This window comes from Pseudofrankia saprophytica (genome assembly GCF_000235425.2).
Lineage (GTDB): Bacteria > Actinomycetota > Actinomycetes > Frankiales > Frankiaceae > Pseudofrankia > Pseudofrankia saprophytica.
Genome location: NZ_KI912266.1, coordinates 2,060,188 through 2,117,858 on the forward strand (window position 1 = coordinate 2,060,188; position 57,671 = coordinate 2,117,858).

Here is a 57,671-nt window from a genome sequence, read left to right on the forward strand (position 1 = left end):
CCGGGTTCGTCGAGAAGTCGGCGAGGTCAAGATGGACCGCCTCCGCCCGGCGCAGCCCCCAGCCGTAGATCACCTTGAACATCGCCGCGTCGCGGAACGCCTGCAGCCAGCCCTTGCGCCGGCTGCCCGCCAACTGCTCGACCCAGTCGTCGGCCGCGTCGAAGAACGCCTGCAGCTCGGCGCGCGTCAGCGGCCGCCGCTCCGGGCGGCCCTCGTGGTCGGCGACGTGCGTCGCCATGTTCTCGTCGTGGCAGATCCGGCTCGGCGCCAGGCCGACCCGCTGCTCGCACTCGGCGACCCAGCCATACCGCGGGTCGCACGCGTAGTCACAGAACATTCCGACCGCGCCCTGGTAGTTGCGCACCGTCGAGTGCGCCCAGCCACCGGCGGCGACCCAGCCCTCCAGCTGCGCCGGCGTCCACGTCCACGGCCAGCTGCCGCTGGCCGCCTGGAAACGGCGCACCACCCGTTCCCGGCCGTCGATCAGCGACGAGCTCAGCCGGCGGCTGACCTGCTGGCGGCGGAAACCTGCCAGCATCTCGTCGAACAGCACCGGCTCCGCCCGCAGCGGCGTCGCGCCGTCCACGAGCGCCAGCGCCGCCGTGCCCGCGGTCCTCGACCGCATATCAGCGTCTCCCTACGCGTTGCGCCAGCCGCCACATCGCGGCACCGAACGCAACGTCACCAGACGCCGCAATCTGTCATCGAATGCATCGAAGGAGTGATCACAGCAGGTCAGACGGCATGTCGCCCATGTCGTCAGCCCGCGCGAAGAAACCCCACTGGCACAGAAACTCCCGCTCGCGGGCGATCACAGAAACTGCCGAATGTTGCATCAGATGCAACATTGCCTAGTTCGAGCTCGGTGGCGTGGGTGTGCCGCAGCTGGTGCAGGCTGATCTTCTCGCTGGCGGTGGCGCAGTAGTTGGTCCAGGCTTCTTCGGCGGTGGCGTAGCGCAGCGGCCCCCGACGCTGTTCTTGGACGCGCGGAACAGCGGGCCACGGATGTAGCCGGTGGTCCGCAGGTAACGGCGCAGCAGGGCCAGCAGGGCGGGGTCGTCGAGCAGGACGGTGCGGCGGCGGCCGCCCTTGGCGGTGACGGTAGGTGCTCGTTGTCCCGGTCGAGCTCGAGATCCTCGACGTAGGCGCCGAGAGCCTCGGACGCGCGCAACCCGGTGGTGGCGATCAGGCTGAACAGGACCCGGTCGCGGAGCCGGCTGGCGGGGATGGCGGCCAGGACGTGCTCGACGCGGGCCGGGTCGACGCCGCGGGGCTGTCGGGCCGGCACGGTGATCCGGTCGAGGCGGGTCATGGGGGTGGCCTCGATGAGGTCGTGGCGCACCGCCCAGGCGAAGAACGCGGTGAGCGCGGCCTGGCGGCGGGCGCGCGTGGCCTGTGGGGTGCGGAAAGTCGGCCTGGGCCTGTGAGCTGGGACGATGCCACGGACCCGCCGCCGGCATGATGGTCAACATGTCCGTACGCCTGCTCTACCTGATCTTCGCCAGGGTGTGTGGCTGGCTCGTCCTGCTCGGTCGATCGTCAGCATCGAAAGACATCGAGCTGCTCGTGCTGCGGCACGAGGTCGCGGTGCTGCGCCGCACCCAGTCGCGTCCTCGATGGGACTGGGCGGACCGGGCCGTACTCGCCGCTCTGATCCGACGGCTGCCGAGACGGCTACGGATGCACCGGCTGGTCACTCCCGGCACCGTCCTGCGGTGGCACCGCCGCCTGGTCGCCAGGAAGTGGACCTATCACCGCCGGACCGGACGACCGCCGATCAGCGCGGAGATCACTGCGCTGATCGAACAGCTCGCCACCGAGAACCCGACGTGGGGATACAAGAGGATCCAGGGCGAGCTGCGCAAGCTCGGCCATCGAGTCGGCGCGTCCACGATCCGCCGCGTCCTGAAGTCCCTCGGGCTGCCCCCAGCACCGCGGCGGCAGACCGACTCGACCTGGCGACAGTTCCTGCACGCCCAGGCCTCGACCATGCTGGCCGTTGACTTCTTCCACGTGGACTGCGCCGTGACGCTGCGGCGCCTGTACTGCTTGTTTGCCATGGAAGTCGGTACCCGCTACGTTCACCTCCTCGGAGTCACCGCGTATCCGGATGGGCCGTTGGACCACCCAGCAGATCCGTAACCTCCTTATGGACCTCGGGCACCGGGCGGCCGACTTCCGGTTCCTGGTCCGCGACCGCGCCGGACAGTTCACCGCCTCGTTCGACGCGGTCCTCGCCGACGCCGGCATCACCGCGGTCAAGATCCCGCCTCAGGCTCCCCGCGCGAACGCCTACGCGGAACGGTTCGTCCGTACCGTCCGCGCCGAGGTCACCGACCGCATGATGATCACCAGCGAACGGCACCTACGAACCGTCCTGACCGAGTACGCGCGCCACTACAACGGACGACGCCCCCACCGTGCCCTCGAGCTTCAACCGCCTCGACCCGACCATCCCATCGCCGACCTCACGGCGGAAAGGATCAGGCGCCGACCTGTCCTCGGCGGACTGATCAACGAATACGAACGGGCCGCCTAAAGACCCAGGTCAACCCCGGTGGCGCACTTCCGGCACCCCACACCGTGATTGGAAGACGAACCTGACCTCCCGAAGTTGGCATACCTCACTTTGGAGGCCAGAGGCCGGGCGGCGGCCATGCTCCCAGGTATCCAGGAGGTCGCGGCGGCAGCGGTTGACGAGGCTGGAGCTGCGTATGGATATCGAGCGTCGCAGTCGCAACCGTTCGGTTCTTATCCTCGACCGACGCGGTCAGTGTACGTCTTCCGGTTGAACCAACCCGGATACCTGGCGCGGGAATATTGACGGCAACTTCCGGCGAATCCGTATTGGTCCTGCCAGTAACATCGTTCCCCAGCCTCCAGATGACAGAAAGCCCACCGGGGACGTCGCAGAGAGGCATATGTAGCGAGTAGGTCACCCTGACCATCCCAGGTCCGCCGAGGAAGAACGGGATGAAGGTAGGGCCGTCAATGCTGATTGAGGGTACTGGTGCAGCCAAGCCGTGCGTTCCTCGCAGAGTGAGGCCGGAGCCACCAACCTCGCTATTAGAGTAGTTGAGGACCAATTTGAGTCCGTTAAACAGTAGCGAGCGCGGCAGGCGGTCGGCGAACACTGCTCCGAGGCCACTCCCACTTACGTCACCGTCGCCACCGCCACCGCCACCATGGGATGTGTAAGCAGAGATAACGTTGGTCGCAATTTCAATGCCCCCAGGCACAAAGAACACGGCACCCAGGAAGGCCGCCCCAGCCCAATCTTCGCCGTTCCAATCGCGCGAGTTACTTTCCTCGATCCGTATTCTGGTTGACATCGTTCCGGCGCAGTCGCGGCTCATCCTGGTTTCGGCACCAAACTGATCGCGAATGTGATCTGTAAACCGAACCCCATAGGTGGCGCCGAATACGGGGATCAGATACACCCCTGATACATGAGTTACAACAGCCTGATGGGCAGCATCCAACTCGACATCGATTCCAGTGAGCGACACATCCCCGTCAGGATTCGGAACACCATTGGTGTCAAGTCGCTTCGGAAATCCCTCAAATACTTGCTGTGCTCCTTTTTTCAAGAATGCGAGTGAAGCGAAAAAGCCGAATGTCTCGGCGCCGGCGATGATTTTGCCATCTCCGGATGTTCGTGTCATCCACGCCCGGATTGAGTCGTCGCTCGGTGGTGCTATCCACGCAGCAACAAGAGTCTGACCCTGCCCGACCAGGCTCTCCACCCGTAGAGGTAGCCCGGGGAATAGGTCGGAAACCAAACGACCGACAAAGGATACAAGACCCTGAACAACCTCATCGGGGAGTTCGAAACCGGCCTGTATAGCAAGGTCCGCGACGGCGCCGTCCGGGATGCCATCGGGGTCTCCGGGGAACGACTCTGGCATCACCCTGCCCAGAGCAACTGCAATGGCCTCGGGCCAGACTCGTCCGTTAGTCAGCCAATCGGCGATCTCCTGCGGGGAAGGGGCGCGGCCAGCATAAGCGCGTACCGCCAGTTGTGCCGCCTGTGCGCCCGCGTCCGGAGAACGCAGAAGTCGTGCGACTAGTTCGGCGCGCTGGGCGGGCTCAGCGGCCGCGGTTAGGGCGTTTGCGCTCTCCTCGGAGGTTGGCGACCGTCCCAGTAGATCTGTATAAAACGCGTTTACAACACCGGCTGGCCGAGCATAGCCTCTCCGGTCGAAGTACTCGTCGGAGGTTGCAAGCTGTGCGGTTAGAGCCGCTGTCCCTGCCGCCGCTACGATCTCAATGCCCTGCTCCAATTCAGCCTGATCGGGCACCTTAGCGAGTAGCCGTCCGTAGACATCGCGAACAATGCGTTCTCTGAAATATTTGGTCGCCACGATCGAGTTGAGGACGGCGTCGTTCGTCTCGCCCGCAATCTCATCGAGCTCTCGGTTCCGGGCTGGCCGGCCGACAAGTCGCCGGAAGGCGCGGCAGGCAAACCTAAGACGGGAGGAACCGACGAGCGCGCTTGCGGTCGCAACGTACGTGGTGAGATCGTTGTTGCTAAGCCGGATGGTGACAACGAAGTCACCCGGTTCATCGAAGTGGTGGCTGCCGACCACCACGAAGCTTCTTACCCCAGTGGAGACAACCTTAGCCTCAGTGTCGGTGGTTCCGTCGCCCCAGTTGGCCACCGCCGAGAAAGTGGTTGCATCGCCTGCGACTTGAGCTATGACAACATTTTCTGCACGTCTGCTGTCTTCAACAAGAATAACATTTCCAGTTACCTGCAATCCTGACATACGCCTGCCCTTCGCACCGTTTACGGCAGGGATCGTCGGATCGTCCCGATGTAGACCGTCAGTTACATCCTGCGGCTCCATGGCTTATCTAGATCCTCCAGACAGCCGTCGCGAAAGATAGCTGGCGCTGGAGCCTTCGCGTCCGGAAGGCCCACAGTCACCAGGGTAAAGGGCGCACCCCTATTGGCCTTCGCGACACGCTGCTGAGGTCGAGTCTGGTCCCATTTACCACGGCTAGAGGATGTCTGAGAAGGGTCACAGCGGCGCGCCGGTGAGCCGGTGGAGCAGGATCATGCTCATCGCGAGATAAATGGCGTTCTCGGCGGTGGCGGTCAGGTACTCGTAGTCCTTGGACAGGCGGCGGTACTTCCCCAGCCAGGCGAACGTCCGCTCAATCACCCACCGGCACGGCACCACCGCGAACGCCGGCACCTGTCGCGGAGGTGCCCCGACCGGGGCCCAGGTATGGCGGAATCCGCCGTCGCGGCGGGAGACGATCTGGACGTCGACGCCGACCGCGTCTTCGGCCCAGTCGCAGAACTGCTGGCCGCGGTAGCCCTGATCAGCCCACACACGCCGTAGCCGGGTGAAGAGGTCCCGGGCCCGGGACAGGACCACCATCGCCGCCTCGCGGTCGTCCACGTTGGCCGGGCTGACGCAGGCCACCAGCACGGTCCCGCCAGTGTCGACGAGCAGATGGCGCTTGATACCAGGGACTTTCTTGCCGCCGTCGTAGCCGTGCAGCCCGCCCCGGTCAGTGGCGCGCACGCTCTGACTGTCCACGACGCCCGCCCCGGGGGTCGGGTCCCGGCCGCCACCGACCCGGTCGCGTTCCCGCAGCCGGGCCAGGATCTGCTCCCAGCGGCCCTCGATCCGCCAGCACCGCCAGTAGTGGTAGACCGTCTGCCACGGCGGCAGGTCATGCGGCAACAACCGCCAGGCACACCCCGCCCGTATCCAATAGGCCAACCCGTTCACGATCTCCCGGCGCTCATGCGCCGGCGGCCGACCCCCGGGCTTGGGACCGGAAATCAGCGGAGCGATCAACTCCCATTCGGCATCGGAGAGGTCGGTCGGATACCGCCGTCGCTCGACCATCGCCAGCCTCCTGTACCGAGGCTCCGGACACCGTCGAGCTACCCACTCTGACCCTTCTCAGACCTCCTCTATGGCGCTCGTGATGGCGGGGGTTACCCGTCGTCTGCTTCGTCTCCTACCTCGCGCTGTGCGCGTTCGTCGTTGTGCGCAGCGGCAGCACCGCTGGGCTGCGCGACGTCGCCGTCGCCGTGCGGGCGTTCCGTGGCGTGATCAAGGGGTAAGGCTGATGTGGGCCCGCCGGCTGACCGGCGGGCCCACTCTTTCTGGGTAGTCGCGCCGACGCCAGACGACAGCAGCGCGCCTCGGGTGGTGGCGGGACGCTGGCCCGCGACCTCGCCACAGACCCCGACGGCGCCACCGGCCACCTGGTCACACTCCAGTGCGCGCGCAGTTGGCCGCACCGAACCATCTCGTGACCACCAGCGCCGCCATGCTGCCAACCGTCCCGCTCGGGCAGCCGCACAGAGCCCTGCGGACGTCATCGCGGACAACCCGGGGACCGGGCAATCCTTCGATTACTATGTCGCGGTCATGATCGGACCGATCCGTGCTGTGTCTCGCAATCGGGCCTGCACGTGACATAGGCGCGTACATGGCTCGCGTTACACGGCCGACCTGCGGCAACATCCTTCGGATCTTCGTGTGTCACGAACGTTCGTTACCGGACACGTTGGCTCTCGCCTGCCCCCGCCAGTAGGCGAGGTTGTTCCGGGTGGTCAGGGTGTTCGGGTGGTCGGGGCCAAGGACCCGCAGCCGGTCGGTGAGGAGCTGTTCGAAGGCGGTGGCCGCCCCGGCCGCATCCCCCGCCTCCCCTTGCCAGTAGGCCAGGTTGTGCCGGGCGGTCAGGGTGTTCGGGTGGTCGGGGCCGAAGACCCGCAGGTGGTCGGTGAGCAGCTGTTCGAAGGCGGTGGCCGCCCCGGCCGCATCCCCCGCCTCCCCTTGCCAGTAGGCGAGGTTGTGCCGGGTGGTCAGGGTGTCCGGGTGGTCGGGGCCGAAACGGTGGTGGGCGGTGTCGGCGAGGTGGTGGTAGCGGTCGATGGCGGCGGTGGCCAAGCCGGCGTTGCCCAGGCTGCTGGCGGCGCGGAACAGAACCCGGTGGGTGTCGGGCTGCCAGAGCGGGTCGGGGGCAGTGGTGTGCAGGGTGTCGGTGTTGGTACGCAGGGTCTGGGCGAGGGTGGTGTCGCGTTCGACCTCGGGCCAGACGGCCATCAGTGCGTCGGCCGCGGCCCGGCCCGCGGCGTGCTGCCCGTCGGGCGGCAAGGTTTCGCGGACGGCACGTTGCAGCAGCTGATGGATCCGCACGGTCTGGGCTGGGCTGGTGGGGTTGTGGTCAATCAGGCTGAGTCGGTGCAGGACCCGCAGCGCGTCGCGGGCATCGTTCGCGCTGACTGGGGACAGACGCGAGCGTCGCCAACGTCGGCGACGCTTTTCGGGAACCGGCCGGCGGCTGGCCAGGTATCTCAGCGCTGGTGGGCTGGTGAGGACGATTTCGGGGATGCCGTTGGGGTCGAGCAGGGCGGCGGACTCGAGCAGGGGCCGGGCCAGGCCGACAGGGCGTTGCTGGTGGGCGCGGTCGATCGACAACGACCAGACGGCCGCGACCGGCGCCGGTTGGTCATCGGGCAGAGCGCTGGGGGCTAGGTCGGTCAGGGTTCGGCTGCGGTCGGCCAACCGGGCCCGGTAGGTCGGGGCGTCGAGGTCCAGATCGAGCAGGTAGGCGGCAGCCTGGGCTAGGGCGAGCGGCAGATGGCCCAGGTCGGCGGACAAGGCGGCGAGCTGGTCGACTGGCTCGGCGCGGCCGTGGGCGGCGAGCGTGGCGGCCAGATAGGCCACCGCCTCGGCCTCGGTGAAAATACCGACGTCGACCCGGCGACGGCCGGGGCCGAACAGGGCCGCGTCCCGGCGACGGGTGGTGACCACAACACGACCGCCCGGCCGGTCGGGCGGCCACAGGCCGGCGAGGTCGGCGGGGTCTGCGAGATCGTCGAGCACGACCAGCCACCGCTTCTCCGTTTCGGCCAGCCAGGCAAGCAGCCTTTCGGCGGCGGCCGCCGGGTCGCCCTGATCGGCGCCGGCCACGTCGACAGCGGTGATGGTGTAGCCGGTCTGGATCTGCTCCCGGCTGCCCGCGGTTATCCAGACCAGTAGATCCACCTGCCGGCTGTCCCACATCTGGTGGGCGTAGTGGGCGGCGAGCTGGGTCTTCCCGACCCCACCCATCCCGGCCAGGACCTGGCACACCACCGCCGTCTCGCCGGCAGTGACCGCAGTCGCCAGCTGGTCGACTGGTGCCCGATGCTGGAAGCAGTCCGCCTGTCGCGGCACGACCCCGACCCGGTGTGGCCAAGTCACCTGCGACGAACCCATGAGGAACGTGTTGTTCTGTACACCGGAGCCGACCAGCAGGGCGGTCGGGCCGGTAAAGGAGCTCCCACTGACCGATGCCGCAGGTGTGTCCTCCGCCGGTACGTGGGCCGGCTTCTCGTCGTCAGGGTTCTCGGACGACGAGGCGGCGGCCATGCTCAGCCACCGAAGGTGTTCGTCTGCTGATTGTGGTCACCGACCTGCATCGCGGTCGGCCCGAAGAACGTGGTCCCCGAGACCGTCGCCCCGCCTGCCCGGGCAGCGGCGGCCTGCAGGTCGCGCACCGCCTGATCCAGCGCGGCGGCGAACCCGGGATCCCGCTCGGCGGCATCCTCGACGGCCCGCGCCACGCGCTGCTGGGTCCGCTCCGACAACTCCACGGCGCCAGCTTGGGCTTCCTCCTGCAGCCTTCCCAGCGCCGGATCCTCACCCAGCGCCCGGCTGACCAGCTCATGCACCCGGTCCATCCCAGCGTCCACCGCCCGGTCTACCTCGGCATCCGCCTGGGCGCCGACCCGGCGCGCCTTACGGACCGCCCAGGCGAACAGCACCCCGACCGCGACCTCGATTCCCGTCATCCCCAACCCCCCGCGACGCGTCCTTGTCGACCATGACCGTACGCGCCCAACCCACCACCTGATCACCAGACCGGCCGCCCCGGCAACCACCGCCAATTGGACCAGCCACGCCGGATCTGGCCAAGGGGGCGAGGAACTGCCGGACCGACACAGTAGGAACAGCCACGGTGCCCCGCCGACGGTCGTCGAGTCCCTCCGGCGGGACACCGTCACAACCGGCTGCCCTTCGTATCGGCGTCGACCTGGTGGTCGGGTTCTGGTCCGCCATCGAGACTCGCGCGTAGCCGATCAGCTTGCCGTCGGCAGTGGCCGGTTGGGACGTTTGTCGACATTGAATATCGACGCGGGTTGTCAACGCCCCGAGAGGGGTCTCTAGGCCGGTCGCCGGGTGGTGTCGACAGAGGACCGTATACCGACAAGATCGAACATTACATTTGGCTATTGAGCGCTGGCCGGACAGGTGTTCCGGTACGGCTCGGTGGCGAGGTAGCGAGTCCATTCCTGTTTGTCCAGGCCCCGGCCGGCGCGTTGGCAGGCGACCTGGACTGCGGCGTTCCGCAGGTACTGGAGCACCCCGATATCCCACATGCGCACCGTGCCGTCGTCTCCGCCGGCGGCAAGCAGGCCGTCAGGGGCAACCGCCACTGAGTTGACCGAGGTGCGCGAGTTTGTGACGCTGGCGATCGGGTCACCAAGTGGACGGGGCGCTCCCCGGTCACTGACGTCCCACAAGCGCACCGTGCCATCGTTTGCGCCGACGGCAAGTATGCCGTCCGGACCGAACGCCAGCGAGTAGACCGAGGCGGTGGCGCCGGTGAGTGGATCGCCGAGTGGGCGGGGCGCCTCCCGGTTGCTGATGTCCCAGAGGCGCACCGCGCCGTCGGATCCGCCGAAGGCGAGCAGGCCGTTCGGGCTGAACGCCACCGCGTTGAGCTGGTTGATCATGTAGGTGTAGCTGGGGGGCGTGGAGCTGAGCAGGTGGGGCGCGGCCCGGCCGCTGACGTCCCACAACCGGACCATGCCGAGGTCGCCTGTCGCAAGAAGGCCGTTCGGGCCGAATGCCAACGAGTGCGCCTCGCTGGAGTCGGTGGGGGCTGAGGTGCCGAGCAGGTGGGGCGCGCCCCGACTGCTGACGTCCCACAACTTCACCCCACCGTCGCCGCCTGTCGCAAGAAGGCCGTTCGGGCCGAATGCCAATGAGCGCACCTGGCTGGAGTCGGTGGGGGCTGAGGTGCCGAGCAGGTGGGGCGCGCCCCGACTGCTGACGTCCCACAACTTCACCCCACCGTCGCCGCCTGTTGCAAGAAGGCCGTTCGGGCCGAATGCCAATGAGCGCACCTGGCTGGAGTCGGTGGGGGCTGAGGTGCCGAGCAGGTGGGGCGCGCCCCGACTGCTGACGTCCCACAACTTCACCCCACCGTCGCCGCCTGTTGCAAGAAGGCCGTTCGGGCCCAACGCCAGCGCGTTTGGCTGCTCGGTGTCGCTGACGGGTGTGGCCCCTAGTGGACGAGGTGCTGCCCAGCCACTGATGTCCCACAGGCGGACTGTGCCATCGGAACCGCCAGAGGCAAGGAGCCCGTCCGGGCCGAACACCACTGAGTAGACCGGGCCGGTGTGACCTGTGAGTGGGCCGCCGAGTGCACGAGGCGTGGTCCGGTCGCTGATGTCCCACAGGCGGACTGTGCCATCGGAACCGCCAGAGGCAAGGAGCCCGTCCGGGCCGAACACGACTGAGTTGACCGAGCCGGTCCCGTTGGAGGCCCCGAGTGGGCGAGGCGTGGCCCGACCACTGATATCCCACAACCGCACTCCGCTGCCGTCGCCTGTAGCGAGTAGCCCGTCCGGGCCGGACACCGCTGAGTTGACCGAGCCGAGGCTGCGTGAGGGCGTCACACTGAGTCGCTGCGGTGCGCCTGGGTCATTGATATCCCACAGGCGCACCTCGCCGTTCTGAGTTACAGAGGTGAGGAGGCCGTCCGGGCCGAACACTACTGAGGCTAGGGAGCTGCCGGCGCTGATGTCGTTCGAGGGCCTGGAACCCGGTCGCCGTGGTGTGCCTGGGTCATTGACATCCCACAGGCGAACCGCGCCGTCTTGACTACCGACGGCGAGAATTCCATCTGGGCTGAACATCACTGAGTTGACCGAGCTGACCGTAGCCGTGTCGCTGGCGATGGTGGTGCGTAGGTGGGGGGTGGCGGCAAGGGTCTGGAGGAGATTGCTGCGGGCACGCGCTTGCTGGTTTTTGGGGGCGATGGTGTCAGCGGCGACGGCCAGGCGCAGCGACAGTGCCGGGTCCGTGGTGCGGGCGTTGTCGGCGAGGGTGAGGAGTTGGTCGGCTACCGCGGTGCGCCGCCCGTCTTCGGCGGTCTTGGCCTGGAGGTATGCGGTGATCCCGAGGCTGCTGGCGGCCAGGAGTAGGGCGATCAGGATGGTGATGGCGGTGGTGATGCGCCGGCGGGCGTGGCGGCGGCTGGTGGTCAGGAACTGCCGGGTTGTGGGGGTGAGCTCGTCGGGGATCAGGAGGTCGAGGGTGGAGTCGGCTCTGCTGTATCCCCACAGCTGGCCGGCTGGGCGGCCCGCCAGTTGCCAGTCGGTGGCGGCGGTTTCGGCCTGGGCGCGTTGGCGTAGCCGCTCGGCGTTGGTGGCGATCGCCTTGTTGAGCGATGGCCATGCGGTCAGCAGTCGTTCGTGGGCGACTTCCACCGTGACGGGTCCGTCGGGGGTGGCGTCGAGGACGAGCAGCCGTCGGCTGACGAACGGGAGCAGCTGGGCCCGGGTGAGGTCGGGCAGCTGGTCGAGCGGGATGCGTCGGCGGATGGGTCGGTTGTCGGTGTCGACGGTGACCAGTGCCAGCAGTCCTGCCAGGACGTCCTGCTGGCTGCGGCCGGTGGTCGTGGTGGCGTCGGTGAGGGCGGCGTCGGCTTGTTCGATGAGTGCCTGTTGGACGCCGCCGATCTGCTCGTACAGCCCGGCGGAGAGCACGTGGGTGGCGGCGGCCTGGGCGGTGAGGTGCAGGCGTTGGAGGGTGTAGGCGAGCAGGGGCAGGGCGTGGCCGTCGCCGGTGTCGGTGACCATGCGGGCGACGAGCTCGTCGTCGATGTGCAGCCCGGACATCCGCGCCGGTTCGGCGATCACCAGCGGGAGCAGGTCGCGCGAGAGCGGTAGGACCGGTTCTACCGCCACCGACAGCCCGGTGGGTGCGGCGGCTTCGAGGAGTGGGTCGAGGTATTCGGAGCGCAGCGTCGCCACGACCCGCACCCGAGCCTGGATCGTCACGGCCAGCAGGGCCAGGAACCGGTCACGGTCGGCGGGGCTGGTGCGTACGAGCAGTTCCTCGGCCTGGTCGATGACCAGCAGTAGCCACCGGGCCGGGTTGGCCGCGGCCAGCAACTCGCCGATGACCTGGCCGATAGCGTCCGGGTCAGCCAGCCGGCGGGTCAACGTTTCGGCGTCCCAGTCCAGGCCATGGCGCCGGCCGGCATCGGCGAGCACCACCGCCAGCGCCGCCGCTGGCTGGTCGCTAGGGGTCATCGGCAGCAGGGTCAGCCAGTCGGCCTCGCCGGCCAGCCTCGGGGTGAGGCCAGCGGCGACGAGCGAGGATTTCCCACAGCCTGACGGGCCGACCACTGCCATCAACCCGCCCGCGTCGGCGTGGGCGATCATCCGGTCCGCCAGGTGGCGGGTCTCCGGTTCCCGGCCGCGGAAGGCCCCGGCCCGGTTCGCGTCGAAGGCCGCCAGGCCCGGGAACGGCGAGAGCCTCGGCTCTCCGTCGCTGGTCTCGTGCAGGCCGGGATAGTCGGGTGCGGCGCTGGCGGGGAACGGCGGCGGGGTCGTCGGCTTCTGTCGGGCGGACGTAGCCACACCGAGCAGACGCTCGCGGGCGGCGTCGTCGCCGAGGCCGAAAAGGTCCACCCCGACCAGCGGGCGCAGCAGGCCCGGTCTCGGGCAGTCCTCGACCCGCGTCACCACCAGTCGACGTTGCGCTCCGGTCGGGTCGTCGGCCCAGATGGCCTGCCACTGCGCGGTCTCCATCGCCGAGACCAGATACGCCGACGACAGCACCGCGATCATCCGCGCCGACGTCGACAGCGCCCGCTGCGTCTCGGTGACGACGTTCGACCCGCCGGTGAAGTCCCAGGCCCGCACCAGCACCCGGTAGCCGGCGGCCTCTAATTGCCAGCCGATCCACTCCGCCCACGCCAGGTCCGGCATCGCGTACGAGACGAAGAAATCGACAGCGGCATCGGTCCGGACAGCATCCGGCCGGTCTCCCCCCGTGACCATGCTCATAGAATGCCACAGGCTGTACTAGAAACCGTCACATCGTCGTATCGCCAGTCGAAGGTCCAGTGTTGGACGAACGCTGACACGAGCTAGGAACGATGCCCATGGACCCGGTGCGAGCTCATGGAAGGAACCACCGGTGAGCTTGGCTTCCCGACCTCTCCGGAGCGGGAATTGTATGAGCGCTTCGGTCGCGGGCAGATGCAGCGTTTCGAGAATGGCGCGATCCTCTACTACGACGAGTACGACGCGGTCCCGGTGACCGGAGCCGGCTGGCATCTCGTCGGCCGAGACGAGAAGGTCGGGGATAAGTGCCGGTTCCCGCTCGCCGGCCCGCAGCGCCTCCGTGATGTCTCGACCGATGTCATCCAACAGTTCGAAGGCGGCATTGTCACGGTGACGGGCGGCCGAGCCGAGTTCTGGCCGACCCCGGCGGCCAGCCGCCTGCTCCATCGTCTTGAGCCAGGCCAGGCGCTTGCCGTCCGCGAGTGCCTCTACTCCCCAGAGCAGCACCGGCTGACCCTGCGGGAGGACGGGAATCTCGTGCTCTACCGTCCCGGCCGGACCTCAGGCTCGGGCGCGCTGTGGGCCAGCGACACCGCGGGTAGGCCTGCCGAGAAGCTCATGCTCCGCAGCGACGGCAACCTGGTCCTCTGTGACGGGCAGGCCAGGAAGCACTGGGAGAGCGAGACCGCGGGCAACCCCGGAGGGGTCCTCGTGCTCCAGGCCAACGGTGTCCTCATCCTTTGCGGGGTAGATGGGACCATCCTCAGATCGTGGCCGGAGAACAGATAGCCGCGTCGGCCCACATCACAGCAGACACCGTGCCCGCAGAAGCGGACATCAAGCAAGCATGACGATCTCTCGAACCGTCTTGCCGTCCTTGATCTGAATCTTGTTGCCGTTAGCGGTCTCTTCTTCGATCAGCTTGTAAATAGCAATGGCGCGCCGGATAGCCTCGGTGTTGGAGATTCCCCGCCTTTCCGTGATCTCCTTAAGGGCGGCAGCCGATTCCTGATTGATATTTACAGATAGCCGCGTGGCGTCAGGCATAGAATGGACCTATCACCCTTCGGTAGTGATTGACGGAGCGCCGGATCTCGGCGCAAATCCCTCATGGGGCGTGAATAGATCGACGCCGGACGTTCCGCACCTCGCCACTCGCGTGGCGGCACGGGCGCCGGTGGCAACGTCGCGATCCGGGAAGCTGGGGAGAGGGCGGAGTTGTCTCATGGCACACCTCCCCGTAGCGCAATCAGACATACGAACACAGAAAGTGACGATTAGTCACCGTAGGCGACTGTCATCGGCGCCTGGTCGCGGTCCTAAGTCAAGCACGCCCTGCCTCGGAGTGTCACAGCGCTACGCCACCGTTACCACATCTTTGGAGTCTGTTTCGCTCCTTTCCCCCGCCGTCTATGCGCATGCAGTGTGGGCGATCGGTGTATCAGGAGTGTGTCATTCGGTCTGTAGAGCCACACCGACGTGCGGATTCGGCGTGGCGACACACCGCCGGCGACCGGCTACCTGCGGGGCTGGCGGCCGCTTGATGCGGCACCTTCGACGACCGGCACTGCACGTGGGTCGTGATCGGCAGTGGGTGTGAGGGTGCCCGTTGCCGTGTAGAGCGCTGCCAGATCTTGATCAGGCCAGAGGCCATGGCTACACCTGACGCGTCGCGCAGAGATGTCGACCGTGACGTAGGCGCGGCGATGACGCGTTGGGCGGGCCCGGCCCTCCCACGGTCGCCGTACTGGCATGGCCTCCGAAGGCGCCCGGCTACCAAGGGTCTACAGGATGAGCCCTCGATCCAGGCCAAACAGATCTAACGTATTTCTGTTTGGCTCGTTCACCGCGCCGTTCCGGTGACGACAGGGGCCGCGGTACTCGTCGCGTCGACGGGGTCGAGGACAGGCGGTTGGGGCCTCCGTCCCGGCTGTTCTTCGTTCCGGTCCTCGCGTTGACTGGGCCGACCGTCGGTTTCTTCGCCCACGAACACCGGAAGCCGGATCGGCGCTTATCCGCTCTCTTCTCCTGTCGGCCCGCCAGCGTGATCACAAATTCCAGAGGCCGTAGCTAGAACCTGGAACCGGCGGTGACCTTCTCACTAGTGCTGTCAATCCCAAGTGCGTGGTAGGCGTCCCTGATGAGCTCAACGGGAACGCTCACGCATGCCTCGCCGGCAGGCAAATTCGGGTGGTCGACCGTATAGCCCTGGACGACCACGTAACCTGGCCTCGCCGATAGGAAAACCGCCGGGCAGTCGTTTGCCCCAGAGGGGCAGGTGGTGGCGATAGGGTCGTCGCTGCCGTCGTCCACACAGAACTCCTTGGTGAAGCGGGGTTCCTGTCCCCCCGACCGGGCCCCGTCCATCATCCTCGATGAGGCTGCGAGACGTAGCTATTCGGGTGAAACTCTGTGTAGTTTGATGTGGCGATCCAGGTACTCCCGCAACAGCGCGTCCGTGTCTGGCGTCGCCTGCTCCTCGAACTTTCTGATCATCCTGCGGTATGCCGCGAGGTGGATCGGCCGCTGGGTTCGGTGCACCGAAGTCGCGATATCGACGAGCGCCGTCGCGTCGTCGAAGATCGTAAACCCGTGTCCCCGGGGGTAGAAGGGATCGACCTCGCCCGGGATGATCACCAGATTAATGTTGGGGCGGGCCGCCATCTTCTGGAGATGCTCGATCTGCGTCGCCATCTCGATCGGCGTCGCGATGGCGTACCGCAGAACCGTCTCCATGATCACGAAGGTGAAGCGCTTTTCCTCATAGAGGACGCGCTGACGTTCCAGCCGACGCGCAACCTGATCAACTAGAGTGATCATGTTGTCGTACTCGAACAGGTCCGCGAACCTGGTGAACACCGCCCTGGCGTACCCGCTGGTCTGGAGGAGACCCGGGACCAGGTCCGGCTGCCATGACTCGATCACGGTCGAGCGTTGCTCGTACTCCTGGTAGGCGCTCTGGAAGTGGCCTACCGGCTCCTCGGTGCTGGAGCCGAGTCCGAACTGTGTCTCCGCCCGCCGGCGAAACTTGGCGACGACCTCGTCGTCCTGGTCGAGGGCGCGGACGATCGCTTCTACGTCCTCGGGCGTCGGTATGACGGCCCCGGTCTCGATCCGGGAGATCTTGGACTGGCTCATCGGGAGACGGTCCGCGAGCTGCTTGCCGGTGACCTTCTGCCTACGTCTCAGCGCGGCAAGCGCGAGACCGAGCCGACGGGTCTCGTCGGCGCGGGCCGCCGTTGGAACATCACTCGTACCGCTCATCGTGCCGGTCCCGCCTCCACGTTCGCACCTCTGTCTGCCGCTGTCCCCTACGCGCGCCCGCGACCAAACAGGTGTCACTCTGAGGAACTGGGTTTCGGGACCAGTGGTTTCTCGGCGTGAGCCAGAGCTCGGGGTCCACCGTGACCGCCCTCATCCGTGGTGACCCGCGATGCGGAACAGTATGCATCGTATGCGCATACAGAAAGCTATCGGCATCGTGCTGCGTACCCTCTGCAGTGATGCCTCTCTACCAGCTCTTTACTGATAGTGGCCTCCGTCACAGCTAGGGCACCGCCCGTTCCGCCTTGCATCGAGCGACCCTACTCTGCATCTTCAACCCGCCCGGGAGCGTGTGGGCGGGTCCACATGCATACGCTAGCGTTGTGCGGGTAGGTGGCGGCCGGCGAGGGAAGGGTGGTGCTGTGATCGTGTCCGATCGCGCCCTTCCGGTACCCGCCGAACGGTCGGGAGGGTCGAACTGTTCCCACGAGCGCGCAAGCTGGAGCCGGACCGGTACAGTGCTTCCCACCTTCTCTTCTAGCGGTTCGGGCCGCGAGACGGGAGCCGGTCAGCCGGCATGACTCCCATCCAGGGATCTCTCCGCGGGTACCTTCCGCATGCAATTGCATACGAACGGGTTCGGTGAATCAGCGGGATGCGTCCGAGCTGTACCGACCGGGTATCAAATGATCTTTGCTTTGTGACCGTAGCAATGCCGCTCGGTTACCCTCTGTACCTGGAGAACCCCCGTGTCGACACCTGACGATGACCCTCCCGTCACCGAGATCCTTGAGGACGAACAGCCTCAGCCCGGCCTCGGAGGCGTCTACGAGCTCCGCGAGGTGACGAGCTAAGCGACACCGCTTGGACATGAGAAGGAAGGGTCGGCGGTCCGGACCGGGGCGGGGACCGGCGGACCAGGTCGCCGCGGCGCGCACGGGGGCGCGCCGCGGCCAACGCCGAAACTGCCGACATCCGGTGTACCCAAGCGAGCGCGGGACAGGCGGCCGACAGTGTCGGGCGGCCACGGGGGATCCGTCCGCACGGCCCGTCCACCGGCTGGCAGGCCGCCCGGAGCGCACGTCCCACCTCCGCCCCGACAGATTCCGATCATCGCGTCTGGGATTCGACCGGCACCTGGACCGACCTTGCCGTGCGGCTGCTGTCCGCCGCGCTGCTCGGGGAACCACGATCCCGACTCGGGCGACGCCGTCAGGCGGACAGACGAGTCGCGACGGTGACGACGGCACCCTTGTCGACCTTGTTGATGTTCTATGACGATGGGACTATGTCCGTCTGAGTCATGGGCGTGCGACCGCCGGTGGCTGGTCAGCTGACGGGGGTGGCTGCCGGTGCGTGGCTTGTCGGATGCGGAGGTTCGGGCATTCGCGGCCGCCTTCCCGGATGCGGCTTCGGCGCGCCCGGTGCTGAGGGCCGCGGGCCTGCCCGCGGGCCGAGATCCGTCGTGGGCTGCACGGGACGCCGAAGGTTTCTGGTTCGCGGTCGCGGAGCTGCTGGAGCACGGCGGGCTGCCAGGCGGCCGGACGGCGTTGTTCGCCGCGGCGCTGACCTGGTATCCGGACAACCCAGTACTCACGACAGGCGCGGCGGGTGGCGGCGTCGTGTGGGATGTCGGCTGGCCGCGCAATCCGCTGTTCACCGGCCGGGAGGACGAACTCTCGGCGCTGCGAGACCGGTTGGTCGGGTCGGGGTCGGCGGCCGTGCTGCCGGTAGCAGTCCACGGGCTGGGTGGCGTCGGTAAGACACAGCTGGCAGTGGAGTACTGCTACCGATTTCGCCGAGACTACGAGTTGGTGTGGTGGGTAGCGGCGCAGGACTCCGCCGCCGCGCTCGCCGGGCTCGCGCGGTTGGCGGAGCGCGTCGGAGTCGCGGTGCCGGGGGCAGCCGAGGAATCGGTGCGAGCGGTGATGGTGCTGCTGGCGTCAGGAAGCCGGTTTGGTCGCTGGCTACTGGTGCTGGACAACGCAGGCGTCCCGGCAGACCCCTTCGGAGTACTGAAGGCGGCGGAGGCCTCGGGCGGACATGTTTTGGTGACCTCAAGGGATCACCGCTGGTCGACGCTGGCCCGCCCGGTACAGGTCGATGTGCTGCCCTCGATGGACGCGATGACCTTGCTGCGCTGCCACGTTGGACAGGTCGCCGACCGAGACGCTGGCCGGATCGTGGCGGCATTGGGAAACCTGCCGCTGGCGGTCGAGCAGGCGGGAGCGTTCCTCGCGACCACCGCGATGACACCGACCGACTACGCGGGCCTCCTGTCCACACAGCTACGAGGTCTGATGAGCCGCGGCGCGCCGGCCGGGGTGACGCCGGTAGCGGCGACCTGGACAGTGACCCTCCACCAACTCGACGACCCGGCCGTGGTGATGTTGGCCCGTTTGTGGGCGCACTTCGGCCCAGAACCGATACCACTGGATCTGTTACGCACAGACGTCGCCGGGGTGCTACCCGCGCCGCTGGATCAGGCCGCGACAGACCGGATCGCGCTGGCGGAGACCGTCGGCCGACTGCTCACGCTGGCACTGGTGCGTCGTACCGAGGACGCAGACGCGGTGGTGATGCACCGGCTGATACAGGACGTGCTTCGCGACGACACTCCCGCCGAGCTGCGTCCTGTGCTGCGAACAGCGGTCTGTCGGCTGCTCGCCCAGGGCCACCCTCCGGTGCGAGACACCCCGGATGCCTGGCCCCGCTACGCCCAGATCCACGCACACGCTCTCGCCGCTGGACTCGTCGACGACGATGACCCTGACAGCCAGAACATGATCGCCTGGCTGGTCTGGTACCTACGAGCACGCGGCGACTACCCCAACAGTCGACGCCTCGCGGACCAGGCACACCAACGCAGTCGAGAGATCCTCGATGCTGATCACCCCAGCACGCTCACTGCCGCGCAGCAACTCGCCGGCGTCGTAAGAGCGCAGGGCGACTACCCGACCGCGCGGGCGTTGCTCGACGACGTCCTCGCCCGATGCCGCCGCGTCCTGGGCGAGAACCACCCGTCCACGATCAACGCCGCACATGAACTCGCAGTCGTCATGCGCGCGCAGGGCGACTACTCCACCGCGCGGGCGACGTTCGACGAGGTCCTCAGCCAATACCGACACATCCTCGGTGAGGACCATCCCTCCACCTTGACGGCCGCAGCCAACCTCGCGGGCGTCATACGGGCGCAGGGTGACAACTCGACCGCGCGGGCGTTGCTCGACGACGTCCTCGCCCGGCGCCGTCGCATCCTCGGCGAGGACCATCCCTCCACAATCAACGCGGCGCACAACCTCGCGGCCGTTGTACGGGCGCAGGGCGACGACCTGACCGCGCGGGCGTTGCTCGACGATGCCCTTGTCCGGCGCCGCCGTGTCCTCGGCGAGGACCACCTGGACACCCTCGCCGCCGCGCACAATCTCGCCGGGGTCGTACGAGCGCAGGGTGACCTCCCGGCTGCCCGGGCGATGCTCGACGATGTCCTTGTCCGGCGCCGCCGTGTCCTCGGCGAGGATCACCCAGACACCCTCGCCGCCGCGCACAGTCTCGCGGCCGTTGTACGGGCGCAGGGCGACGACCTGACCGCGCGGGCGTTGCTCGACGATGTCCTTGTCCGGCGCCGCCGTGTTCTCGGCGAGGATCACCCAGACACCCTCGCCGCCGCGCACAATCTCGCGGGGGTCGTACAGGCACAGGGCGACCTCCCGACCGCCCGGGCAATGCTCGAGGACGTTCTTGTCCGGCGCTGCCGTGTCCTCGGCGAGGACCACCCCTTCACCCACGCCGTACGTCAGGCATTGGCCGCCATGACCAACAACGAGGCGCAGTACTGCGAGTACTCGGACCAACCCCCAGACCCTGGTCGGCCAAGACACGCTCCACCACAGGTGCGCCACTCGTCGTAGCGGGGCCGTTTCAGGATCGACTCGGTCGCACCTTCGACGATTACGCAACGTCAAAAATGGTCACAATATATCGTCGGCGGCGCGATCGTCCGATGACGCAGGCATTCGGATCACCCTACTCGGCGATGGACCGTTAATTGACGAGACGGAGCTGGTCAGAGCACGGCCGTGGCTCAGGTCCAGCTCCTTCCCGTGATAACCGCGAGAAGTCCATAAATGTGAACCTGCGTCCGCGAAGGTCAACAGATCGCTTCGGCTGGCTTTCCCGTGACAACGCGTCTTGTCATAGGAAAGGCGGCGGACGGCTCTGTTGCGTTGGCGGGGCACGGCGGTCGGGCCAGCCGCTCAGGCATGATCGACCGGTGCATCGTCGGCGTGTCCGTCCCGTGGTTCCGGCCTCCGAGTTCGCGGGGTTCCGGTTCCCGCCGGAAGCGATCACGTTGGCGGTGCGGTGGTATTTGCGCTTCGGCCTGTCCTACCGGGACGTCGAGGAGCTACTGGCCGAGCGCGGCATCGTGGTCGATCACGTCAGCGTCTTCAGGTGGGTGCAGCGGTTCACTCCGCTGCTCGTCGACGCCGCCCGGCGGTGCCGCCACAGCCCGGGCGACAGGTGGTTCACCGACGAAACCTACGTCAAGGTCGCCGGCCGTTGGACTTACTTCTACCGGGCGATCGACCAGTTCGGCCAGGTCATCGACGTCCTGGCCTCCGAAAGGCGAGACCTGGCGGCAGCGCGCCGCTTCTTCACCCGGGCGCTGGCCCACGGCCGCCGGCCGGTCGAGGTGACCACCGACCGCGCTGCGGCCTACCCGCGCGTCCTCGACGAACAACTCCCCGCCGCCCACCACGTCGACGCCCGGTATGCGAACAACACGATCGAAGCCGATCACGGCCGGTTGAAGGCACGGCTGCGACCGATGCGAGGGCTCAAACAACTGCGCTCCGCCCAGGTGATCGGATCCGGGCACGCCTTCGTCCAGAACGTTCGCCGCGGGCACTACGAACTCGGCATCGACGCCGAGCCCCATCTCCGGCTCGCGGCAGCGTTCGCCGAGCTCGCTCTGGCCATCTGATCAGGCCACCAACCTGACCCTGCCGTGCCTCGGGCCTGCCCAACGCAACAGAGCCGTTATCTTGGGCCACGACCTGCGTCACGGAAACGTCCGCAAAACAATAGCCATAACTGGCGCCGCGGCTAAGACCCACCATGATCGACATGGCGCTACAGGGTCATGTAGTCGAGCTGGTGTTCCCTGCCACCCAGGAGGTCATGGAGCGGCAGCCTGCGGAGGATTCCACCATTGTGGTGGGTCCACAGCGAATACACCTCGATGGCGCGATAGTCCGCCGCGTTGACCGCGGAGACGGCCACGACATGACTGAGCGGTGTTCCCAGCTGCTTCTTCGGCAGATAGGTGACGATGATCTGGCCGCGCTGGATCGCGTTCGCCCCAGGAATCTGTTCCGTATGATGAATCGTGCCCGCGACGCCGTTATGAGCGAGAACGGTCTCCACTGACCGCTGGTTTGCGTACATGGCTGCCACGGTGGCCGCGGTGATGAGGCCGGCATCGACAGCAGTGACCAGCATGGCCTCCCAGCAGTTCATCGCCGTGTCGAGGCTGAGCGGAGCCGCGAGCGGGTTGGGGCCGCTGACCCACTGGGAAACAGCGCCTCCCATGGTGCTAACCCAGGTATAGGCGCCGCGCCGCATCTCGAGGAGCGCCAGGAAGCGGTCCAGGGCGGTCACGGGCGCGGGACCGCCCGGCACGAGCGCCGCGGTGGAGGGCAGCCCGAGCGCGGCCTCCCGGCCCGTAATGGCCTGCCGGACGACCGCCGTCGTGATCCGCCCGCCCGCGGCGGCGTCGATGACGGCCACGGATGCGGTGATCAGGTTCTCGGGAACGACCCCGGGCGCATAACGCCGCCCGATCTCGGCGATGAAGATGTTTGTGTGCTCGCGATTCCGCCAGTCCGCTTCCGGAGCCGTCGCTCCGATCGACGTCCGCCGGACCCCGTCCAACAGGACTTCGACGATGTTCCCCTCGATGGTCATGGAGTCCGACCTTTCTCAGGATCCGGGAACGCCTGACCAGGCGAGCGTGCGCGCCCGGCGGCTGGTGCCCGGTCACGATCCCACACCGACAACGAAACTTCCGCCGTTCCGTAAAGCAGGCAAGACCGCTCCGCACGCCGCCGGCCACACCGCCGATCTGTCGCCCAGTACGTCATCACGTTGCGCCATTGAATAGGTGGAGAACTGGTCTGGTGGAGGCCGCCGACTCTGTTTTGGCACGCGTCCGCCGCGGCTGCCATGGCCACGTCGGCCAGAGCGAGAGCGATCCACGGCGGCGTTCCCGCCCGGCGGCGTCGAGCATGACGCCGCCGGTCAGGGAGCCAACCCCGATGCCGAGGTCGGACGTCGGTGGTCCGTACCGACGTGGCGAGGTCTGCCTTCTGCGCACCGCGGGCGTTGACGACGGCCGCCCCCGCCGTCGGGGCCGCGCCAAGCGCCGTGCCCCCACGCGGCGACCGAGACGAGGAGGACCGCGGGCTCGCGCCCGGACGGTCCCAGCACGGGCATCGCCCGCGTCACCCCGGCCACCGCGCCGGCTATCAGGCGGACGACGGCGCCCAAACGGGCAACTGCGCACATGTCCTCGGTTGGCGACCCTCCTCGGCACGGATTCGCTAATGTCACGACATACGGCGCGGCTCGGGGCGGTCACGGCCATTACTTTCTCCCGCGGGCCAGTTTCGGGACCGCCGACGTCCCCTGCCCATGGCGTCGGTACCAGGGGGGATGGCCAGTGGCCGGGCTTGATGAGGCGAAGGTCGCGGCTATGACCGGCGCGCAGCGGCAGACAGTCCTGCGCGCGCTCGAGGCCGCCTTTCCGAGCCGGGACCGGCTCGAGGCGCTGCTCGACGGGCTGGACAAGTCCCTGGGCCGCTATGCCGCCGAGTCCGTGCCGTTGGAGACCGCCGTGTTCAAGGTCGTCGCGGGAGCGAGGGCGGAGGGCTGGCTGCCGCGGCTGCTGGCCGAGGCCGCCGTGGTGAATCCCGGCAACCCCCAGTTGGCCGAGGTGATGCGTCAGTACCAGCTCACCAGGCCCGTTACGCGACCTGGTGGGAATCTAGGCGCCGCGTCTTCTAGGACACACGGCGGGCAGGCTCTACGCCCCTTCGCCCCGGCCCGCGCCCCCGCGTCCCCGCCCACGCCGCTGGCCGGGCCGCCGTCGGACGAGGACGTCATCACGACGCTGGCCAACGAGTTCCCCGTCCCCAACGTCGCGCAGGGCCTCGTCGGGCGGGCGGGGCTCCCGGCCGGGCGCCAGCCAAGCTGGAACGTCTCCAACGCGGAGTCGTACTGGCGGGCGGTCCGCGACCTGTTCGCCGGCGGCGCCGTGGAGGGTGGCTGGGCGGACCTGCTGCACGCGGCCTACGACGCCCGGCCCGGGAACGCCGTGCTCGCCGCCGCCGCGAAGGCCGCCGGCGTGGCCGGCGCGCCGGCCCCGAGAACCGACCACAGAAGAACCAGCCCGCCACCCGCCGGACCGCTCATCCCCGCGGCGGGCCGGATAGTCCGGATCGATGGGCCAGGCACCCAAGGGCCCGCCGTCAAGGCGGAAGTGCAGCTTCCGAACACCGAGCGGCGCTCCGACCCGCCACCCACCGGACCGCTCGCCCCCGCGACCGACGAGGCACAGCCGCCACAGGTACCGACACGCGCAGTCGACGAACCTCGCCGCCGTCGCCGACGGCGGACCGTACTCGTCGCCGCGCCGATCGCGGTCGTCGTCATCGTCCTCATCGCCAGTCTGGCCGACCGATGTTCCAGCGAGCACCCCTATGGGACCCCGGCGGGGGTCGCGGTCGCCGCCGACGGCACGGTGTACTTCACGGACACCCACCACGACCGGGTCAAGAAAATCGACAAGGCTGGGGTGGTCAGCGACTTCGCGGGGACCGGCGTGTCCACGTTCTCGGGTGACGGCGGGCCGGCCATCCGGGCCCAGGTCGGCTTCCCGAACGGCGTGGCGGTCACCGACGACGGCACGGTCTACATCGACGACAACCACAACGACCGGATCAGGAAGATCGACCCATCGGGCACGATCCGCACCATCGCCGGCATCGGTACTGGTGACGGCCACGGCACCTTCTCCGGAGACAACAGCGCAGCCACCAAAGCCGGCCTGAACTCCCCACAAGGGATCGCGGTCACCTCCGATGGCACCGTCTACATCGCCGACACCGCGAACAACCGGGTGCGGAAGATCGACCCATCATCGGGCACGATCACCACCGTTGCCGGCACCGGCGCCTCTACCGGAAGTGTTTCCGACGATGACGGCGGCTTGGCGACCCAGGCCGATCTGAGCGCTCCCGCCGACGTGGCTGTCGGTCCTGGCGGGGCGCTGTACATCGTCGACACGGGCCACGACCGGATCAGGAAGGTCGACGCGCAGGGGCGAATCACCACCGTCGCCGGCACCGGCGAGCCGGGCCTCGCCGGCGATGGTCGCCTCGCTGTCGAGACCCAGCTTGACAACCCGCTCGGCGTCGCGGTCGCCGCCGACGGCACCCTGTACATCGCGGAGTACCACGGCAACCACATCAGAAAGGTCGACCCGTCGGGCAAGATCAGCACCTTCGCCGGCACCGGCGACTGGGGCTTCTCGGGAGACGGCGGCCTCGCCGCCGAGGCCAAGCTCAACGGCCCGGTGGGGGTGGACGTCGGCCCCGACGGCTCCCTCTACATCGCCATCTTCGACGGCGAGGCCCCCCGGCTCCGGAAAGTGGATCCGGCCGGGAGGATCAGCACTCTCACCTAGCGGTGAAGAGGGTATTAGAGCTTGTCTTATGTGGGGTGTGGGAGCTTCTTCCAGCAGGTGATCGCGGCGGCGAGGCTGAGGAACCCGAGGAAGTTACGGCCGTTGCGTTCGTAGCGGATGGATGCTCCTATGGATGTCAAGCGGCCATCGGAAGATCTTTTGGTGTGCTGGGGGCTGTGAGGATCGTGTAGATCTCCCGGGCCACGTAGCGCTTGAGGCAGCGGATGATCTCTTTCTTGGACTTGCCTTCGGCCGTGCGGCGCTCGATGTAGGCCCGGGTGGCCGGGTCCCAGCGCAGCCGGCAGAGCACGACGCGGTAGAGCGCGGCGTTGGCCTGGCGGTCCCCACCGCGGTTGAGTCGGTGGCGGTTCGTCTTCCCCGAGGAGGCGGGCAGCGGGGCGACGCCGCAGAGCATCGCGAAAGCGGTCTCGGAGCGTAGCCGGTCGGGGTTGTCGCCGGCGCTGACGAGCAGCTGGCCAGCGACGTCGGGGCCGACGCCGTTCCCCGCGACCAGCTTCGGGGCTAACTCGCGGACGAGACGGTCTATGATCTTGTCGAGTTCCTTGATCTCGGTCGACAGGTGCTGGTAACGGCGGGCCAGGCTGCGCAACGCCAGGCGGACCGCGACCGCGGGGTCGCCGGCCCGCGCGGCCGGGACGTCGGCCTCGACACAGACGGCGACCAGGCGGGCGTTGGCCAGGGCGGACAGCTCGGCGCGCACCGGCTCGGGCGCGGTGACGAGCAGCGCCTTCATCTGTTTGATCACGACGGCGCGGTGGGCGACCCCACCGCGGCGGGCGACCCGCAGCGAGCGCAGCGCCTCGACCTGGCCGTCGCGGCCCTTCGGGACGCCGGTCCGCCGGCCCGCGAGCGCCGCCCGGGCGGCCGCCTCCGCGTCGACCGGGTCGGACTTGCCCTGCCAGCGCCGCGCCCTGCGGTCGGGCCGGTCGATCTCGACCACCTCGACGCCGGCCGCGGCCAGGTGGCGGGCCAGGCCGGCGCCGTAGGCACCGGTCCCCTCGACCCCGACCAGGACCAGCGCGCCGAAGCCGCGCAGCCAGTCGAGCAACTGGCCGTAGCCGGCCGCGGTCGCGCCGAACCGCGCCGACCCGAGCAGCCGCCCGGCGCTGTCGAGCGCCGCCGCGGTATGGCTGTCCTTGTGGGTGTCGACGCCACCGGTGACCTCGATCGCCTGCAGGTGCTGTGTCATCGTGAAAACAGCCGTCCCTTCACCTCGACTGACAGGGGCGGCACGCACCAGCCGGGCGACGGACAAGACAGTGAAGGGGCCTCTGGCCAGGCTCCTATAAGGTCACCCGCCCGTCCGGTGAGTGCACACGAGCCCCGCACCGACACAGCCGGCAGATCCCGTTAAGGACACACTGGTCAGTCAGGCGGTGGGCCAGGCCGGCCGGTGCGGGGCTCACGCACATCCTCACTGTCAGGCGGCGGTAGCCGCCGAGCCAGGCGAGCGTCCTCTCGATCTTCCACCTGTGCCGGCCGAGACGGTCGGCGCGCTCGACACCACGCCGCGCGATGCGGGGGTGATGTGGCGTCGGCGCAGGTAACGGCGCAGTTCCGGGAAGTCGTAGCCCTTGTCGGCCCGCAGCTTCGCCGGCCGCCGCCGGCGGGGGCCGTGGCGGGACCGGATCGACGGGATGCTGGCGACCAGCGGGAGCAGGACCTGGCTGTCGTGCAGGTTCGCCCCTGTGACCGCGACGACCAGCGGCAGCCCGGCCGCGTCGGCCAGGACATGGATTTTCGACCCTTTCTTTCCGCGATCGACCGGGTTCGGACCGGTCAGAGATCCCCTTTTTTCGCGCGCAGGCTGGCCGCGTCCACGATCACCGACGACCAGTCGAGCCCGCCGGCCTCGCCGTGGGCGTCCAGGACCTTCTGGTGCAGCCGGGACCAGACCCGTGCCCGGGTCCCAGTCCTGGAACCGGCGGTGTGCCCGTGGGCACCGCCACCCCGAACTCGGCGGGCAGATGCCGCCAGGCGCAGCCCGCGGTCAGCACGTAGACGACCGCGGTGAACACCGCCCGGTCCTCGACCGGCGCGGTCCCGCCGCCCTGCGGGCGGACCTCGAACCGCAGCAGCAGCGGTTCCACCAGCTCCCACAGATCGTCAGGGACCAGCCGTAGAGCCAGGCTGTTCTCCATAACATCCATGATCAGAGATGTACCCGAACTACCACACGAGACACGCTCTAAGTCACGTCCCCGCTCGGTGGCCTCAACCCGAAGGAAGCCAGCCACTTACGCACGGTCGTCTCCTGCTCTGTTAGGACGGTCAAGACGGGCTCGCCGCCCCAGGGTCCCGGATCCGGTGCAGCTAAGTCTTGAGATCCAAGGCGAGTTCTGGCACCCCTGGCGTCCCGTCGGCTCACTGCGACGGTCAGGTGCGGAGTTTGGTGGCGAAGACGGCAGCCTGGGTGCGGCTTTCGAGGCCGAGTTTGGAGAGCATGCTGGCGACGTAGTTCTTCACGGTCTTTTCGGCGAGGTACATGCGGTTCGCAATCTGGCGGTTGGTCAGGCCCTCGGCGATGAGCGCCAGGATGCGTCGTTCCTGGTCGTTGAGGCCGACGAGGCGCCCGTCCTCGGCCGGACCCTGGCGCAGCCGGTAGAGGACGCGGGGGGCCACCTCGGGGTCGAGCAGCGACTGGCCGGCGGCGACGCGGCGGACGGCGTCGACGAGCGCCGCGCCGCGGATCTGCTTGAGCACGTACCCGGCGGCGCCGGCCATGATCGCAGCGAACAGGGCCTCTTCGTCGTCGAACGACGTCAGGATCAGGCAGGCGATGGTGGAGTCGTTGGAGCGGACCTGGCGGCAGACCTCGATGCCGCTGCCGTCCTGCAGCCGGGCGTCGAGGACGGCGACATCCGGACGCAGCGCCATGATCTGCTCGAGGGCCTCGTCGGCGCGGCCGGCCTCGCCGACGATCTCGACGTCCGGCTCGTGGGAGAGCAGGTCGCGCACGCCGCGGCGGACGACCTCGTGATCGTCGAGCAGAAAGGTGCGGATTGTGCGGCTCGGCAGCGGCGGGTCGTCCGCCGGCACGGTCGCCGTGTCGGAAGGGATCTGCTGGGTCTGGGCGGCCTCTTGGTTGCTACGGTTGGGGAACAGGGCGGCTAGCCGATGGGCGGCGTGTCTGTCTCCGACATCGACACGGTCGCGCAGACCGTCAAGGTCACCGTGTTGGGCGAGCAGGTCGGCCACAAGGGACGCGACCTCGTCCACCTGGGCCGGCGGGGTGCGCTCGCGCAACTCGCGTCCACCTGCGCTGCCCAGCGAGGACTGCTCGATGAGTGCGTCAATCTGACCGTCATCAGACCCGTTCGATCGTGTCACTTCTGGTCACCCTCTTGCCCATCCCGACTTTTTTCTCTGATCCGCCATCGGTACAGCGCACCCTCAACGGCCCGGACTGACACTCCCAGCAGTTCGGAGATCGCTCGCTGGCTGTAGCCGTCGATGGTCAGGGCCGCGATCATCCCGGTCCGAGGATCGACCCGTCGGAGGTCCTCGAGAACCTGGTGGTTGCCAAGCATGCGCACCGCCGGGTCGGCGCCGGGATCGGCGGTCGGCTCGCTTGTCCGCGCCACGGCGCGTTGGGCACGCGCCCATTTCTCCTGTTCGACCCGCCGCTTGCGGAACTCGTTGGGGAAGACGTAGAGGCAGGAACCCATGAAATAGGTCGTCAGGCTCGCACCGCCCTCGACGCGCCATCCGCCACCAAGGAGCGCACGTTCCCTGAAACGACCCAGCGCGACGGCGATGGTGATCGTCGCCAACTCATCCCGGGCGTCCCGGTCCCGGAAGAGTTCGTCTAGCTCACGGTCATTCGGATGCAGGGGGAAGCCGCGGTCTGCGACGAGCTGGAATACATACCCGGAGTGCATCCAGGACCGCAGCACCGCCAAGCCGTAGCGGGCGAGTTCGGTCTCGAAGCGCTGGTACTGGCGGCCGGTGAAGTTCGAGCGAGCCAGCGCGTCTCGCAACTGCTGGTCCGCGAGGCGGCGCTCCAGGTTCTCCGCGTCACGACACGTGTCCTCGACGTGGTCCTTTCCGACTCCGCGGAGGACCTCCGTCAAAGGCACTGGCGCCTCAAGGACGTCGTCAGGCGTTTTTCGGGGTTGTACTCCCTGAGCGGAGGCGGGCGCGGCGGGCCTAAAGGCCACTGCCTGCCCCTCGTCGCTCATCGCCGTCACGCATCCGATCTTCTCGTCGTGCGGAGCCCTGGCTACTGCCCACTCGCACTCCGCGCCGGTTCGAGGAGACAGATGCGGCGCCTCGTAGGTGCACCGCCCCCGGGTACCCCACGGCGATTCTCAAGATTTTTTCAAGCCGATCGACCAGCCGGCACTGACGGGCTCCTTCGCAAGCCAGGCGTGGGGATCGGCGCGCTTCTCGACGTACCAACGGCGTCCGCTCGTCACCCGTCGGAGGTCTCGCATGCCGCCCTCGCAACCTGGTCCGCTGCTCACCGTTCGCGCAGCCCTGGTGATGCTGCTGGCGTTGGTCGTAGGCGTGCTGGCCGGCGGTCTGTCCTACCTTGCCGATCCGTCCCTACCCTCCGCCATCCTCGTCGGCGGAGGGGCCGCCGGAGGCGGCCTGCTGCTGTTTCATGCCGTGATCGGCACATGACGAGACTCGAAACGCCAGCCGCGTCGGCGCGTCCCGACCGCGTACCTGCCGAAAAGTACGTCCGGGCAGGTCAGGCTGCATGCTCGTACTCGTGCAGGATCCCGCCGAGCCGGTCGTGTCGGTGGATGGTGAGGTGGGTGAGCCGGTTCGGGTCGGTGATCGGTTCGGGCAGCGGGCGCCGTGGTCTGGCGTTGGCGATGCCCTGGTGTGGTCGGTGCGTGTTATAGAACGCCTCGTATGTACGGAGTGCGTGCAGAAGATGGCGCTGGTTCCAAATCAGGGTCTGGTCGAGCAGTTCTCGGCGGCAGGTCCGTACCCACCGTTCCATGATCGCGTTTATCCGTGAGGCTTGAACACCGCCTCGCACGACCGTGATTCCGGCGTCGGCGAGGATCGCATCGAACAGGGCTGGGTATTTGCCGTCGCCGTCGCGGATGAGGAAACGGGCGGTCGAGGCGGCGTCGTGGAGGTCCATGGCGAGGTTGCGGGCGGCCTGGGTCACCCAGGCGGCGGTGGGATGCGCGGTGGCGCCCAGGATCCGGATGCGCCGGGTGGAGTGTTCGATCACCGCGAGGATGTAGAGGCGTGTCCCGGTCAGGGTCACGGTCTCGAAGAAGTCGGCGGCCAGCAGGGCGTGCGCCTGGGTGCGCAGGAAGTCGGCCCAGGTGGTGACGGTCCGGTTGGGCGGGGTCGATGCCTGCCTCGCGCAGGATCTCCCAGACCGTGGACGGGGCGACCTTGATGCCGAGGACCAGGAGCTCGCCGTGTATCCGTCTGTAGCCCCACCCGCTGTTCTCCCGGGCCAGACGCAACACGAGGGCACGGATCGAGGCCACAGTGTGGGGCCGGCCGCGCCGCTTGGGGCGGGAGGCGGCGGCGTGGTGGCGGGCGATCAGATTGCGGTGCCAGCGTAGGACGGTCTCCGGGCGCACGAGTAGCCGCAGGCGGTGCAGTGTTGGCCGCGGCAGCGCGTGCAGGAGTGCCGCGAGCAGGGCGCGGTCGGTGGACTGGAACTGGATCCTTTGGCCGTCGAGCTGGCGTTGGAGCACGGCGATCTGGTGTCGCAGGGTGAGGATCTCGATGTCCTTGTCGCGGTCACCGCGGGGCAGCAGGCGCAGCAGCGCGAAGACGTTCGCGACACCGAGGTAGGTCAGCCGAAGCACCATGAACCGGCATCCTCGCCCAGCACCCGGTCCTGCCGGACGAGGGCCCGACGCTGGGAGGGCCACGATCGGTCCCGACGGCTGCGACCGCCCTGACCAGGGCGGATGGCATATTCGGCAGGCACAGGGTTGTTCGCACCACGGCGTGGTGGGCGCGACTTTCGCGGGCGGGGTGGTTCGGCGCGTGCGGCGGTGGCGGTGAGGGCGTCAAGGAGCCGGGGCATCCCTTCGCTCCCGGCGACATCGACGGCCATCCCGGCGAGGTCGTCGTGCAGGAGCAGGGCCTGGAGCGGGTCGGCGGTGTTGGCGACCAGGCTCCAGCCGTCGCCGGCCGCTTGGATGAGGTGTCCGCCGCCGGAGGCTCGGCGGGATCGCACGGAGCCCGGGGGCGGGTGCTCAGCGCTGGCGAGCAGCCAGACGTCTCGCAGGGCTCGGGTCACGGCCGGATGGTCCGATGCCTGCGTCCGGGGTAGCAGGTCGGTGTAGCGGATGGGTGATTCGAGGTCGGTGTCGCCCCAGTTGTACTGGTCGAACTGTCGATCGAGCCGGTTGCGGGTGTCGGACAGGTCCTCGGCGAGCCGGTCGGCCATGCGTCGCCTCCCTGTCTTCGCCCAGCCCTCGGCCGCGTGGAGTACCGGGCCGGCGCTGGTCGGGTCGTGCGGCGCCGGCCTGTCGGCGAGTGCCAGGTCGCATCCGATCGGCCAGCCGGGGTGGGTCGCGGTGATGTCGTCTGGGTCGACGTCAAGGCTGGCTTCGTTTCCCATGTGCCAGATCGACAGGACGGCCGCGACCTGTTCGACGTCGGTGCAGACCTGGGTCCAGCGCGCGCCGTCGCGGTCTTGGCCGAGTAGGAGGGCGTAGCCGTCAGAGTGGGCGGGCAGGCCGAGGGTGGCACAGGCGGTGGGGTAGTTGTCGCCGAGTTCGCCGGGAAACTCGACGGGGTTACACAGCGCCGCGGTGACTGTCACGAACCCGGCGGGCGGTGTCTGCGCCGGAGTGCTCCGCTGCGTCTGCGTCATGGATCTCCCCTTGGTATCGGGTCTGGGCGACACCTGCCCCTCGTCGCAGGATCTCCCTCCCTTGGGGCAGGCGACACCTGGACGCAGCTCCCGGTGCGTCCGTGTGGACGGCCTGCCGGTGTTCGCCCCGTTCGGACCGGCGACCAGCTCCGTTGCGTCTTGGCGAAGTACCTTGACCCACGTCAGTTCCGGGCATCGGCTGAATTTGATCTCAAATGAGAATCATCCGGCCCGTGGCGAGACGATGCCCGTACGACGGAATTGCTCGCCGGTCGGGCTGGGTAGGAGGCTTGAGAATCGGCCTTCCGGTGGATGAGAAGTGTCCTGGTATGCCACGGCTAGTCGCGTCCCGATCTTTGATCTACACTCTGCACTCCGCTTCGGTGGCCGGTAGGCGCACCCCCGTCGCCCACCGGCGCCGAAGCGTCCCAGGTTGACGGCCCCGTTACTGCCGGGGAGCCCGAGGCGGCTCCGGGCTTCGGGGCGACGTCTGGTCGAGGACAGCTTCTGTGAGGGCCGCGCGGTGTTCCCGCAGGCCGTATCGGGGTGCAGGTCCGGCGCAGATTTCCAGGAGTCGTTCGACCGGCCAGCTGACGCCGATTCCTTGCCTGGTCAGGTACAGCGCCAGATGGCGGGGCTCCGGTTCGGCGTGGTCGGTGAGTAGGCCGGCGACCAGTCGGCGCAGTAGCGGCAGGGCCTCGTTCGGGTTGGTGAGCGCGGTCAGGTCGGTCGTCGTGTGGAAGGTGAGCAGGGTGTCGGCCACGAGCGCGTCCGGTCCCGCGCCAGCCATGCCGCCGGCGAGGACCAGGCCGCTGGCCCCCCGAGCGCGCAGCCGGAAGGAGGTCACATCAGCCTGATGATCGCAGCCGGTCGCCAATAGTCGATCATCAGGGGGCCAGATCGATCACAAGATCAGTCTGGATCCAAGACTCGCTGCCAGAGCCACTGGAGGGTAGCTGTCTGCTGGGAGCCCGAAAATCTGTCCCCGCTGTACTAGACATCCGGCGGCGTCCTGGGTACAGTTCCTCTCGTAGCCAAGGGAGTCGATGGTCGTGGCAGACAGGAACTGCCGCGAGCAGGATGGTGGCCAGGGCAGGCCGTCGAGCATCACCGCAACAAGTTCGGCAGAACCCAGTCAGGTGACCCATGAGGAGAGGGGAGCAGGCACCATCAGGATCGCCCGGGCGATGGTCATGTTCGCTCGGACGCCGCGCAGGCCCCGGATTGGAAGGTGGTCCCCGGTCACGCATATGCGATCCCCGCACCCCCGCCCTCTCGGGTGGGCAGGCGGGTTCCAGAACCCGGCGCGTCTTGGCCGGTAGATGGTGGTGAACCCTCGGGGCCCGGTGCCAGATGGCACCGGGCCCCTCGACGTGTCCCGAGAGGCGCGATGACCCCTGAAAGCCCATCCAGGCCGGCCGACAGTCTCGACGACGACGACTACCCCGCCTACACCATGGGCCGCGCGGCCGCGATGCTCGGCACAACGCCGGCCTTCCTGCGGACCCTCGGCGAAGCCCGCCTGATCACTCCGCTGCGCTCCGAAGGCGGCCACCGCCGCTACTCCCGCTACCAGCTACGCATCGCCGCCCGCGTCCGCGAGCTCGTCGACCAGGGCATGGCGATCGAGGCCGCCTGCCGCATCGTCATCCTCGAAGACCAACTCGCCGAAGCCCACAAGATCAACCAGCAACTACGCGACAACCAGCCGACCAGCCAGCCGTCGACCGCCGAAACCCCCTGACACACAAACCGGCGACACGAGCGGCCCGACATGGGGACCCGCCCTTCTCCCGAAGCGAGGATTGAACGCGACGCCGTAGGTCACCCGCCGTAGACCCGAGACGACACAGTCACGGCAGGACAGCGTCGATGTTGTCGCCCCGAGGGGTCAGTCGAGTTCGACCCAGACGCGTTTACCGGCGCCATGGGTCTCGACTCCCCACCGGGCGGTGAGCACATCGACGATGTGCATCCCACGGCCCCGCTCATCGGAATCGACGATCTCCCGAGCCATCGGCCGCACCGACGACCCATCAGCGAGCTCCAGACGCAACACCGCACCAGTGACCCGAAGCTCCAACCGCAGCTGCCCCCGTTCACCGGCGTGCTGCACAGCGTTCGTCACCAGCTCCGACACCACCACCACCGCGGCATCGTCAGGCCAGCAACAACCCCCGCAGCACCTCCCGAGCAGCGCCCACGGAACGCGCATCGAACGGGAGATCCACACTGGCCGACCAGCCCCTGTCGCGCACCGCGACCAACCCCTCACCCCGCCGATCATGTCTCTCGCCGGCCCTCCTGCCCACCCATGGACTCAACGAACCGCGCCCGCGGGCGGCCCCTCCGCGTAGCCCACCACCGCGTCAAGCGGATCTTCACCGCTCCTGCCAACCCGGCCCCCGCCGGCGCGCTGCCGGCCTGCGGGTCCAGCAGCCTGCTGGGCTGGTCCTCGTCGTCGCGTCCACCACGACAGCCGGTCCTAGGCCTGGACGCGACGGCCTTACTACTGAGCCGTACACCCCCTGGGCAGGGTCGCCATCGGACGGTCTCACGGGGCGCCTTCGGGGATTCCGCCTGGACGGCCGACCGGGGTCTTGCCTCAGATGTGTCGCCGGTGCTATAAAAAATCTGGGTCAGCCAACACAGATAAGTGGTGACCCAACGCTCTGATCGACAAGATCGTGATCGTGGAGGTGGAGTTCCGATGTTGGTGCGCACCGACCCGTTCCGGGAGCTGGACCGGCTCAGCCAGCAGGTGCTCGGCACCCTGGGCACGGTGGCCCGTCCGACCGGGATGCCGATCGACGCCTGGCGCGAGGGCGAGGAGTTCGTAGCGGAGTTCGACCTGCCCGGGGTGGACCCCGCCACCGTTGACCTGGACGTCGAACGCAACGTGCTGACCGTGCGCGCGGAACGTCCGGCGCTGAAGGGGAACGGCGAGGTCCTGGTCGCCGAGCGGCCCCGCGGAGTGTTCAGCCGCCAGCTGATCCTCGGCGACAACCTGGACACGGAGAAGATCACCGCCAGCTACCACGCCGGGGTGCTGACCCTGCGAATCCCGGTCGCCGAGAAGGCCAAGCCCCGCAAGATCGCGATCGACACGTCCAGCGACGACCGCCGGGCCATCCACGCCTGACCCGGGGCGGGACCGATGACGACCCCGCAGGGGGCGGCGCCGGTCCGGCCGGTCGAGGCGCAGCTGGCCGACCTGATCTGCTCCGACCCCGACCTGCTGCAAGCCGAGTTCGACGCGATCATCTCGGCCGGGTGGGACAGCGACGTCCCGACAGGCGGGCCGAGACAGCCAGCCACGCCGAGACCAGCATCGCCGAGACCACCACGCACCGCGTGCTGTCCCCACCCGCACCCATCCGGGCCGCCGGTTACCCGACGACTCCAACGCAGAGCCGGACAGCGGGCGCCGCCCAACAGCTGAACCATGACATCGAGCCAGCGGCACGGCGAAGGGAGACATAGCCTCACCACTCACGACCCCAGGGAACGCCCATCAGCACGTCGTGTCGCGCGCAGGTCTGGCCCCCGGCCGCCCCTACCGAGGGCCAGACCTGCCCGACGAGTCCGCGGACGGGAAAGTCACCTTCTCACTGATCTCCAGGAACCTGGTCACAAACTCGTCGATCTCCGAGCCACTCAGATTGGTCGTCCCCAACCCCGCGCCGAGGCGGAACGCCTGGTACGACGCCAGAAAGTCCGCGCCCGCGAACCGCTTCCCCGTCCCGGCCATTACCTGCACCGACACCGTCGGCTGGCATGACGCCCAACGTCACAGCACCGCGGGTCAGCCCTTGGTATGCCAGTAGGGCTTGACTTTCGGCGAGTACCGGGATGACCCAGTCGGTATCTACGCGCCGATCGCTCGGAAGCGGTGGCCACCGCGGCCGATGACGCTGGCGGTGAGACTCGGGTTCTCGCGTCGCCGTGGCTAGGGCGCCGTGCGCGGCGGCCCGTCGCCCGGTCACGCGGCGGCCGAACGGAAGTCGGCGAAGCGGATGGCCCGGGCGGCGATGGCTCGCTTGCGGGCATCCGAAGAGGCTCAGGACACGGACGGGAAAGCGCCCGAACGCGCACGGGCACGGGAGGCCTGACCGGGGTTCTGCTGCGGGCGGGGGCACAGACAACGGCGTCTGTGCCCCCGCCTCCATGTCCAGGGTGCCAGCGGACCCGATCCGCTCAGGCGGCACCGGGACGGGGCTAGCGGCTCTTGGCGAGTTCGTCGGCGTCGGCGCGCGTGATAATCGCGTCGGCGATCGCGTACTCGGCCTCGTCGAGGACGAAGAGCGCCAGATCGATCGCGTTGACGGCGTCCTGCTCCGCCACGTCAGCATGGAGCTCCGCCTTTCGGGCATCCCAGTCCTTGCGGCGCTCCTCAGCGTCTGCGCGCATCTCGGCGAACCGCTGGTTCACGGAGGAGCGCACGGCGTCCCAGTGCTCCTTCATGCCGGCCTTCGCCCCGGCGGCGTCCTCCTTGACCTTGGCCCTACCTCTCTCGACGGAGGTCTTCAGCTCGGCGCGCTGCGCCTCCAGCCGCTCGCGGTTCCTGTCCCGCGCCGCGGCAACAACGTCCTCGATCTTCCGCGTTCCCTCGGACAGCTCGTTGAGCTGCTCAGTCAGTGTCGTCATCCCTGACTCCCTGCCCCTCGATCATGGTCGTTGGTCCGTTCTGGCTGACAGGTCAGCACCTGGTGTCCATACCCTGACCGTAGGTGTAGGACACGGACGCATCTGCCACCGTCGGAACCGTCCCTACATACGGAGAGTCAGGCACCTGGCCTGGGCGTCGGCAGGCACTGTTGCACGGGCTGGGGCCGCGGCTCGGATCGGTAATCGAGGCATGATCGAGTGATGCTTCGCCGCCCTCGTCCACCGGTCCCGGTCTCGGAGTTCGCGGGGTTCCGCTTCCCTCCTGAGGTGATCGTGCTGGGCGTCCGGTGGTATCTGCGGTACGCGCTGTCGTACCGGGATCTCGAGGAGCTGCTGGCCGAGCGTGGCGTCGAGGTCGACCACGTCACAATCTTCCGCTGGGTGCAGCGGTTCACTCCGCTGCTGATCGACGCGGCCCGGCCCTGCCGCCACAGCCCTGGTGACAGGTGGTTCTGCGATGAGACCTACGTGAAGGTCGCCGGACGGTGGACATACCTCTACAGGGCCATCGACCAGTTCGGCCAGGTCATCGACGTGCTCGCCTCCAAGAAGCGGGACCTGGCCGCGGCGCGGCGGTTCTTCACCCGGGCGCTGTCTCACGGCTGCCGACCGGTCGAGGTGACCACCGACCGGGCCGCGGCCTACCCACGGGTCCTCGATGAGCAGCTCCCCGCCGCCCACCACGTTAACGTCCGCTATGCGAACAACCCGATCGAGACCGATCACGGACGACTCAAAGCCCGGCTGCGGCGATGCGCGGGTTGAAACGCCTCCGATCGGCCCAGGTGATCGGCTCCGGTAATGTCTTCGTCCAGAACGTCCGCCGCGGCCACTACGAACTCGCCACCACCATCGATCCCCGGCGTCGACTCGCGGCAGCATTCGCCGAGCTCGCTCTGGCCGTCTGACCAGGGCAGCAACCCGTATCCGCCACGCCTTGCCTCGGCCGAATGCAACAGCGCCTTGAGCTAAGCCAGCCGATCTTGACCGTAGATCTTCTTGCGATCACGCCGTCCAGAGGCTCGGCCGGTTGCTCTCAGGGTTCCCGTTGCCCCTTCTCGAGACCTCGAGGTCGAAAGATTTACAGCCAAGATCACTCGTCTTGGCTCGATGCAACACTGCACGTGGCCATTTGGCGGAGGTATCGCTGGGTTCGCGCGGTCCTGCCCCGCGCCGGTTACTTGTGCAGTGTCACCGCAGGTAACCGGATTCAACCCGCCCGGATCGGCGGTTGACGACGCGCCGCAACCGGCCGTGACTGTAGGGCAGAACGGTCATCGGTGGCCGACGTGTGCTCATTGTGCGTACGGACGGCGCGGCATTTCCCGGCACCAGGAAACCCGCCGCAACACCTATCGTGGCCGCGACGTGGACCAATCGGTATTTCCTGATATTGGACGGCAGCAGTAAACACGGGAATGGCCGTCTTGTAATCGGGCGGTTAGGGGTTCGAGTCCCCTCGTCGGCTCGATCAACATCCCGCTGACCTGCGTTTTTATCATTATCGATCTTGTGAAAGATATAGATTTTTAGGTGTTTGTGTGCTCATCGATGAGCACACAAGTGGAGCGCTCCCTTCCCTGATCGATCCGTGGCACCGTTCCTCGTCGTCCTACTTGCAGCCGCTGGGGCCCGCGCGGACGCGTGTTGAGGGGATATATCCGTCTCGGCGTAGGCTCGCTGTGTGTGCGGTCTTGACTTTTGGTGTCGGGCTCGTGTTTTCATGCGGGAAATTCGCGGTGTGGGTAGGGGCGGGCAATAGCGCAGGATCCCCGATCGAGGTCCTCCGCATACTCCAACATCGTGATCATGACCAGCCGAGCCGTGGACCTGTCAGACACCTAAGCCCGGTGGTAGTCCCTTGCTCCCGGGCCTTCAGGGAGCCAGGCCCGCCCGCCGTGTCGCCGTCCTGGGAGGGAGTTCTCAGCGGCCGTCTCGGTGCGGGGACCGGCCGTTACCCACCTTGACCTGCGGGTTGGTCCTTGCTGCCGGCGCGGGCGAACTTGGGGCTGCGCATGCTCTCCGGCGCAGGATGGGTGGCGGTCTGCGTCGCCCGTGTCTCTTCCGAGACAGAGGAGTCATCATGAAGATTCCGATGGCGGTCGAGTTCCACGGGCCGGACATCGCGGTCCGCATTCGGACCGCCAAGAAGATCCACGGTATTGCCTGGTCGAGGAGTTACCTCGTCGCTCGCCGTGGCGGGTACCCGTTCGCGGTCTTGGGAATCGCAGGTCATCCCCATATCCGCAGGGTCGGTGGCACCGCGTTGATGGGAATTGGAGAACAGCCAGGAAACGCGTCTGATGGAGACGGGGGTGAGTGGAGCGCGATTCCTGGAAGCCTGGTCACCCGCCCGATTTCACATCGGGACCGGGGACTGTGCTCGAGGGACCTCCCGGGCGCCATGAGCGGGACGGTGTCCAAGCGCTGCTCGTGCCGGGGCGCCAACGGCCGCCAGCTGGGTTCCCGATGCCCGAAGCTGCGACACGAGGACGGTGACTGGCGGTCCGAGCACGGCACCTGGGGCTACCAGATAGACCTACCGCCGACGGCGGACGGCCGTCGGCGCCAGATTCGCCGAGGCGGGCTGGCCAGCGACACCGACGCTCACGACGCACTCGGCCAGATCCGCACGCTACTCGCTGATCCCGCCGACGCCGCCGAACGTGAGCAGGCTGCAGCCCTCATCGTCGAGACGTTGCGCGCGGGCGGCCCGCTGCCCGAGGTCGACGACCTCCGTCACCGCTCTCACCGCCGCGACGGCGTCGATCCTCGGATCAGCGTGGCAGCCTGGCTCCAGACCTGGCTGGCCGGCCGGCGACGGATCAGCGAGTCGACCAGAGCCGGCTACCAGACCAACATCCGTCTCCACCTGAACCCGGCGATCGGCCATCTGCGCCTCGACCGGCTCAGCGTCGCCGATCTCGATGACCTTTTCGACGGGATCGAAGTCCACAACGAGACCATCCGCCGCCTCCGCGCCACCGGCACTCCCGAGGAGAAGCAGGCGATCCACGGACGGAGAGCGATTGGCGCGGCGAGCAAACAGCGGATCCGCGCCACCCTGCGGGCCGCGCTCAACCACGCGATCCGCCTCGGACTGATCACCCACAACCCCGCGTCCTACGTCGAGCTGCCCACTGGTAGACCCCCACGGGCGTTGCTGTGGACCGAGGCGCGGGTGACCCGCTGGCGCGAGACAGGCGAAATCCCCTCGCCGGTCATGGTCTGGACCCCGGCCCAGCTCGGCGCGTTCCTCGACCACGCCGAACCCGACCCGCTCTACCCGCTGTTCCACCTCGTAGCCCACCGCGGCCTACGCCGCGGCGAGGCCTGCGGTCTGCACTGGGCCGACGTCGACCTCGCGACCGCCACGCTGACCGTCCGCTGGCAGATCGTCCGGAACGGCGCGGCCACTGAGCTGAAGAAACCCAAGTCCGACGCCGCAGACCGCCAGATCCCCTCGACGCCGGCACCGTGGCCGTTCTGCGTGAGCACCACGCCCGCCAGAACACCGACCGGCTCAAAGCCGGACCCGCCGGGCCGAACACCGACCTCGTTTTCCTCAACTCCGACGGCGCCTCCCCGTACCCCGCAAAGATCAGCGGCCGTTTCCGTGACCTATGGACAGGCGCCGGCCTGCCCCCGGTCCGACTCCACGACCTCCGCCACGCCGCCGCGACCCTGGCGCTCGCCGCCGGCGCCGACCTCAAGACCGTCCAGGAACTCCTCGGCCACTCCACGATCACGATCACCGCCGATACCTACACCCACGTCTTGCCAGAACTCGCCCGCGACCTCGCCGAAAACGTCGCCCGCCTCATCCCACGCACCGCCCGACCACACCGCCAAACCGCCGGCTGACCCGCCAGATCTCCAAGGGTTCGGGCCGGGCCAGAGACGGCGACGATGTTGCCCGGAGGCCGTTGCGTCGGCCGATGCAACAGCGCCGTCACCGCCGGGGAGCAGACGCAGCAGCGCGAACGCGTTCGTGACACGGAGGTAGGTGAGGCGAAGCGGCACGAACCGGCATCGTCCCGCAGCCACCGACCCCAGCGGACGAGGGCCCGGACCTGGCTGGTCTCACGATCGGCAGCCACTGCTGCGAGCGCCCTGAACAGGGCGGATGACATTTTCGGCAAGCAGTGCGACACGAACACGAAGGAGGGCTCCGATGTAGACGGAGACCGTTCTGGAGCGGTGCTGTGCGGGAGATGGAGGTGGATCCTCCGTGGTCGGCCATGCAGGGGCTGGCCGCAAACCACCGCAGGGTGCGTCGGTTAAGGGCCGGGGTGCTGAGCGCTGCGGAAAAGGCGTGCCGGTGAGTGCGTCAGGTGTGGGCCAGGAAGGCGAGCGAAAGCGAACCGCTGATGACGTGTCGAAAGAAATATGATGGCATCGAAACCAGGGTCGTGCTTGTGCTCTGGGATGAGTTCGGGGGCTGCCTGCGTGCTGCCCGGATGGTGCCCGGCATGGAGGCGGCGCGAGCCTGGTCTGGGCTCTCGTGCGGAACGTGTGAACCTGTCGCTCCAGCGCTGCGGCCTCTGGTCGAGGTCGTGGGAGGGAGAACTTCAAGCGGTGGATGCCGCGAGGGGAGAGTACCGAGTCGTTGGAGAACGGGGGCGGACCGCCTCGTAGTAGTGGTGAACCCTGGTAATGCGGGGGGAGCGAAGGGGGCGGGTTGTCCAGGCCCGCGGGCCGGTCAACCGTCATGGTCTGATGGTGGGAGGAGCCGGTGGTAGTTGATGCACCTCGCGGGTCGAAGCCATTTGCTATTTCCAAGCATGCGGTGTGGGAGGCGTGGAAGAGAGTCAAGGCGAACAAGGGGGCGGCGGGCGTCGACGAACAGTCGATTGCCCAGTTCGAGCAGGACCTGAAAGGGAACCTGTATCGGCTGTGGAACCGGATGTCGTCGGGATGTTATTTCCCGTCGCCGGTACGCGCTGTGGAGATCCCCAAACGGGGTGGTGATGGGGTCAGGGTTCTCGGCGTGCCCACGGTGACGGACCGGGTGGCGCAGACCGTGGCGGTGATGTACCTGGAGCCAGCGGTGGAACCAATCTTCCATCAGGACTCGTACGGGTACCGGCCGAACCGGTCGGCGCTCGATGCTGTCGGGGTGTGCCGTGAACGCTGCTGGCGCAGTGACTGGGTCATTGATCTCGACATCCGGTCGTTCTTCGACAGCATCGACCACGATCTGCTGCTTCGTGCGGTGGAACGCCACACCGACCAGCGCTGGATCCTGCTGTATGTGCGGCGGTGGCTGGTTGCCCCGTTGCGGCAGCCGGACGGAACGCTGGTCGAACGCGATCGCGGAAGTCCTCAGGGCTCTGCGATCTCACCGTTGCTCGCGAACATTTTTCTGCACTATGCGTTCGACGCCTGGATGACCCGGGAGCATCCGAGTGTGCCCTTCGAGCGTTACAGTGACGATGTTATCGTGCACTGCCGGACCGGCCGGCAGGCGCAATACGTTCGGGACGCGATCGCGGCTCGGCTGGCGGATGTGGGCTTGGAACTCAACGAGACCAAGACCCGTATCGTGTACTGCAAGAGCACGTACCGTTCAGGTTCTTACGAGCATGAGCGGTTCGATTTCCTCGGGTACACGTTCCGGCCACGGCTGGCAGTTAACAGTCGGGGTATGGGTTTCGTCGCCTTCTCGCCCGCGGTCTCAGATTATGCCGCCAAACGGATGCGGCAGGAGATGCGCCGCTGGCGGTTACATCTTCGTTCCGGGCAGACTCTCCTCGACCTGGCACAGACGGTCAACGCTGTTATCCAGGGCTGGATCAACTATTACGGACGCTTCCGTAGGTCCGAGCTGGTCCGGGTCTTCTCCTACCTCAACGACCACCTTGCCCGGTGGGCCATGCGGAAGTACAAACGGCTGCACCGCAGCTGGCGACGGGCACGCAGACTCCTGGGACAGGTCGCACGACGCGACCCAGGGCTGTTCGCCCACTGGCAGCTCGGACTGCGGCCGAAGGCTGGATGACGGGAGCCGGATGAGGCGAGAGTCTCACGTCCGGATCTACGAGCGCCGAGGGGTGAGACTCCCCTCGGCGACTCACCCAGGCGTCGGATCGACGCTCGGCTTGACATCTTATGATTGGTCTATCAATAATGGGTTCATGGCCACTGAGCGAGTCCATGAGCGGCGCCTCTCGATGGAGGAGCGCCGCGAGCAGGTGTTGACGGCCGCGGTGGCCGAGTTCGCCGAGAACGGTTACCACGCGGCGCGTACCGCGGCGATCGCGGCTCGGGCCGGGATCTCTCAGCCCTACATCTACGCGTTGTTCGAGAACAAGAAGGTGTTGTTCCTTGCCTGCCAGGACCAGGTGCATGAGCGGATCCGGGGGGTCTTCGCTGCGGCGCTGCGCCCGGCGGAGTCGCCGGCCGAGTCTCTGCGCCTGCTGGGTCGGGCCTACCAGGTCCTGCTTGCCGACGAGGACCTGATGCGGTGCCGGATGCAGGGCTTCGCCGCGGCCGCCGACCCGGAGATCCGAGCGCATGTGCACCGCTGCTTCGTCGAGCTGTTCGACGCGGTGAAGGAGATGACGGGCGCCGACCAGGAGCAGGTCGCCCGGTTCTTCGCCACCGGGATGCTGCTGACCATCGGCGTCACGATCGACCTGCCACGCTCCTACGCGTTCGCCCCGCCCGCCCACTGATCGTCTTTTTTTTCGCCGTTAATTTATAGGTCAATCAATCAAGAGAGGTTCCTGGCATGACCACCATCCACACTCCTTCCCGCACCCGTCCCTCCCGTCCGAGCGCCCCGGCGACTCCCGCCTCCCTCGGCGCCCGGCCCGCCCCGTTCCGCCGCCGGTGGGCGACCCTCGCCGTGCTCTGCCTGAGCCTGCTGGTGATCGTGGTCGACACCACGATCGTCAACGTGGCCCTCCCGACCCTGTCCCGCGACCTGCATCCCACCGCGAGCGGCCTCGCCTGGATCGTCGACGCCTACACCCTGGCCTTCGCCGCCCTGCTGCTACCCGCCGGCGCCCTCGGCGACCGCTACGGCCGACACCGCGCCCTCGCCGCCGGGCTGATCGTGTTCGGCGCCGGCTCGCTCGGCGCGGCGCTGACCACCACCACCGCACAGCTGATCGCGCTACGTGCCGTGATGGGCGCGGGCGCCGCGTTCGTCATGCCCGCCACGCTGTCGATCCTCACCAGCGTGTTCACCGACCCCGCCGAACGCGTCAAGGCGATCGGGCTGTGGTCCGGAGTCAGCGGGCTCGGTGTCGCGATCGGCCCGACCGCCGGCGGCTGGCTTTTGGCCCACTTCTCCTGGGGGTCGATCTTCCTGGTCAACCTGCCCGTCGTCGCGGTCGCCCTGACCGCCGGGACACTGCTGGTACCCGCCTCCCGCGCACCGCGCCCGGTCCGGCCCGACCTCGCCGGCGCGCTGCTGTCGATCGCCGGCCTGGGCACGCTGACCTACACCCTCATCCAAGCCCCCGCCGCCGGCTGGACCTCGACCACCACCCTGGCCCGCGCCGCCGCCACCGCGGCCCTGCTCGCCGCTTTCATCGGCTGGCAGCTACACAGTGACCACCCGATGGTCGACGTCACCGTGTTCCGCAACCCCCGCTTCACCGCCGCATCCGCCGCGATCATGACAATGTTCTTCGCGCTCACCGGCGTGACGTTCCTACTCACCCAGATCTACCAGTTCGTTCTCGGCTACTCCCCGCTCGGCGCCGGCGTCCGCGCCCTGCCCTCCGCGCTCGCCCTAGCCATCGCCTCCCAGTTCGGCGCCCACCTCGCCACCCGGCTCGGGACCAGGGCCACCGTGGCCGGCGGCCTACTCGTCATGGCCGGCGGGCTCACCTTCTTCGCCACCGCCACCACCGCGTCCACCTACCCGCACTACCTGATCGCCACCGTGGTGATGTCCACCGGCCTGGGCCTGGCGATGGCACCCGCCACCACATCGATCATGAACGCGCTGCCCCCCGCCAAGACCGGCGTGGGCTCGGCGATCAACGACACCACCCGCAACCTCGGCAGCGTGCTCGGCATCGCCATCCTCGGCAGCATCGCCACCACCGCCTACACCCACACCCTCACCAACCAGCTGCCCGCCGCCACCGCGCCCACCGCGGGACAGTCCATCGGCGCCGCCACCGCGATCGCCCACCACACCCCCGGCCCGGCCGGACAAGCCATCGCCCACACCGCCGCCAGCGCCTTCATCCACGGCACCAGCCTCGCCCTCACCGCCGCCACCGCCACCCTGCTCGCCGCCGCCGCCATCGCCCTGCGCTACCTGCCCGCCCGGACAGCCGCGGCACCCCAGCTCCAGACCGAACCCGAGCCGGCGGCCTGACCCACACCCCGAAGACACACCCCAGCACAGAGGCAAAAGCCTGTCGACAGGTGGAGCCGGCCGACCCCACACGGGCCGGCCGGCTCCACCTGTCCCGGCATCCCGGTCGCCGACCCCCGAAGACGTCCACGCTGACGCCTGAACTCGACGCCGAACCCCATCGCCGACTCGCGGCAGCGTTCACCGAGCGGCTATGGCGATCTGATCAGGCCACCAACCTGGCCCCTGCCATGCTTCGAGCCGGCTCAATGCAACAGAACCGCACCTGGTCATGGTCCGCGAGCTGGGGGCTGAGGTCCGCACGGAGATCGACCGTGTTCACGCGATCGCCGACTGGTCCGGCGGGATGTCGCTCTCTCCGCCGCTTCCTTGGCCCGCTGCCGCGCCTTCTGCGCCGCCGCCACGTCTAGGCCGTCCGCAGGGCCAGCCCGGGTCGTGTCCGGTGGACTGATCCGGCGGAGGGGTGGACCGGGCGTCAAGTTTGGGTATTTTATGCGGTTGGTAACACTTTCGTCCGGCCTAGCGACCGGCTCTGTGGGACTCGTGGCTGGGGGGCCCGTATCCGTCGAAACCGACAGGACTCCCAGGAGCGACAGATGAGGCTAACGTCAGCCGTGCCCACCCGAGATCGCCGGACGGTGCGCCGCCGCCCTTCGGCCCGGCGAGCCTGGGTGCTCGGGGTCGCGTGCGCCGCCGCGGTGGCGGTCGCCGGCTGCGAACCGATCGCACCCGGCTCATCCGGGCCTGTCATCACGCCGAACCCGACCGTCACCTCCGCGGTGCCGACGACACCGGGCGCCTCTACCTCGACGACCTTCTCCAGCAGTCCGTCACCCACCGCGCCCCCAGCCACCTCGACCGCCACGCCGTCGGCTTCCGCCGCCGGCACCGGGACCGGGAACGGAAGCGGGTTGCGGGTCTCCGGCACCTCCATCGTCGACGCCTCAGGGTCGCAAGTTCGGCTGCTCGGGGTGGACCGGTCCGGTACCGAGTACGCCTGCATCCAGGGTTGGGGGCTGTTCGACGGACCTAGCGACGACGCCTCGGTGGCGGCCATCGCATCCTGGAAGGCCAACGTCGTGCGGGTCCCGCTGAACGAGACGTGCTGGCTTGGGATCAACGGCGCGCCCTCGCAGTACTCCGGTCAGGTGTACCGGCAGGCGATCGTCGATTACGTCGGCCGGCTGAACGCGCACGGCATGGCCGCCGTCCTCGACCTGCACTGGTCCGCTCCGGGAACGGAGAAGGCCACCGGCCAGCGGCAGATGGCCGACGCCGACCACGCACCCGACTTCTGGCGGTCGGTCGCCATGACGTTCAAGGGCAACTCGTCCGTCCTGTTCGACCTTTACAACGAGCCGCACGACATTTCGTGGCCCTGTTGGCGCGACGGCGGCGACTGCGGCACCGGTTACCAGGTGGCCGGGATGCAGGACCTGATCGATGCGGTGCGTGGCACGGGAGCAACGAACATCGTCCTCGCGACCGGCAACGGATGGGGTGGCGACCTCACCGGCTGGTTGGCGAACAAGCCCTCGGACCCGACCGGCAACCTGGCCGCCGGCTGGCACATGTACGACTTCGGCGGGTGCACGACGCTGTCCTGCTTCGACACCCAGATCGCGCCAGTGTCGGCGGTCGTCCCGCTGGTCGCCGGTGAGTTCGGGGATACCGACTGCAACCATAATTTCAGCGACCAGACGATGAACTGGCTCGACAGCCACGGCGACAGCTACCTGGGGTGGGCCTGGGACACCTTCGACTGCGGAAGTTTCCCAGCGTTGATCAAGGACTACTCGGGCACGCCGACCGCCTACGGCGAGGGCTTGCGCGCTCACCTAACCTCCGTCCGGTGACGAGCCACCGGACGGCGTCGTCGGCCGCGTCGCCCGCGGCCTGACGCAGCGGAGGCCCGGCGCGGCGGGCCACGACTGTGGGGCTCCAGAACTCCGATTTGGGCGTTGAGCTGCACGTTTGCGTGTCGGCGGCGCCCGTGTCGGGCAGGCTGGCCGGCATGGTGTGGTCCTTGCTCTACGGTCTGGCGCGCAACGTCCTCGGGCTGGTGGTGCTGCGGGTCCGCGGGACAGCGCGAAGGAGGTGGAGATCCTTGTCTTGCGCCACCAGCTCGGGGTCCTAGGCATCGGTACACCTCGTCCGACCGGATGCTGCTGGCCTGTTTGGCCCAGCTCCTTTCCCGTTTAGGTTGGTCTCGCCGGCAAGGTTGGGAGGACGGCTACGCACCGCAATCGCGGTCGGCGATGGGTCGGCGTGGCCATTGCGGCTGGATGGCTATCGCCGGCAGGGCCGATGTGTGCTCATTGTGTGTACGGACGTCGGGGCGCGATGCGGCATTCCGGAACCTTAGATGACAGCAAAATCGGCCGTGACGTGGACGAATACGCAACGCGCGGCACGCGCAAACACGGAGAAATGCAAAAATGGCCGTCCTGTAATCGGGCGGTTAGGGGTTCGAGTCCCCTCGTCGACTCGATCAACATCCCGCTGACCTGCGGGTTTGCAAGTTTGATCCAGTCTTTTGACGTCGATGATCGTCGGCGTGTGCTCATTGTGTGCTCATTCCGTGCGGCCGCGCCATGGATCATGATCGTCTAGGGCTGAGGGCTCTTGACGCTCCGTAATCGTCGCTCGTGGGTGGTCGTCCGTGGTGCGTCTGCCCCGTGCCTGCCTTGACCGGTCGAGGAGCCGTTGCAGGCTGGGACGTATTCGCTGCCCTCGGTCTCGGTCGGGGCGAGCTCGCGGTTCTGGGCCTTCGCGTTCACCAGGGAATTTGGCCGCTGGTGCGTGAGAAAGCGGCGGTTCTGGTGTGCCTGCCGGCTTGCCCTTCTGTGGCCGGGCGGTACGGAGGTCCGGGGTTTCCGGTGGGCGGCCGTCAGGCCGCGAGGCGGGGCCGAGGGTTTGGGGCTCAGGCCACGGTGAACATGGGGTGAGGCCGTGGGCGCCGGGCGTGGCGCCCACGGCCCCTGCGCTCAGCAGTTGCGCAGCGTCGGCGACTGGTTGAGCAGCTGGCCACGGGGTGAGATGAATGCCTGGTAGCGGTCGCCGCCGACGGCGGCGAGGCGGAACGCGGCGACCCGGTGGCAGTTCTGGAATGCCAGTTTCACGCCGAAGTGCCGCTCCAGACCGCCGCGGATCGCGTCGCTGGCCAGCGCCCGCAGCAGCTGCCCCCGCTCCGCCTCGCTCGGTGGCGGAACCTCGTGGTCGGCGAACTCCCCGTCGCCCGTATGCAGATCGGCGGCGACCTGGCTGACGACGCTCCAGGCATACGGCAGGGACAGCCGGACGCAGTCGACGAACTCGGTGTCGGGCACCTGGCCCGACTCGGCCTTCTCCAGCAGAGCGGTGGGGACAGCGAGCGACATGGCATTCCTCCTGGGTGTGTGGACGGTTCGTGTCTCGCGAGCGCGCAGGGTCAGGTGCTCGCGCGTGTCGGGCGAAGGGCCAGTGGGACCGCCGACGTCCCGCCATGCCCGGCCGTGGGAGGGGGTCAGGCCTCGGAGCGCGCAACGGCCGGCCGGCCGCCGGGGCGGCCCTCACCGGCGGGATCGCCGCTGCAGCCCTGTCGGTGGGGTAGCGGAAACGAGAGGTCATGGCGACGTTGCCGAGTCGAGCTATCCGACATCGTAACGACAACCATTTTCATTAGTGTGCGGCGCGCCGGCACCTCGGGCCGTAGGTCCCGAACACCCCGCGTCCCACACCACGCCGTACCTCAGACCACCACGAACCGTGACCGTGTGCTTGCCAAAAATTGCGTCCGGGCTGGTCAGGCGGCGTGTTCGTACTCGTGGAGGATGCCGCCGAGCTGGTCGCGTCGGCGGATGTCGAGGTGGGCGAGCCGGTCCGTATCGATGATCGGTTCGGGTAGCGGCTGGAGCGGTCTGGCGTTCGCGATGCCCTGGTGGGGCCGATGTGAGTTGTAGAACGCCTCGTATGCACGGAGGGCGTGCAGAAGATGCCGCTGGTTGTAGATCAAGGTTCGGTCGAGGAGTTCCTTGCGGCAGTTCCCACCCACCGCTCCATGATGGCGTTCATGCGAGGGACTCGGACGCCGCTGCGGACAACCTTGATCCCTGTGTCGGCGAGGATCGCGTCGAACAGCACCGGGTATTTTCCGTCTCGGTCGCGGATGAGGTAACAGGCGGTCGAGCCGGTGTCCTGGAGGTCCATGGCGAGGTTGCGGGCGGCCTGGGTCACCCACGCTGCGGTGGGGTGCGCGGTGGCGCCGAGGATCCGGATCCGGCGGCTGGAGTGTTCGATCACAGCGAGGATGTACAGGCGTGTCCCGGTCAGGGGCACGGTTTCGATGAAGTCGGCGGCGAGGATCGCGTGGGCTTGGGCGCGGAGGAAGTCGGCCCAGGTGGTCGCGGTCCGCTCGGGTGCGGGGTCGAGTCCCGCCTGGTGCAGGATTTCCCAGACCGTGGACGGGGCGACTTTGATGCCGAGGACGAGGAGTTCGCCGTGGATCCGGCGGTAGCCCCAGCTGCTGTTTTCCCGGGCCAGGCGCAGCACGAGGATGCGGATCGAGGCCACGGTGCGGGGCCGGCCCCGCCGTCTGGGACGGGAGGCGGCGGCGTGGCGGCGGGCGAGCAGGGCGCGGTGCCAGCGCAGGACGGTATCCGGGCGCACGAGTAGCCGCAGTCTGTGCAGGGTTGGCTTCGGCAGCGTGCGCAGGAGCGCGGCAAGCAGGGCGCGGTCGGCGGGCTGGAACTGGATGCGTTGGCCGTCGAGCTGGCGGTACAGCACGGCGATCTGGTGTCGCAGGGTGAGGATCTCGATGTCCTTGTCGCGGTCACCGCGGGGCAGCAGGCGCAGCAGCGCGAACGCGTTGGTGACGCCGAGGTAGGTCAGCCGAAGCAGCACGAAGCAGGATCCTCACGCAGCAGCGGGCCTCGATGGGAGAGGGCCGGGCGCTGGCGCGCCACGCTCGGTCCCGACGGCTGCGACCGGCCTGACCAGGGCGGACGGAATTTTCGGCAGGGACACCGTCGCCGCGAACGGACGGGCAGACCCTCCGAGGCCCGTGCCCGTTTCAGACCCGGCGTACCAGGGCAGCCGCGGAGGCCTGATCCCTCCCAGCAACGACGCCCAGCGCGCAGCCCGCGTGCCGTAGGCGGAAACCTCGCCGACCTGCATGCGAAGACGGCCTGGTCGAATTCGGCGACCTCGATCAGCTCTGCCGGGCGACCCGGCGCCGGATCAAGCCCGGTCACCGGCAATCGGCGAGGTTCCGCCGGCTGCGCGTTCCTTGACCAGTATGCCCAGTCGCAGGTTCTCGACCTTGTTTTCCTGGACGAAGGGAATCCATCGTGGTTCCTGGAGGAGCTCGATCTCGTCGCATCGTTCGACGAAGACGGCGAGCGCCTCTTCGATGGTCGCTCGGGACATGGCGTGGCCGAGACAGACGTGGGGGCCGATGCCGAAGCTCAAGGAGGCGTTTTGGGGGTCGCGTCGAATGTCGAAGTGTTCGGCGTCGTCGCCCCAGTGGCGCGGGTCGCGGTTCACGGCGCCCACGACGACGGTGATGTGAGTGCCGGCGGCGAAGTCCCTGTCGAAGGCGTGGGTGTGGTTTGCGGCCTTTTGGCCGATGGCGTTGATCGCGGGTCGGTAGCGCAGCGACTCCTCGCTGGCGCCCTTCTTCCACGCGTCGGGGTTGCTGCGCAACAGCTGGGCCTGCTCGGGATGGCGAGCGAGCTCCGCCATCCCGCTGGCGATGATGCTCGCCGTGCTTGTCCCGGAGCCGAAGATGGACGAGAAGAGGGTGATCAGTTCGCCCTCGGTGAGTCGGCCTTCTTCGTTCTGAGCTTGGACGAGGTGGGTGAGTAGGTCATCGCGTGGTTGCTGACGGCGCCGGTCGTAGAGCATCGCCGTGTGATCCATGGCCGCCTGGATGTACGTGTTGACCATTGCCCTGGTTTGTTCGGTCATCTCGCCCGGTCCGAAGGCGTCGATCACCGTGGAGCCGCCGGCAGGGTTCATGGTGTTGCCAAGCTCGTCCTCGTCAACACCAAGGAAGTCCATCATCACGAGACGAGGCAGCAGGTAGGCGTAGTCGAGTCGTCCTTCGATCTCGCGGACGCCCAGCTTGGCGTCGAGCAGCGCGTGGGCGTGGTGGCGGATGAGGGGCCGCAGGTCGTCCGTCTTCCGCTTCGACAGCGCCCACGCCGCCAGTGATCGGACGCGGCGGTGGTGTTCGCCTTCCATCACGCCGATGCGGCTGCTGCCCCAGGTGTGTAACGGATCTCCCGGCTGGAACCCACGCGCCTCGAGCACCTCGATGCCGTGCTGGATGAACTGCGTGCCCCGCACGGTCTCGAACGCGTCATCCCAGCGCAGCAAGGCGGGCAGGCCCTGGGGCGTTCTGGCTAACCGGTGCCGCTCGCGAAGCTCGCGCAGCACCGGGTACGGGTCCTGCCACCACGCCGGGTCGTCCATCGGAATCGTCGGCAGGTCCTCGACCTCGACCGTCACCATTCGCATCCTCTTGGCTCGTCGACCCAGAACCTGCCGGACCTGGCAATCTTGCCGTATCCGGCAGCTTTCCCTAGGGTGGGGGCCATGTCAACGGCCGGGCTGCGGGAACGGAAGAAGGCGGCAACCAGGTTGGCGCTGAGCCAGGCAGCCCTGTCGCTGATGCTCGAGCGCGGGCTCGACGCCGTCACCGGCGACGCCATCGCCGAAGCCGCCGGCGTCGCTCCCCGGACGTTCCGTAACTACTTCTCCAACAAGGAGGAGGCGGTGCTGTTCGTCCTGGAACGAGCGCAGAGCGACTACGTCGAGACATTCCTGCTCCGCGACCCCAACGAACCCGTCCTCGACTCACTCGAGGCGGCCGCCATTGGCCTGGTCGAAGCCACCGACTCCCTCGAGCAACTCATCGCCGCCACCCGCCTCACGGCGCGCAACCCTGCACTTGTCGTCCACCGTGCAGCCTCGCGCGACCAGGCAACGACGGATCTCCTGCGTGAAGTCGCGGTCCGCACGGGCACAGACCCCCACCGCGACCTCTATCCGCGACTCGTCGTCCACGCCGCCGACGCCGCGGTCCTGTCCGTCGTCGGGCTGTACGCCAGCAAGCAGGTGCCCCGGTCCGAACTGGCCCACCTCATCCGAGCCGGATTCGACCAGCTCCGCCTAGGGCTCGCACTCCGTAACGGCCCTGCGAATCGCGGGAACGATATTGCTGACGAACATGAAGACCAACATCGAAAACAAGGGTCACACGATGACGAGGGAGCCTGGGAGTGACGAGGCACGGTCTCGCGACCGAGGGCGGGTCGCCAGTGGCGTCGCGCGGAGCGGCTCACGGGGCGACGAAGGCCGCGGGCCGGGGTCGGCTGCGCGCCCACACGGCGGCCTCGGCCGCGTTTCTGGTCGCCGCGTCGACCGTGATGGGCTGCAGTTCCTCATCGTCCAACGCGACGGGTAGCCACTCGTCGTGCACGACCGGGGTGCCTGGCGTGACGGGTGACTCCATCAAGATCGGACTCGTCCTGCCCGACACCGGCGGCGCTGTCGCTGAGGCCTTCCGGCCGGCGCGCGGGGCGGTGGAGGCGCGCATCGACAAGGAGAACGCCGCTGGCGGCGTGTACGGCCGCAAGATCGATCTCACCTGGCAAGACGACGAGGCGAACGTGAACGTGTTCACCAATGCCGTGCAGCACCTCGTCACGGCCGACCAGGTCTTCGGCCTGATCGCGCAGACGGTCAGCCTCACCGACGAGTCCGCGAGCTGGCTCCAGACGAAGGGTGTCCCGATGGTGGGCCTCCCCTCCAGCCCGATCTGGAGTAACTACAGCAACCTGTTCCACTTCGGCTCGCTGTACAACAAGGGCGGCGCTGTCGACACGTTTGGCCGCTACATCAAGGCCCAAGGTGGCACCAAGGCACTCCTCGTGATCGACCCGACCTCGCAGACCTCCGCGGACCTCGCCGGCCAGTTGGTCGCCAGCGTGCGCAGCCAGGGGATCGCCGTCGTGGGGGAGACGCCCTACACGCAGGACGTCTCCGACCCGGCCAAGGTGGCGACCCAGCTGCGCCAGGACGGGGCCGACACCCTGATCGGCGCGACTCAGGCCGATGCCTTCATCGACATCTATGCCGCCGCCAAGGCCGCCGGTGTCAACCTCAAGGTCGCGCTCAGCTCCAGCAACTACGGCCCCACCGAGATCCAGCAGCGGGGTAAGGATATGGCTGGCATGTCGATGACCATGGCCTTCCAGTCGTACACGACGAACTCGCCGGCCATCCAGGCCTATCGCGATGCCATAACCACCTATTCCCCGGAGACGACGAGCCCGTTCGACGACGTCGCGATCGTTTCCTACGCGGCGGCGGATGAGATGATCAAGGGCCTGCAGCTGGCCGGCCCGTGCCCCACGAGACAGTCGTTCATCACCAACCTGCGGAAGGTGACCAGCTACGACGCAGGCGGCCTGCTCGCTCCGACCAACCTGAGCCGGCCACACGACCCGGTGTCCTGCTTCAACTTCCTCAAGGTGAACGCGACGGGCGACGGCTACGCGACGGTGCCGGGCAACACTCCGACCGGTTTCTGGTGCGGCAACCCGGTCCCCGCCTCCACGGCCACCGGCTCCTGAAACACGCGGCCGTCGAGGGGGTGGGCTGAGGACGGTCACCCCCTCGACGGCCGCCCTCTTCGTCCGCCGCGGTAGCGGTCAGCGTTCTATGCCGCCCGTTGGCGCACGACGACTCCACCATCCAGAGTTCCGTTGCGGAGGGCATTCCTCGTGGTCACGCGATCACTGTTCACGGCGCTCGGCCTTGGCATGGCCATGACGGAGGCCGTTCGGGCAGGTCTCGATCGGGCGCTGCCCGGCGGCGCGTCGGTCCCGCTCCGGGCGCACCAGGCCAACACGCGATGGTTGGAGGCCGCGTTCGGCTTGGCGCCGGGAACGGTCCGGTCGGTCAGCGTCATCGACGAACACTCAGGAACCGCCGCGCGCGCCCGCCTCGCCGTGGACTCCGATGCGACCGAGGTACCCGGCCATCTGTTCCTGAAGTTCACGCCTCACCACTACAGCCAGCATGTGCTGATGAACGTTTTCGGACTCGGCGCCCGGGAGGTCCTTGCCTACCACGCGCTGGGGGAACGCCCGCCAGTCCTCACCCCGCGGTGTTACGCCGCCAGCGTCAACCGGTTCAGAGGGCGCGCCGTTGTGTTGCTGGAGGACCTGTCCTCCACGGCGCGATTCCGGACAGTCCGCGACTCGGTGACGCCCGCCGAGGCCGAGGCCGTTGTCGACGCGCTGGCCGACCTGCACATCGCCTTCTGGGAGACCACTCGTTTCAGCGGCGACCTCAAGGCGTTGGTCGGGCGCGCGCCGGCCGCTGACCGCCTCGGGGATCTCATCCGCCGTCGTCTCCTCGGCACCATGAAAGGCCAGGCCGCCGACCTTGTTCCCGAGTCCATGAAGCGGCAGTGCCGCATGTTCTTCGAACGCAGCCGGGACATCGACGGGTTCTGGGCCGCCCTGCCACAGACTCTGATCCACGCCGACCCGCACCTCGGGAACCTCTTCTTCAAGGGCGGCTCCCCGGGACTGTTGGACTGGCAGAACGCGATGTCCGGCGCCGGCATACGCGACGTCGCGTACTTCGCGGCGGCCTCGGTCGAGCCCGAGGTGCTCCGCAAGATCGAACGAGGGCTGGTCGAGCGGTACGCGGCGTGGCTGGACGCGGCGAACATCCGCGCCGACCTCGACGACCTGTGGGTGTGGTACGGCGCCGCCATGACCGAATTCTTCCTCGCGGCCGTCTGCACCGCCGAAGCCGGCGACACCATGCAGCCGTTCGAGATCTCCCGGGTCGGCGTCGAGCGATGCGTCGCCGCCGTCGCCGCACACGACAGCTTCACACTGCTGACCAAGCTCGTCGACGCCAAGCACGCGTGACACCTTCAAGTCTCTCGGCGGCGCAACCGCTGTCGGAAGCCACCCGTCGCGTCCAGACGTTCTCCAAGAATAGAGAAGACCTGTGATCTTGTTGCGTTCACGTCGGGCGCGGGCCGGGTTGGCCGGCGTCGCGGCGCTGGTGGCCGCGGTCACGTTCGCCTCGTGTAGCTCCACCACCGACAACGGCACCTCCTCGGCACCCGTGGACCTGGGTAAGCCGATGGACGCCGCCGCGGCCAGCAAGCTGGCGATCGAGAAGGCGGGGCCGATCGAGTTCGCGACCGGCGACACGGTCCGCGGCGTGAACGGCAAGGTCATCACGATCGGTGGCGTCGCCGACGTCAAGGACACGACCGGTATCGAGAACTTCCCGGGCGTGTGCGACGGCGCGAAGGCGCGGTTCGAACGTGCCAACCGCGAGGGCGGGGTGAACGGCTACACCTTCTCCTACGCGGGCTGTACCGACAGCGGTGCCGATCCCACGACGTCCAAGGACGCCGTGACCGAGATGGTCGAGGACAAGAAGGTCTTCGGTCTGGTGCCCTTCACCGCGACGGTCTCCACCGTCGGGGACTACCTCAACGACAAGCACGTGCCCTACTTCGGCTGGGGCATCTCGAACGACTACTGCGGCTGGAACAACCGCCAGTTCGGCTTCTCCGTCACCCAGGCGATCGCCTGCGCGGGTGTGCTGCCCGGGCAGACGTTCTACTCGTCCGCCGGTCTGGAGAGCTACCTGACGGGCTCGGGCAAGAAGCCGGCTGACGTGAGTGCCGCGTTCATCGGGTCGAGCGTCGCGGCCGGGGCGAGCTCCGTGAAGAGCTTCGCGAAGATGGCCGTCGGGCTGGGGATGAAGGCCCCCTACGCCAAGACCCCGATCCCGGGGCCCGGGGCGCCGCCGCTGTCGGACTACACGCCGATCGCCCGCGACATCATCGCCAGCGGCGCGAACCTGGTCGCGTCGACGACCCCGCCGGCCCAGATCTTCCCGCTCGTGGCCGCGCTGCGGTCGTCGGGCTACACCGGCGACGTCCTGATCTACTTCGCCGACCCGCGACTCGCGCCGCTGGCCGACCAGCTCGACAAGGCGTACGCGATGACGCCGAACTTCGGCTCGGGCGTCTTCCCGAGCGACACCTTCAAGCAGATCGACGCCGACCTGAAGGCCGTCGGCTCGCAGGCGGACGCCAGCGCCTCCGGGACGCTGACCTCCTACGGTGCCGCGGACCTGTTCCTCAAGGCCTTCGCGAAGATCAACGGCTCGGTCACCACCGAGGCCCTCGCCAAGGTCCTCAACTCCGGCTTCGACTACCCCGCGCTGGGCAACGCGCTGTGCGGCTCCACCTGGCCCGCCGGGCGCGTCCTGGGCAACGACTGCGCCGCGCTCGTCCGGTTCGACGGGGCGAAGAAGGCCATCGTCCCCATCAAGGACCTCCAGACCTTCGGCCACGAATATCTCTTCTCCCTGACCTGATTACCTCCACGCACGGCCGAAGGCGGTGCGACCGATCCCCGGTCGCACCGCCTTCGGCCGTCTGGAGGTCGCAACGCCCGGCGAGGCACTGCGAAGCGCCAAAACGGTGCCGCCGGCAGCGATAGGGAGGCCGGGGATGTGGGCTTTCTACGCAAATGCGGCCCCGTGGCCTGGTCGGATGGCCCGGGGGATCGCACCCGGGCGGCTCTGTTGCGTTCGCGGATGCGGTGGTCGGGTCCGGCGGCCAGGCATGATCGGATGGTGGCTCGCTGCCGTCCTTGTCCGCCGGTGCCGGTCTCGGAGTTCACCGGCTTCCGGTTCCCGCCGGAGGTCATCGTTCTGGGAGTTCGCTGGTATCTGCGGTTCGCGCTGTCGTACCGGAATGTCGAGGAGCTGCTGGCCGAACGCGGCATCGCCGTCGATCACGTCAGCGTCTACAGGTGGGTGCAGCGCTTCACTCAGCTGCTGGTCGACGCCGCCCGGCCGTGCCGGCACAGCCCGGGCGATAGATGGTTCGTCGACGAGACGTAATGGGTGGGCAGGTGGTGCTACCTGTACCGAGCGATCGACCAGTTCGGCCAGGTCATCGATGTACTGGCCTCCGAGAAGCGAGACCTGGCTGCGGCCCGCCGGTTCTTCACCCGGGCGCTGGCCCACGGCCGCCGTCCGGTCGAGGTGACCACTGACCGGGCCGCGGCCTACCCGTGGGTCCTCGACGAGCAGCTGCCTGCTGCCCATCACATCGATGCCAGGTATGCCAACAACCCGATCGAGGCCGATCACGGACGGTTGAAAGCCTGGTTGCGACCGATGCGAGGGCTCAAACGCCTCCGCTCCGCCCAGGTCATCGCCTCAGGGCACGCGTTCGTTCAGAATCTTCGCCGCGGCCACTACGAACTCGCCGTCGAGGCCGAACCCCACCGCCGACTCGCGGACGCCTTCACCGAGCTCGCCCTGGCCCTGTGACCAGCGCAGTAACCCGCATCCGCCATGCCTCGCCCCGGCCCAACGCAACAACGCCGTTCCAACAGGGGTCAGTTCAGGGCGGTGCCGCACCAGTAGCCGTCGCGGGCGAGTGCGGCGGGCGGCGGGCGGCGGGCGGCGGTAGCACGACCAGGTTCTTCCCGGTCGGGTCGACGGTCAGGAAGTTCTCGCAGAGCGTCGGCTGCCTGGGTCGGCTGACGTCGATAGGGGCGATCAGGCCGCCGGCCGAGTACTTGGTCACCGAGCGGAGGGCGTCGATGAAGCCCTGTCGCGTCGGGCAGGCGCCCGCGAGCCGCAGGCCATTGATCATCTGGTCGGCGGCGACGTAGCC

44 protein-coding genes and 5 pseudogenes (1 of these 49 running past the window's edge) are annotated in these 57,671 nt (G+C 68.1%); 22 read left to right on the forward strand and 27 right to left on the reverse strand.

The genetic code is table 11. The annotated features are described in order from the left end of the window. Positions 1 to 625: pseudogene (locus FRCN3DRAFT_RS43395) on the reverse strand (tyrosine-type recombinase/integrase); the annotation flags it as partial. A 480-nt stretch (positions 626 to 1,105) separates the two neighbouring features. Between FRCN3DRAFT_RS43395 and FRCN3DRAFT_RS0208630 the strand changes: the two are divergent. Together FRCN3DRAFT_RS0208630 and FRCN3DRAFT_RS43400 are read left to right on the forward strand one after the other, a co-directional pair. Further along, positions 1,106 to 1,462, forward strand: coding sequence for a hypothetical protein (locus FRCN3DRAFT_RS0208630; RefSeq protein WP_027140383.1), 357 nt, complete (start codon positions 1,106 to 1,108; stop codon positions 1,460 to 1,462). A gap of 8 nt (positions 1,463 to 1,470) precedes the next feature. Further along, positions 1,471 to 2,539: pseudogene (locus FRCN3DRAFT_RS43400) on the forward strand (integrase core domain-containing protein). An 85-nt stretch (positions 2,540 to 2,624) separates the two neighbouring features. Here the strand turns inward: FRCN3DRAFT_RS43400 and FRCN3DRAFT_RS53945 are convergent. The 5 genes from FRCN3DRAFT_RS53945 to FRCN3DRAFT_RS0208655 all read right to left on the reverse strand — a co-directional run bounded on the left by FRCN3DRAFT_RS53945 (position 2,625) and on the right by FRCN3DRAFT_RS0208655 (position 13,096). Continuing rightward, a complete protein-coding gene (locus tag FRCN3DRAFT_RS53945) occupies positions 2,625 to 4,850 on the reverse strand; it encodes a hypothetical protein (RefSeq protein WP_007512763.1) in 2,226 nt (741 codons plus the stop codon). Positions 4,851 to 5,024: 174 nt separating this feature from the next. Then, positions 5,025 to 5,867, reverse strand: a complete 843-nt coding sequence (locus FRCN3DRAFT_RS0208640; protein WP_007512761.1) for an IS5 family transposase — start codon at positions 5,865 to 5,867, stop codon at positions 5,025 to 5,027. A 645-nt stretch (positions 5,868 to 6,512) separates the two neighbouring features. After that, positions 6,513 to 8,387: a tetratricopeptide repeat protein gene (locus FRCN3DRAFT_RS43405; RefSeq protein ID WP_007512760.1), complete on the reverse strand. Its 1,875-nt coding sequence runs from the start codon at positions 8,385 to 8,387 to the stop codon at positions 6,513 to 6,515. A gap of 2 nt (positions 8,388 to 8,389) precedes the next feature. Next, positions 8,390 to 8,809, reverse strand: a complete 420-nt coding sequence (locus FRCN3DRAFT_RS0208650) for a hypothetical protein (protein WP_007512759.1) — start codon at positions 8,807 to 8,809, stop codon at positions 8,390 to 8,392. A 438-nt stretch (positions 8,810 to 9,247) separates the two neighbouring features. Beyond that, positions 9,248 to 13,096 (reverse strand): nSTAND1 domain-containing NTPase, encoded by a 3,849-nt coding sequence (locus tag FRCN3DRAFT_RS0208655; RefSeq protein ID WP_035926982.1) that lies wholly within the window; start codon positions 13,094 to 13,096, stop codon positions 9,248 to 9,250. A 123-nt stretch (positions 13,097 to 13,219) separates the two neighbouring features. Between FRCN3DRAFT_RS0208655 and FRCN3DRAFT_RS49320 the strand changes: the two genes are divergently transcribed. Continuing rightward, positions 13,220 to 13,891: a Curculin domain protein (mannose-binding) lectin gene (locus FRCN3DRAFT_RS49320; protein ID WP_007512757.1), complete on the forward strand. Its 672-nt coding sequence runs from the start codon at positions 13,220 to 13,222 to the stop codon at positions 13,889 to 13,891. Between the two features lie 48 nt (positions 13,892 to 13,939). Here FRCN3DRAFT_RS49320 and FRCN3DRAFT_RS0208665 read toward each other — a convergent pair whose 3' ends face one another. The 3 genes from FRCN3DRAFT_RS0208665 to FRCN3DRAFT_RS43420 form a co-directional block, all read right to left on the reverse strand. Further along, positions 13,940 to 14,149: a ribbon-helix-helix protein, CopG family gene (locus FRCN3DRAFT_RS0208665; protein WP_007512756.1), complete on the reverse strand. Its 210-nt coding sequence runs from the start codon at positions 14,147 to 14,149 to the stop codon at positions 13,940 to 13,942. 1,023 nt (positions 14,150 to 15,172) lie between these two features. Continuing rightward, a complete protein-coding gene (locus FRCN3DRAFT_RS43415) occupies positions 15,173 to 15,415 on the reverse strand; it encodes a hypothetical protein (protein WP_131803665.1) in 243 nt (80 codons plus the stop codon). Positions 15,416 to 15,496: 81 nt separating this feature from the next. Next, positions 15,497 to 16,366, reverse strand: coding sequence for a helix-turn-helix domain-containing protein (locus tag FRCN3DRAFT_RS43420; protein WP_007512746.1), 870 nt, complete (start codon positions 16,364 to 16,366; stop codon positions 15,497 to 15,499). A 1,352-nt stretch (positions 16,367 to 17,718) separates the two neighbouring features. On the opposite strand from FRCN3DRAFT_RS43420, the gene fxsT reads away from it, so the two are divergent. Continuing rightward, a complete protein-coding gene (fxsT, locus tag FRCN3DRAFT_RS0208685) occupies positions 17,719 to 20,277 on the forward strand; it encodes an FxSxx-COOH system tetratricopeptide repeat protein (RefSeq protein ID WP_007512744.1) in 2,559 nt (852 codons plus the stop codon). A gap of 362 nt (positions 20,278 to 20,639) precedes the next feature. Beyond that, positions 20,640 to 21,350, forward strand: a complete 711-nt coding sequence (locus tag FRCN3DRAFT_RS0208690) for an IS6 family transposase (protein WP_027140385.1) — start codon at positions 20,640 to 20,642, stop codon at positions 21,348 to 21,350. Positions 21,351 to 21,499: 149 nt separating this feature from the next. Here FRCN3DRAFT_RS0208690 and FRCN3DRAFT_RS0208695 read toward each other — a convergent pair whose 3' ends face one another. Continuing rightward, entirely contained in the window at positions 21,500 to 22,333 is an 834-nt protein-coding gene (locus FRCN3DRAFT_RS0208695; RefSeq protein WP_007512741.1) for a hypothetical protein, read from the reverse strand. Between FRCN3DRAFT_RS0208695 and FRCN3DRAFT_RS54930 the strand changes: the two genes are divergently transcribed. Continuing rightward, positions 22,326 to 22,529: a hypothetical protein gene (locus FRCN3DRAFT_RS54930; protein WP_198535954.1), complete on the forward strand. Its 204-nt coding sequence runs from the start codon at positions 22,326 to 22,328 to the stop codon at positions 22,527 to 22,529. The two genes, FRCN3DRAFT_RS0208695 and FRCN3DRAFT_RS54930, sit on opposite strands and share 8 nt — an antisense overlap. Before the next feature lie 591 nt (positions 22,530 to 23,120). Then, positions 23,121 to 25,112 carry an NHL domain-containing protein gene (locus FRCN3DRAFT_RS49325; RefSeq protein ID WP_051466193.1) on the forward strand — a complete coding sequence of 664 codons (1,992 nt, stop codon included), beginning with the start codon at positions 23,121 to 23,123 and terminating at the stop codon, positions 25,110 to 25,112. Between the two features lie 136 nt (positions 25,113 to 25,248). Here the strand turns inward: FRCN3DRAFT_RS49325 and FRCN3DRAFT_RS0208705 are convergent, their stop codons facing one another. The 5 genes from FRCN3DRAFT_RS0208705 to FRCN3DRAFT_RS0208720 all read right to left on the reverse strand — a co-directional run bounded on the left by FRCN3DRAFT_RS0208705 (position 25,249) and on the right by FRCN3DRAFT_RS0208720 (position 29,323). Then, positions 25,249 to 26,322, reverse strand: coding sequence for an IS110 family RNA-guided transposase (locus FRCN3DRAFT_RS0208705; protein WP_007512738.1), 1,074 nt, complete (start codon positions 26,320 to 26,322; stop codon positions 25,249 to 25,251). 231 nt (positions 26,323 to 26,553) lie between these two features. After that, the gene (locus tag FRCN3DRAFT_RS58085; RefSeq protein ID WP_483414354.1) at positions 26,554 to 27,027 is read right to left on the reverse strand and encodes a transposase; all 474 of its coding nucleotides are present in this window, start codon (positions 27,025 to 27,027) and stop codon (positions 26,554 to 26,556) included. Next, entirely contained in the window at positions 26,957 to 27,274 is a 318-nt protein-coding gene (locus FRCN3DRAFT_RS58090) for a transposase (protein ID WP_007512737.1), read from the reverse strand. The genes FRCN3DRAFT_RS58085 and FRCN3DRAFT_RS58090 overlap by 71 nt, the downstream gene beginning before the upstream one ends. 235 nt (positions 27,275 to 27,509) lie before the next feature. Further along, positions 27,510 to 28,172: a response regulator gene (locus tag FRCN3DRAFT_RS0208715; protein ID WP_027140386.1), complete on the reverse strand. Its 663-nt coding sequence runs from the start codon at positions 28,170 to 28,172 to the stop codon at positions 27,510 to 27,512. A 287-nt stretch (positions 28,173 to 28,459) separates the two neighbouring features. After that, on the reverse strand, positions 28,460 to 29,323 hold the full coding sequence (locus tag FRCN3DRAFT_RS0208720) for an RNA polymerase sigma factor (protein ID WP_051466194.1): 864 nt from the start codon (positions 29,321 to 29,323) through the stop codon (positions 28,460 to 28,462). Between the two features lie 244 nt (positions 29,324 to 29,567). Here FRCN3DRAFT_RS0208720 and FRCN3DRAFT_RS0208725 point away from each other — a divergent pair, with 244 nt between their 5' ends. Beyond that, positions 29,568 to 29,759, forward strand: a complete 192-nt coding sequence (locus tag FRCN3DRAFT_RS0208725; protein ID WP_007512731.1) for a hypothetical protein — start codon at positions 29,568 to 29,570, stop codon at positions 29,757 to 29,759. Between the two features lie 70 nt (positions 29,760 to 29,829). On the opposite strand, the gene FRCN3DRAFT_RS58095 is transcribed toward FRCN3DRAFT_RS0208725, so the two are convergent. The 3 genes from FRCN3DRAFT_RS58095 to FRCN3DRAFT_RS0208740 form a co-directional block, all read right to left on the reverse strand. Next, positions 29,830 to 30,363 carry an integrase core domain-containing protein gene (locus FRCN3DRAFT_RS58095; RefSeq protein WP_007512728.1) on the reverse strand — a complete coding sequence of 178 codons (534 nt, stop codon included), beginning with the start codon at positions 30,361 to 30,363 and terminating at the stop codon, positions 29,830 to 29,832. Positions 30,364 to 30,909: 546 nt separating this feature from the next. Then, positions 30,910 to 31,941, reverse strand: coding sequence for a hypothetical protein (locus FRCN3DRAFT_RS0208735; protein WP_007512725.1), 1,032 nt, complete (start codon positions 31,939 to 31,941; stop codon positions 30,910 to 30,912). A gap of 445 nt (positions 31,942 to 32,386) precedes the next feature. Next, positions 32,387 to 32,788: a hypothetical protein gene (locus tag FRCN3DRAFT_RS0208740; RefSeq protein WP_007512723.1), complete on the reverse strand. Its 402-nt coding sequence runs from the start codon at positions 32,786 to 32,788 to the stop codon at positions 32,387 to 32,389. Between the two features lie 543 nt (positions 32,789 to 33,331). On the opposite strand from FRCN3DRAFT_RS0208740, the gene FRCN3DRAFT_RS0208745 reads away from it, so the two are divergent. Continuing rightward, on the forward strand, positions 33,332 to 33,685 hold the full coding sequence (locus FRCN3DRAFT_RS0208745) for a helix-turn-helix domain-containing protein (RefSeq protein WP_007512721.1): 354 nt from the start codon (positions 33,332 to 33,334) through the stop codon (positions 33,683 to 33,685). A gap of 147 nt (positions 33,686 to 33,832) precedes the next feature. Here the strand turns inward: FRCN3DRAFT_RS0208745 and FRCN3DRAFT_RS43440 are convergent, their stop codons facing one another. Continuing rightward, positions 33,833 to 34,090 carry an ATP-binding protein gene (locus tag FRCN3DRAFT_RS43440; protein ID WP_232793973.1) on the reverse strand — a complete coding sequence of 86 codons (258 nt, stop codon included), beginning with the start codon at positions 34,088 to 34,090 and terminating at the stop codon, positions 33,833 to 33,835. Positions 34,091 to 34,651: 561 nt separating this feature from the next. Between FRCN3DRAFT_RS43440 and FRCN3DRAFT_RS0208755 the strand changes: the two genes are divergently transcribed. After that, entirely contained in the window at positions 34,652 to 35,083 is a 432-nt protein-coding gene (locus FRCN3DRAFT_RS0208755) for an Hsp20/alpha crystallin family protein (protein WP_007512717.1), read from the forward strand. 414 nt (positions 35,084 to 35,497) lie between these two features. Here FRCN3DRAFT_RS0208755 and FRCN3DRAFT_RS0208760 read toward each other — a convergent pair whose 3' ends face one another. Both FRCN3DRAFT_RS0208760 and FRCN3DRAFT_RS0208765 read right to left on the reverse strand, forming a co-directional pair. Next, positions 35,498 to 35,692, reverse strand: coding sequence for a hypothetical protein (locus FRCN3DRAFT_RS0208760; protein WP_007512715.1), 195 nt, complete (start codon positions 35,690 to 35,692; stop codon positions 35,498 to 35,500). Between the two features lie 467 nt (positions 35,693 to 36,159). Then, on the reverse strand, positions 36,160 to 36,588 hold the full coding sequence (locus FRCN3DRAFT_RS0208765; protein ID WP_007512714.1) for a hypothetical protein: 429 nt from the start codon (positions 36,586 to 36,588) through the stop codon (positions 36,160 to 36,162). A gap of 222 nt (positions 36,589 to 36,810) precedes the next feature. On the opposite strand from FRCN3DRAFT_RS0208765, the pseudogene FRCN3DRAFT_RS43445 reads away from it, so the two are divergent. From FRCN3DRAFT_RS43445 to FRCN3DRAFT_RS0208800, 7 genes and pseudogenes are all read left to right on the forward strand, one after another. Further along, positions 36,811 to 37,517 (forward strand): annotated as a pseudogene (locus tag FRCN3DRAFT_RS43445) (IS6 family transposase). Positions 37,518 to 39,013: 1,496 nt separating this feature from the next. Beyond that, positions 39,014 to 39,481: pseudogene (locus FRCN3DRAFT_RS56015) on the forward strand (site-specific integrase); the annotation flags it as partial. A 605-nt stretch (positions 39,482 to 40,086) separates the two neighbouring features. Further along, positions 40,087 to 40,473, forward strand: coding sequence for a tyrosine-type recombinase/integrase (locus FRCN3DRAFT_RS56020; protein WP_232793974.1), 387 nt, complete (start codon positions 40,087 to 40,089; stop codon positions 40,471 to 40,473). An 871-nt stretch (positions 40,474 to 41,344) separates the two neighbouring features. Further along, positions 41,345 to 42,610 (forward strand): group II intron reverse transcriptase/maturase, encoded by a 1,266-nt coding sequence (gene ltrA, locus FRCN3DRAFT_RS0208785; protein WP_007507722.1) that lies wholly within the window; start codon positions 41,345 to 41,347, stop codon positions 42,608 to 42,610. A gap of 136 nt (positions 42,611 to 42,746) precedes the next feature. Further along, complete coding sequence (locus FRCN3DRAFT_RS43455; protein WP_157845195.1) at positions 42,747 to 43,286, forward strand: TetR/AcrR family transcriptional regulator; 540 nt, start codon at positions 42,747 to 42,749, stop codon at positions 43,284 to 43,286. Positions 43,287 to 43,342: 56 nt separating this feature from the next. Beyond that, the gene (locus tag FRCN3DRAFT_RS43460) at positions 43,343 to 44,950 is read left to right on the forward strand and encodes a DHA2 family efflux MFS transporter permease subunit (RefSeq protein ID WP_007512705.1); all 1,608 of its coding nucleotides are present in this window, start codon (positions 43,343 to 43,345) and stop codon (positions 44,948 to 44,950) included. Between the two features lie 596 nt (positions 44,951 to 45,546). Next, complete coding sequence (locus FRCN3DRAFT_RS0208800; RefSeq protein ID WP_007512703.1) at positions 45,547 to 46,806, forward strand: glycoside hydrolase family 5 protein; 1,260 nt, start codon at positions 45,547 to 45,549, stop codon at positions 46,804 to 46,806. A gap of 1,131 nt (positions 46,807 to 47,937) precedes the next feature. On the opposite strand, the gene FRCN3DRAFT_RS0208810 is transcribed toward FRCN3DRAFT_RS0208800, so the two are convergent. The 4 genes from FRCN3DRAFT_RS0208810 to FRCN3DRAFT_RS0208825 form a co-directional block, all read right to left on the reverse strand. Continuing rightward, on the reverse strand, positions 47,938 to 48,330 hold the full coding sequence (locus tag FRCN3DRAFT_RS0208810; RefSeq protein WP_007512702.1) for an SCO5389 family protein: 393 nt from the start codon (positions 48,328 to 48,330) through the stop codon (positions 47,938 to 47,940). 404 nt (positions 48,331 to 48,734) lie between these two features. Further along, the gene (locus tag FRCN3DRAFT_RS58100; RefSeq protein ID WP_007512701.1) at positions 48,735 to 48,983 is read right to left on the reverse strand and encodes an integrase core domain-containing protein; all 249 of its coding nucleotides are present in this window, start codon (positions 48,981 to 48,983) and stop codon (positions 48,735 to 48,737) included. Further along, positions 48,941 to 49,831, reverse strand: a complete 891-nt coding sequence (locus FRCN3DRAFT_RS50610) for a hypothetical protein (RefSeq protein WP_007512700.1) — start codon at positions 49,829 to 49,831, stop codon at positions 48,941 to 48,943. The genes FRCN3DRAFT_RS58100 and FRCN3DRAFT_RS50610 overlap by 43 nt, the downstream gene beginning before the upstream one ends. A 336-nt stretch (positions 49,832 to 50,167) precedes the next feature. Beyond that, entirely contained in the window at positions 50,168 to 51,442 is a 1,275-nt protein-coding gene (locus FRCN3DRAFT_RS0208825) for a cytochrome P450 (protein ID WP_007512698.1), read from the reverse strand. 84 nt (positions 51,443 to 51,526) lie between these two features. Here FRCN3DRAFT_RS0208825 and FRCN3DRAFT_RS43470 point away from each other — a divergent pair, with 84 nt between their 5' ends. After that, positions 51,527 to 52,216 (forward strand): TetR/AcrR family transcriptional regulator, encoded by a 690-nt coding sequence (locus tag FRCN3DRAFT_RS43470; protein WP_007512696.1) that lies wholly within the window; start codon positions 51,527 to 51,529, stop codon positions 52,214 to 52,216. Positions 52,217 to 52,271: 55 nt separating this feature from the next. Here FRCN3DRAFT_RS43470 and FRCN3DRAFT_RS56030 read toward each other — a convergent pair whose 3' ends face one another. Then, positions 52,272 to 52,445 carry a hypothetical protein gene (locus FRCN3DRAFT_RS56030; protein WP_232793975.1) on the reverse strand — a complete coding sequence of 58 codons (174 nt, stop codon included), beginning with the start codon at positions 52,443 to 52,445 and terminating at the stop codon, positions 52,272 to 52,274. Between FRCN3DRAFT_RS56030 and FRCN3DRAFT_RS0208835 the strand changes: the two genes are divergently transcribed. The 4 genes and pseudogenes from FRCN3DRAFT_RS0208835 (at position 52,429) to FRCN3DRAFT_RS43475 (ending at position 57,322) form a co-directional block, all read left to right on the forward strand. Further along, entirely contained in the window at positions 52,429 to 53,568 is a 1,140-nt protein-coding gene (locus FRCN3DRAFT_RS0208835) for an ABC transporter substrate-binding protein (protein WP_232793976.1), read from the forward strand. The two genes, FRCN3DRAFT_RS56030 and FRCN3DRAFT_RS0208835, sit on opposite strands and share 17 nt — an antisense overlap. Before the next feature lie 150 nt (positions 53,569 to 53,718). Next, complete coding sequence (locus FRCN3DRAFT_RS0208840) at positions 53,719 to 54,882, forward strand: phosphotransferase family protein (protein ID WP_007512692.1); 1,164 nt, start codon at positions 53,719 to 53,721, stop codon at positions 54,880 to 54,882. 82 nt (positions 54,883 to 54,964) lie between these two features. Next, positions 54,965 to 56,356, forward strand: coding sequence for an ABC transporter substrate-binding protein (locus tag FRCN3DRAFT_RS0208845; protein ID WP_007512690.1), 1,392 nt, complete (start codon positions 54,965 to 54,967; stop codon positions 56,354 to 56,356). A 258-nt stretch (positions 56,357 to 56,614) separates the two neighbouring features. After that, positions 56,615 to 57,322: pseudogene (locus FRCN3DRAFT_RS43475) on the forward strand (IS6 family transposase). A 73-nt stretch (positions 57,323 to 57,395) separates the two neighbouring features. On the opposite strand, the gene FRCN3DRAFT_RS43480 reads toward FRCN3DRAFT_RS43475, so the two are convergent. Beyond that, a protein-coding gene (locus FRCN3DRAFT_RS43480) for an ABC transporter substrate-binding protein (RefSeq protein ID WP_007512686.1) crosses the window boundary here: on the reverse strand, positions 57,396 to 57,671 show its 3' portion. Its footprint extends 978 nt past the window's final position; 276 of the gene's 1,254 nt are visible here — the last part of the coding sequence; its start codon lies off the right edge, out of view; its stop codon occupies positions 57,396 to 57,398.

What these genes read in the sequence shown, in the direction of transcription:
- FRCN3DRAFT_RS53945 (WP_007512763.1), bottom strand. Translation starts at nt 4,850, where the DNA reads ATGGAGCCGCAGGATGTAACTGACGGTCTACATCGGGACGATCCGACG.
- FRCN3DRAFT_RS0208640 (WP_007512761.1), bottom strand. Translation starts at nt 5,867, where the DNA reads ATGGTCGAGCGACGGCGGTATCCGACCGACCTCTCCGATGCCGAATGG.
- FRCN3DRAFT_RS43405 (WP_007512760.1), bottom strand. Translation starts at nt 8,387, where the DNA reads ATGGCCGCCGCCTCGTCGTCCGAGAACCCTGACGACGAGAAGCCGGCC.
- FRCN3DRAFT_RS0208650 (WP_007512759.1), bottom strand. Translation starts at nt 8,809, where the DNA reads ATGACGGGAATCGAGGTCGCGGTCGGGGTGCTGTTCGCCTGGGCGGTC.
- FRCN3DRAFT_RS0208655 (WP_035926982.1), bottom strand. Translation starts at nt 13,096, where the DNA reads ATGGTCACGGGGGGAGACCGGCCGGATGCTGTCCGGACCGATGCCGCT.
- FRCN3DRAFT_RS49320 (WP_007512757.1), top strand. Translation starts at nt 13,220, where the DNA reads ATGGAAGGAACCACCGGTGAGCTTGGCTTCCCGACCTCTCCGGAGCGG.
- FRCN3DRAFT_RS0208665 (WP_007512756.1), bottom strand. Translation starts at nt 14,149, where the DNA reads ATGCCTGACGCCACGCGGCTATCTGTAAATATCAATCAGGAATCGGCT.
- FRCN3DRAFT_RS43420 (WP_007512746.1), bottom strand. Translation starts at nt 16,366, where the DNA reads ATGAGCGGTACGAGTGATGTTCCAACGGCGGCCCGCGCCGACGAGACC.
- FRCN3DRAFT_RS54930 (WP_198535954.1), top strand. Translation starts at nt 22,326, where the DNA reads ATGGTCATGGAGTCCGACCTTTCTCAGGATCCGGGAACGCCTGACCAG.
- FRCN3DRAFT_RS0208695 (WP_007512741.1), bottom strand. Translation starts at nt 22,333, where the DNA reads ATGACCATCGAGGGGAACATCGTCGAAGTCCTGTTGGACGGGGTCCGG.
- FRCN3DRAFT_RS49325 (WP_051466193.1), top strand. Translation starts at nt 23,121, where the DNA reads ATGACCGGCGCGCAGCGGCAGACAGTCCTGCGCGCGCTCGAGGCCGCC.
- FRCN3DRAFT_RS0208705 (WP_007512738.1), bottom strand. Translation starts at nt 26,322, where the DNA reads ATGACACAGCACCTGCAGGCGATCGAGGTCACCGGTGGCGTCGACACC.
- FRCN3DRAFT_RS58090 (WP_007512737.1), bottom strand. Translation starts at nt 27,274, where the DNA reads ATGGAGAACAGCCTGGCTCTACGGCTGGTCCCTGACGATCTGTGGGAG.
- FRCN3DRAFT_RS0208725 (WP_007512731.1), top strand. Translation starts at nt 29,568, where the DNA reads ATGCCGCCCTCGCAACCTGGTCCGCTGCTCACCGTTCGCGCAGCCCTG.
- FRCN3DRAFT_RS0208735 (WP_007512725.1), bottom strand. Translation starts at nt 31,941, where the DNA reads ATGACGCAGACGCAGCGGAGCACTCCGGCGCAGACACCGCCCGCCGGG.
- FRCN3DRAFT_RS0208745 (WP_007512721.1), top strand. Translation starts at nt 33,332, where the DNA reads ATGACCCCTGAAAGCCCATCCAGGCCGGCCGACAGTCTCGACGACGAC.
- FRCN3DRAFT_RS0208755 (WP_007512717.1), top strand. Translation starts at nt 34,652, where the DNA reads ATGTTGGTGCGCACCGACCCGTTCCGGGAGCTGGACCGGCTCAGCCAG.
- FRCN3DRAFT_RS0208760 (WP_007512715.1), bottom strand. Translation starts at nt 35,692, where the DNA reads ATGGCCGGGACGGGGAAGCGGTTCGCGGGCGCGGACTTTCTGGCGTCG.
- FRCN3DRAFT_RS0208765 (WP_007512714.1), bottom strand. Translation starts at nt 36,588, where the DNA reads ATGACGACACTGACTGAGCAGCTCAACGAGCTGTCCGAGGGAACGCGG.
- FRCN3DRAFT_RS43455 (WP_157845195.1), top strand. Translation starts at nt 42,747, where the DNA reads ATGGCCACTGAGCGAGTCCATGAGCGGCGCCTCTCGATGGAGGAGCGC.
- FRCN3DRAFT_RS43460 (WP_007512705.1), top strand. Translation starts at nt 43,343, where the DNA reads ATGACCACCATCCACACTCCTTCCCGCACCCGTCCCTCCCGTCCGAGC.
- FRCN3DRAFT_RS0208800 (WP_007512703.1), top strand. Translation starts at nt 45,547, where the DNA reads ATGAGGCTAACGTCAGCCGTGCCCACCCGAGATCGCCGGACGGTGCGC.
- FRCN3DRAFT_RS0208810 (WP_007512702.1), bottom strand. Translation starts at nt 48,330, where the DNA reads ATGTCGCTCGCTGTCCCCACCGCTCTGCTGGAGAAGGCCGAGTCGGGC.
- FRCN3DRAFT_RS0208825 (WP_007512698.1), bottom strand. Translation starts at nt 51,442, where the DNA reads ATGGTGACGGTCGAGGTCGAGGACCTGCCGACGATTCCGATGGACGAC.
- FRCN3DRAFT_RS43470 (WP_007512696.1), top strand. Translation starts at nt 51,527, where the DNA reads ATGTCAACGGCCGGGCTGCGGGAACGGAAGAAGGCGGCAACCAGGTTG.
- FRCN3DRAFT_RS56030 (WP_232793975.1), bottom strand. Translation starts at nt 52,445, where the DNA reads ATGGAGTCACCCGTCACGCCAGGCACCCCGGTCGTGCACGACGAGTGG.